Annotated in this window: 57 protein-coding genes and 1 pseudogene (1 of these 58 running past the window's edge); 44 read left to right on the top strand and 14 right to left on the bottom strand. The window is 64.8% G+C overall.

Features of this window, described 5'->3' with window-relative positions:
• The 3 genes from CH291_RS23660 to CH291_RS23650 form a co-directional block, all read left to right on the top strand.
• Positions 1-374 carry the 3' portion of a polyribonucleotide nucleotidyltransferase gene (locus CH291_RS23660; protein ID WP_094688771.1) on the top strand. 1888 nt of this gene lie to the left of the window's left edge, so only the last 374 of its 2262 coding nucleotides appear in the window; its start codon lies off the left edge, out of view; its stop codon occupies positions 372-374.
• A gap of 67 nt (positions 375-441) precedes the next feature.
• Positions 442-1728, top strand: coding sequence for a M16 family metallopeptidase (locus CH291_RS23655; RefSeq protein ID WP_094688770.1), 1287 nt, complete (start codon positions 442-444; stop codon positions 1726-1728).
• Positions 1729-1863: 135 nt separating this feature from the next.
• Positions 1864-2649: an SDR family oxidoreductase gene (locus CH291_RS23650; RefSeq protein ID WP_068050750.1), complete on the top strand. Its 786-nt coding sequence runs from the start codon at positions 1864-1866 to the stop codon at positions 2647-2649.
• An 8-nt stretch (positions 2650-2657) separates the two neighbouring features.
• Here CH291_RS23650 and CH291_RS23645 read toward each other — a convergent pair whose 3' ends face one another.
• Positions 2658-3401 carry a polyprenol monophosphomannose synthase gene (locus CH291_RS23645; protein ID WP_068050753.1) on the bottom strand — a complete coding sequence of 248 codons (744 nt, stop codon included), beginning with the start codon at positions 3399-3401 and terminating at the stop codon, positions 2658-2660.
• A 97-nt stretch (positions 3402-3498) separates the two neighbouring features.
• Positions 3499-4263: a 2-phosphosulfolactate phosphatase gene (locus tag CH291_RS23640; RefSeq protein WP_094688769.1), complete on the bottom strand. Its 765-nt coding sequence runs from the start codon at positions 4261-4263 to the stop codon at positions 3499-3501.
• Positions 4264-4329: 66 nt separating this feature from the next.
• On the opposite strand from CH291_RS23640, the gene CH291_RS23635 reads away from it, so the two are divergent.
• Positions 4330-4761, top strand: a complete 432-nt coding sequence (locus tag CH291_RS23635) for a hypothetical protein (RefSeq protein WP_068050748.1) — start codon at positions 4330-4332, stop codon at positions 4759-4761.
• Between the two features lie 9 nt (positions 4762-4770).
• Here CH291_RS23635 and CH291_RS23630 read toward each other — a convergent pair whose 3' ends face one another.
• Complete coding sequence (locus tag CH291_RS23630; protein ID WP_068050747.1) at positions 4771-5046, bottom strand: hypothetical protein; 276 nt, start codon at positions 5044-5046, stop codon at positions 4771-4773.
• A gap of 100 nt (positions 5047-5146) precedes the next feature.
• Here CH291_RS23630 and CH291_RS23625 point away from each other — a divergent pair, with 100 nt between their 5' ends.
• Both CH291_RS23625 and CH291_RS23620 read left to right on the top strand, forming a co-directional pair.
• Complete coding sequence (locus CH291_RS23625) at positions 5147-5791, top strand: AMIN-like domain-containing (lipo)protein (protein WP_094669996.1); 645 nt, start codon at positions 5147-5149, stop codon at positions 5789-5791.
• 79 nt (positions 5792-5870) lie between these two features.
• Positions 5871-6320: a hypothetical protein gene (locus CH291_RS23620; RefSeq protein ID WP_094642113.1), complete on the top strand. Its 450-nt coding sequence runs from the start codon at positions 5871-5873 to the stop codon at positions 6318-6320.
• Between the two features lies 1 nt (position 6321).
• Here the strand turns inward: CH291_RS23620 and CH291_RS23615 are convergent, their stop codons facing one another.
• Positions 6322-7035 (bottom strand): aquaporin, encoded by a 714-nt coding sequence (locus CH291_RS23615; RefSeq protein ID WP_094688768.1) that lies wholly within the window; start codon positions 7033-7035, stop codon positions 6322-6324.
• Between the two features lie 289 nt (positions 7036-7324).
• Between CH291_RS23615 and CH291_RS23610 the strand changes: the two genes are divergently transcribed.
• From CH291_RS23610 to nuoN, 14 genes are all read left to right on the top strand, one after another.
• Complete coding sequence (locus tag CH291_RS23610; protein WP_032397854.1) at positions 7325-7684, top strand: NADH-quinone oxidoreductase subunit A; 360 nt, start codon at positions 7325-7327, stop codon at positions 7682-7684.
• 72 nt (positions 7685-7756) lie between these two features.
• Complete coding sequence (locus tag CH291_RS23605) at positions 7757-8311, top strand: NuoB/complex I 20 kDa subunit family protein (protein WP_068050739.1); 555 nt, start codon at positions 7757-7759, stop codon at positions 8309-8311.
• The gene (locus tag CH291_RS23600; protein WP_094688767.1) at positions 8308-8970 is read left to right on the top strand and encodes an NADH-quinone oxidoreductase subunit C; all 663 of its coding nucleotides are present in this window, start codon (positions 8308-8310) and stop codon (positions 8968-8970) included. The genes CH291_RS23605 and CH291_RS23600 overlap by 4 nt, the downstream gene beginning before the upstream one ends.
• Positions 8970-10268 (top strand): NADH dehydrogenase (quinone) subunit D, encoded by a 1299-nt coding sequence (gene nuoD, locus CH291_RS23595; RefSeq protein WP_068050737.1) that lies wholly within the window; start codon positions 8970-8972, stop codon positions 10266-10268. Before CH291_RS23600 ends, nuoD begins: the two co-directional genes overlap by 1 nt.
• Positions 10265-11158: an NADH-quinone oxidoreductase subunit NuoE gene (gene nuoE, locus CH291_RS23590; RefSeq protein WP_094688766.1), complete on the top strand. Its 894-nt coding sequence runs from the start codon at positions 10265-10267 to the stop codon at positions 11156-11158. The genes nuoD and nuoE overlap by 4 nt, the downstream gene beginning before the upstream one ends.
• Before the next feature lies 1 nt (position 11159).
• Positions 11160-12461, top strand: a complete 1302-nt coding sequence (nuoF, locus tag CH291_RS23585) for an NADH-quinone oxidoreductase subunit NuoF (protein ID WP_094688765.1) — start codon at positions 11160-11162, stop codon at positions 12459-12461.
• Entirely contained in the window at positions 12458-14992 is a 2535-nt protein-coding gene (locus CH291_RS23580; protein WP_094688764.1) for an NADH-quinone oxidoreductase subunit G, read from the top strand. Before nuoF ends, CH291_RS23580 begins: the two co-directional genes overlap by 4 nt.
• Positions 14989-16299 (top strand): NADH-quinone oxidoreductase subunit NuoH, encoded by a 1311-nt coding sequence (gene nuoH, locus CH291_RS23575; RefSeq protein WP_094688763.1) that lies wholly within the window; start codon positions 14989-14991, stop codon positions 16297-16299. Before CH291_RS23580 ends, nuoH begins: the two co-directional genes overlap by 4 nt.
• Positions 16292-16837, top strand: a complete 546-nt coding sequence (nuoI, locus tag CH291_RS23570) for an NADH-quinone oxidoreductase subunit NuoI (RefSeq protein ID WP_094688762.1) — start codon at positions 16292-16294, stop codon at positions 16835-16837. Before nuoH ends, nuoI begins: the two co-directional genes overlap by 8 nt.
• Positions 16834-17586, top strand: coding sequence for an NADH-quinone oxidoreductase subunit J (locus CH291_RS23565; RefSeq protein ID WP_094688761.1), 753 nt, complete (start codon positions 16834-16836; stop codon positions 17584-17586). Before nuoI ends, CH291_RS23565 begins: the two co-directional genes overlap by 4 nt.
• On the top strand, positions 17583-17882 hold the full coding sequence (nuoK, locus tag CH291_RS23560; RefSeq protein WP_008717020.1) for an NADH-quinone oxidoreductase subunit NuoK: 300 nt from the start codon (positions 17583-17585) through the stop codon (positions 17880-17882). Before CH291_RS23565 ends, nuoK begins: the two co-directional genes overlap by 4 nt.
• A gap of 13 nt (positions 17883-17895) precedes the next feature.
• Positions 17896-19764, top strand: a complete 1869-nt coding sequence (gene nuoL / locus CH291_RS23555; protein ID WP_094688760.1) for an NADH-quinone oxidoreductase subunit L — start codon at positions 17896-17898, stop codon at positions 19762-19764.
• A 35-nt stretch (positions 19765-19799) separates the two neighbouring features.
• Entirely contained in the window at positions 19800-21299 is a 1500-nt protein-coding gene (locus tag CH291_RS23550) for an NADH-quinone oxidoreductase subunit M (RefSeq protein ID WP_373455164.1), read from the top strand.
• The gene (nuoN, locus tag CH291_RS23545; RefSeq protein ID WP_094688758.1) at positions 21296-22849 is read left to right on the top strand and encodes an NADH-quinone oxidoreductase subunit NuoN; all 1554 of its coding nucleotides are present in this window, start codon (positions 21296-21298) and stop codon (positions 22847-22849) included. Before CH291_RS23550 ends, nuoN begins: the two co-directional genes overlap by 4 nt.
• A gap of 11 nt (positions 22850-22860) precedes the next feature.
• Here the strand turns inward: nuoN and CH291_RS23540 are convergent, their stop codons facing one another.
• Positions 22861-23340: a DUF4188 domain-containing protein gene (locus CH291_RS23540; protein ID WP_068050727.1), complete on the bottom strand. Its 480-nt coding sequence runs from the start codon at positions 23338-23340 to the stop codon at positions 22861-22863.
• A 76-nt stretch (positions 23341-23416) separates the two neighbouring features.
• On the opposite strand from CH291_RS23540, the gene CH291_RS23535 reads away from it, so the two are divergent.
• Positions 23417-24010 (top strand): TetR/AcrR family transcriptional regulator, encoded by a 594-nt coding sequence (locus tag CH291_RS23535; RefSeq protein WP_068050726.1) that lies wholly within the window; start codon positions 23417-23419, stop codon positions 24008-24010.
• Here the strand turns inward: CH291_RS23535 and CH291_RS23530 are convergent.
• Positions 24004-24924 carry a YdcF family protein gene (locus CH291_RS23530; RefSeq protein ID WP_094642085.1) on the bottom strand — a complete coding sequence of 307 codons (921 nt, stop codon included), beginning with the start codon at positions 24922-24924 and terminating at the stop codon, positions 24004-24006. The genes CH291_RS23535 and CH291_RS23530 overlap by 7 nt on opposite strands.
• Positions 24925-25050: 126 nt before the next feature.
• A complete protein-coding gene (locus CH291_RS23525) occupies positions 25051-25305 on the bottom strand; it encodes a hypothetical protein (protein ID WP_068050740.1) in 255 nt (84 codons plus the stop codon).
• A gap of 279 nt (positions 25306-25584) precedes the next feature.
• Here CH291_RS23525 and CH291_RS23520 point away from each other — a divergent pair, with 279 nt between their 5' ends.
• The 6 genes from CH291_RS23520 to CH291_RS23495 all read left to right on the top strand — a co-directional run bounded on the left by CH291_RS23520 (position 25585) and on the right by CH291_RS23495 (position 35977).
• Entirely contained in the window at positions 25585-27075 is a 1491-nt protein-coding gene (locus CH291_RS23520; RefSeq protein WP_373454832.1) for an aldehyde dehydrogenase family protein, read from the top strand.
• Positions 27076-27100: 25 nt separating this feature from the next.
• Positions 27101-28612, top strand: a complete 1512-nt coding sequence (locus tag CH291_RS23515; RefSeq protein ID WP_068050724.1) for an APC family permease — start codon at positions 27101-27103, stop codon at positions 28610-28612.
• Positions 28613-28624: 12 nt separating this feature from the next.
• On the top strand, positions 28625-30172 hold the full coding sequence (locus tag CH291_RS23510) for a GMC family oxidoreductase (RefSeq protein WP_094642082.1): 1548 nt from the start codon (positions 28625-28627) through the stop codon (positions 30170-30172).
• The gene (locus CH291_RS23505; RefSeq protein ID WP_094688757.1) at positions 30162-32084 is read left to right on the top strand and encodes a putative nucleotidyltransferase substrate binding domain-containing protein; all 1923 of its coding nucleotides are present in this window, start codon (positions 30162-30164) and stop codon (positions 32082-32084) included. Before CH291_RS23510 ends, CH291_RS23505 begins: the two co-directional genes overlap by 11 nt.
• Before the next feature lie 24 nt (positions 32085-32108).
• Positions 32109-34787 (top strand): MGH1-like glycoside hydrolase domain-containing protein, encoded by a 2679-nt coding sequence (locus CH291_RS23500; RefSeq protein WP_256980959.1) that lies wholly within the window; start codon positions 32109-32111, stop codon positions 34785-34787.
• Positions 34788-34870: 83 nt separating this feature from the next.
• Positions 34871-35977 carry an alcohol dehydrogenase catalytic domain-containing protein gene (locus CH291_RS23495; RefSeq protein WP_094642078.1) on the top strand — a complete coding sequence of 369 codons (1107 nt, stop codon included), beginning with the start codon at positions 34871-34873 and terminating at the stop codon, positions 35975-35977.
• Positions 35978-35980: 3 nt separating this feature from the next.
• On the opposite strand, the gene CH291_RS23490 is transcribed toward CH291_RS23495, so the two are convergent.
• Positions 35981-36769: an ABC transporter ATP-binding protein gene (locus CH291_RS23490; RefSeq protein ID WP_068050717.1), complete on the bottom strand. Its 789-nt coding sequence runs from the start codon at positions 36767-36769 to the stop codon at positions 35981-35983.
• Between the two features lie 91 nt (positions 36770-36860).
• Between CH291_RS23490 and dapB the strand changes: the two genes are divergently transcribed.
• From dapB to CH291_RS23475, 3 genes are read left to right on the top strand one after another with little or no spacing between them, the layout of a single operon-like run.
• On the top strand, positions 36861-37619 hold the full coding sequence (gene dapB, locus CH291_RS23485) for a 4-hydroxy-tetrahydrodipicolinate reductase (protein WP_068050716.1): 759 nt from the start codon (positions 36861-36863) through the stop codon (positions 37617-37619).
• Between the two features lie 50 nt (positions 37620-37669).
• Entirely contained in the window at positions 37670-38089 is a 420-nt protein-coding gene (locus CH291_RS23480) for a hypothetical protein (protein WP_068050722.1), read from the top strand.
• Positions 38090-38095: 6 nt separating this feature from the next.
• On the top strand, positions 38096-38548 hold the full coding sequence (locus tag CH291_RS23475; protein ID WP_068050715.1) for a flavodoxin family protein: 453 nt from the start codon (positions 38096-38098) through the stop codon (positions 38546-38548).
• Between the two features lie 95 nt (positions 38549-38643).
• Here the strand turns inward: CH291_RS23475 and CH291_RS23470 are convergent, their stop codons facing one another.
• Positions 38644-39087, bottom strand: coding sequence for a hypothetical protein (locus CH291_RS23470; RefSeq protein WP_256980958.1), 444 nt, complete (start codon positions 39085-39087; stop codon positions 38644-38646).
• 136 nt (positions 39088-39223) lie between these two features.
• On the opposite strand from CH291_RS23470, the gene CH291_RS23465 reads away from it, so the two are divergent.
• The 4 genes and pseudogenes from CH291_RS23465 (at position 39224) to zwf (ending at position 43460) form a co-directional block, all read left to right on the top strand.
• Positions 39224-40585: an OFA family MFS transporter gene (locus CH291_RS23465; RefSeq protein ID WP_068050714.1), complete on the top strand. Its 1362-nt coding sequence runs from the start codon at positions 39224-39226 to the stop codon at positions 40583-40585.
• Positions 40582-40698, top strand: coding sequence for an MFS transporter small subunit (locus CH291_RS27490; RefSeq protein ID WP_441344172.1), 117 nt, complete (start codon positions 40582-40584; stop codon positions 40696-40698). Before CH291_RS23465 ends, CH291_RS27490 begins: the two co-directional genes overlap by 4 nt.
• Before the next feature lie 35 nt (positions 40699-40733).
• Positions 40734-41942 carry a winged helix-turn-helix domain-containing protein gene (locus CH291_RS23460; protein WP_094642070.1) on the top strand — a complete coding sequence of 403 codons (1209 nt, stop codon included), beginning with the start codon at positions 40734-40736 and terminating at the stop codon, positions 41940-41942.
• A gap of 43 nt (positions 41943-41985) precedes the next feature.
• A pseudogene (gene zwf, locus CH291_RS23455) lies at positions 41986-43460 on the top strand (glucose-6-phosphate dehydrogenase).
• 5 nt (positions 43461-43465) lie between these two features.
• Here zwf and CH291_RS23450 read toward each other — a convergent pair.
• Positions 43466-43945, bottom strand: a complete 480-nt coding sequence (locus tag CH291_RS23450) for a hypothetical protein (RefSeq protein WP_094688756.1) — start codon at positions 43943-43945, stop codon at positions 43466-43468.
• Positions 43946-44085: 140 nt separating this feature from the next.
• On the opposite strand from CH291_RS23450, the gene thyX reads away from it, so the two are divergent.
• The 3 genes from thyX (at position 44086) to CH291_RS23435 (ending at position 47709) form a co-directional block, all read left to right on the top strand.
• Entirely contained in the window at positions 44086-44838 is a 753-nt protein-coding gene (gene thyX, locus CH291_RS23445; RefSeq protein ID WP_094642066.1) for an FAD-dependent thymidylate synthase, read from the top strand.
• Positions 44839-44938: 100 nt separating this feature from the next.
• Positions 44939-45847, top strand: a complete 909-nt coding sequence (gene dapA, locus CH291_RS23440; RefSeq protein WP_032377140.1) for a 4-hydroxy-tetrahydrodipicolinate synthase — start codon at positions 44939-44941, stop codon at positions 45845-45847.
• Positions 45848-45954: 107 nt separating this feature from the next.
• Positions 45955-47709 carry a ribonuclease J gene (locus CH291_RS23435; protein WP_037189531.1) on the top strand — a complete coding sequence of 585 codons (1755 nt, stop codon included), beginning with the start codon at positions 45955-45957 and terminating at the stop codon, positions 47707-47709.
• Between the two features lie 31 nt (positions 47710-47740).
• On the opposite strand, the gene CH291_RS23430 is transcribed toward CH291_RS23435, so the two are convergent.
• Positions 47741-48520: a sulfite exporter TauE/SafE family protein gene (locus CH291_RS23430; RefSeq protein WP_037189530.1), complete on the bottom strand. Its 780-nt coding sequence runs from the start codon at positions 48518-48520 to the stop codon at positions 47741-47743.
• A 95-nt stretch (positions 48521-48615) separates the two neighbouring features.
• On the opposite strand from CH291_RS23430, the gene CH291_RS23425 reads away from it, so the two are divergent.
• Positions 48616-49239 (top strand): TIGR03085 family metal-binding protein, encoded by a 624-nt coding sequence (locus CH291_RS23425; protein ID WP_179276640.1) that lies wholly within the window; start codon positions 48616-48618, stop codon positions 49237-49239.
• Positions 49240-49308: 69 nt separating this feature from the next.
• Positions 49309-51996 carry a DNA translocase FtsK gene (locus tag CH291_RS23420; RefSeq protein WP_179276639.1) on the top strand — a complete coding sequence of 896 codons (2688 nt, stop codon included), beginning with the start codon at positions 49309-49311 and terminating at the stop codon, positions 51994-51996.
• Positions 51997-52083: 87 nt separating this feature from the next.
• Here CH291_RS23420 and CH291_RS23415 read toward each other — a convergent pair whose 3' ends face one another.
• Positions 52084-52368, bottom strand: coding sequence for a YciI family protein (locus CH291_RS23415; protein ID WP_094688754.1), 285 nt, complete (start codon positions 52366-52368; stop codon positions 52084-52086).
• Positions 52369-52409: 41 nt separating this feature from the next.
• Entirely contained in the window at positions 52410-52997 is a 588-nt protein-coding gene (locus CH291_RS23410; RefSeq protein ID WP_082899029.1) for an amino-acid N-acetyltransferase, read from the bottom strand.
• 140 nt (positions 52998-53137) lie between these two features.
• On the opposite strand from CH291_RS23410, the gene pgsA reads away from it, so the two are divergent.
• The 5 genes from pgsA to CH291_RS26925 all read left to right on the top strand — a co-directional run bounded on the left by pgsA (position 53138) and on the right by CH291_RS26925 (position 56521).
• The gene (pgsA, locus tag CH291_RS23405; protein ID WP_231893994.1) at positions 53138-53842 is read left to right on the top strand and encodes a CDP-diacylglycerol--glycerol-3-phosphate 3-phosphatidyltransferase; all 705 of its coding nucleotides are present in this window, start codon (positions 53138-53140) and stop codon (positions 53840-53842) included.
• 198 nt (positions 53843-54040) lie between these two features.
• Positions 54041-54382 (top strand): helix-turn-helix domain-containing protein, encoded by a 342-nt coding sequence (locus tag CH291_RS23400; protein ID WP_094688912.1) that lies wholly within the window; start codon positions 54041-54043, stop codon positions 54380-54382.
• A gap of 144 nt (positions 54383-54526) precedes the next feature.
• Complete coding sequence (locus CH291_RS23395) at positions 54527-55336, top strand: PspA/IM30 family protein (RefSeq protein WP_068050702.1); 810 nt, start codon at positions 54527-54529, stop codon at positions 55334-55336.
• A gap of 43 nt (positions 55337-55379) precedes the next feature.
• Positions 55380-56249, top strand: a complete 870-nt coding sequence (gene pspM, locus CH291_RS23390; protein WP_256980957.1) for a phage shock envelope stress response protein PspM — start codon at positions 55380-55382, stop codon at positions 56247-56249.
• A gap of 98 nt (positions 56250-56347) precedes the next feature.
• The gene (locus tag CH291_RS26925; protein ID WP_179276638.1) at positions 56348-56521 is read left to right on the top strand and encodes a hypothetical protein; all 174 of its coding nucleotides are present in this window, start codon (positions 56348-56350) and stop codon (positions 56519-56521) included.
• A gap of 13 nt (positions 56522-56534) precedes the next feature.
• On the opposite strand, the gene CH291_RS23380 is transcribed toward CH291_RS26925, so the two are convergent.
• Positions 56535-57431 (bottom strand): diacylglycerol kinase, encoded by an 897-nt coding sequence (locus CH291_RS23380; RefSeq protein WP_094642059.1) that lies wholly within the window; start codon positions 57429-57431, stop codon positions 56535-56537.
• Between the last annotated feature and the right edge of the window lie 21 nt (positions 57432-57452).

Here is a 57452-nt window from a genome sequence, read left to right as displayed (position 1 = left end):
ATGACGGCACTGTCTACGTCGGTGCAGCGGACGGCCCGTCCGCACAGGCCGCGATCGACATGATCAACGCCATCGCCAACCCGCAGCTGCCGAAGGTCGGCGAGCGATTCCTCGGAACCGTCGTCAAGACAACGGCTTTCGGTGCATTCGTCTCGCTGCTCCCGGGCCGCGACGGACTGGTGCACATCTCCAAGCTCGGTAACGGCAAGCGCATCAACAAGGTCGAGGACGTCGTGAGCGTCGGATCCAAGTTGCGCGTCGAGATCGCCGATATCGACAACCGCGGCAAGATCAGCCTCGTTCCCGTCGAAGACGACAACGCTGCTGCTCCCGCCGACGCTCCCGAGGCACCCGCCGAGGTCAGCGCTGAGTAAGAAGCAATCGAGCCGAACGGTACGTCCCCTCGGGACGTACCGTTCGGCCGTTCCAGAGAGCACCGGCATCGACACGGGCGTGCAACGCACCACTCTGCCCGGCGGTCTTCGGGTCGTCACCGAGTTCGTGCCAGGCGTTCGGTCGGCCTCGGTCGGTGTTTGGGTCGGAGTCGGCTCGCGCGACGAGCAACCCAGTGTTGCCGGTGCGGCACACTTCCTCGAACATCTGCTGTTCAAATCGACGCCCACGCGCAGTGCGCTCGAGATCGCCCAGGTGATGGACGGTGTCGGGGGAGAGCTGAACGCGTTCACCTCGAAGGAGAGCACGTGCTTCTACGCGCACGTGCTCGACGAGGACGTGGCGCTCGCCATCGATCTCGTCAGCGATGTGGTGCTTCGCGGCCGCTGCCGATCGGCAGATGTCGACGTCGAGCGCCAGGTGGTCCTCGAAGAGATCTCCATGCGCGACGACGATCCCGAGGATCTGCTGGGAGATGCCTTCCTGGAAGCCATGTTCGGTGATCATCCGATCGGGCGTCCGATCATCGGCTCCGTCGAATCCATCGAGTCGATGACCCGTGCGCAGTTGCACTCGTTCCACGTTCGCCGCTACACGCCGCAGCGCATGGTCGTTGCTGTCGCTGGCAACGTCGATCACAAGCAGATTGTGTCGTTGGTGCGTCGCGCTTTCGGGGGCCATCTGGAAAAGGGACTGCGACCGGCCGAAAGGCGAAGCGGCACAGCGCGATTGCGTAACGCCCCCACATTGAGCCTGACCACTCGTGACAGCGAACAGGCACACCTGTGCCTCGGCGTACGTGCGTTCGGTCGACACGAAGGGCATCGCTGGGCGTTGTCCGTGCTGAACTCGGCAGTGGGCGGCGGGCTCAGCTCTCGTCTGTTCCAGGAGATCAGGGAAGAGCGCGGACTGGCGTACTCGGTGTACTCCTCGGTGGACACGTTTGCCGACAGCGGTGCGTTCTCCGTCTACGCGGGTTGTCAGCCCGAGAACCTGGGCGAAGTGACCACGGTGATCAGGGAAGTGCTCGCCAAGGTCGCCTCCGAGGGCATCACCGACGCGGAGTGTGCGCGGGCCAAGGGTTCGCTGCGCGGCGGATTGGTTCTGGGACTCGAGGATTCGGGCTCTCGGATGAACCGGATCGGTCGTAGCGAACTGAACTACGGCAATCACCGCGACATCACCGATACGTTGGCGCGGATCGACAGTGTCGGCAACGACGAGGTACGCGAGGTCGCTGCCGTGTTGCTCGACCGTCCTTTCGGTGCCGCGGTGGTCGGCCCCTACAAAAACGTTCGCCAGCTGCCGGCGTCGGTCAAGTCTCTGGTTCGGTAGCGTCGGCGATCACGTCGCTGTTTCCGTGCACGGAGGTCCACAGTCGCAGGGCGGTGAACTGTGGATTCTCCGGTGCGACGGTGGCAACCGTGCTCTCGGCGTTGACGTGTATGCCGCTAAGGTCGACAATGCAGCATGAACAGCGATGGGCGTACCGTCCTCGTCACCGGTGTGAGTCGACGCCTCGGTATCGGCTACGCTATCACTCGTAGGTTGCTGCAGGATGAGCGCGGCCGCGTCTTCGTTCAATCCTGCGATTCCTACGACGTGAGCGAGCCGTGGGGAGCGGGGACGCCGGGAGCAGTACAGGTTCTGGCCGAGTTGTCCACCGCGCCAAGCAGGCTCGGGCATCTCGACATCGATCTCTCCGATCCCGAAGCACCTGCCGCCCTGTTCGATGCTGCCGAATCCAGGTTCGGAGCCGTCGACTCGTTGGTCATCAACCATGCGCGATCACAGCTGGGCGACGTGGGGTCTCTGACGGCAGAGAGCCTCGACCTGACGTGGGCGGTGAACGTGCGCGCGTCCTTACTTCTGGTGCAGGAATTTGCGGAACGGTACGTCGATCACCGCGACGGCGGACGCATCGTGCTGTTCACGTCCGGGCAGGGTGAGGGGCCGATGCCGACCGAGATTCCCTACGCGGTGACCAAGGGCGCGATCGCCGCGATCACACCGACCTTGGCCGATTCGCTGATCGAACGGGGTATCACCGTCAACACGATCAATCCTGGTCCGACCGATACCGGTTGGGCGAGTGCCGATCTGGACACGTTCGTCTTGCGCCACATGCCGCGGGGTCGTTGGAACTCTCCGGACGAGGCCGCGGCGGTCGTGGCGATGCTGCTCTCGCCCGATTCGGGCTCGATCACCGGTCAGGTCATCGGTGCCGAAGGCGGATTCCGACGCTTCACGCCGTGACGCCTCGGTCAGAGCTTCTTCTTGCGCAGCAACAGCTTCCAGGGCACCAATGCCGACTCGAGCTGAACCGACAGGCTCATCTTGGATTCGCCCTCGCTGCGCTCCTCGAAGGTGATCGGCACTTCGGCGAGAGTGAGGCCGTGCTTGACGGTTCGGTAGTTCATCTCGACCTGGAATGCGTACCCGTTGCTCTCGACCGAGGCAACATCGATGGTGCGCAGGGTGCGCGCGTGCCACGCCTTGAATCCCGCTGTCGCATCCTTGACGCCGAGGCGCAGGATCGTGTTGACGTAGAAGTTCGCCCATGCGGACAGGGCCTTGCGGTGCCAGGGCCAATCGGCGGCGACCGCTCCGCCCGGTACGTATCGCGATCCGAGCACCACGGCCGCGTCGGTGGTGTTCAGTTTGTCGATCATCGCCGGGATCACCTCGGTGGGGTGCGAGAGATCGGCGTCCATTTGAATGACGATGTCCGCACCCTCGTCGAGGGCCCTGGTCATGCCTGCGACGTACGCGCGTCCGAGCCCGTTCTTCTCCGTGCGGTGCAGAACGCTGACCTCGATGGGGCCGTCGATGGCCAACTTGTCGGCGACGTCGCCGGTGCCGTCGGGCGAATTGTCGTCGACGACCAACACACCGAGCCCCTCCACCTGCAACCCTGCCAGCAGCTCGACGAGCTTGGGGAGGTTCTCACGTTCGTTGTACGTCGGTACAACGACGGTGGTCTTCGGGGCGACTCGTTCCGTACTCACCACCGTATGATCCGTGATTCGGGGTTCCGATCCAAATATCGGACACGACCGGCCGTGTCGGGTCGGTATCGTGGGTCGTTTTCGAGCGCCGGTCGACTCATGCCCGAGTCGCGTCGACGAATACGCCGCCGCGCAGAATCGGAACGCTCGAACTCGAATCGACCTCGGCTGCGATGTCCACGTCTTCCAGGTGCCCCATCCCGGCCAATTCACGACTGGAGCCGCATTGCCGCAGCTCCGAGCCCACGTCTCGCTCCACGGCTCGCCACGCGGACGCAGCTGCGCGCGCCTCCGGGGAGACATCGGCAGCTCCGGCGTCGACGAGGGCAGCGATGACTGCACCGGCACCCCACAGGTCCTCGACGGCGGGCCGGAGGGATCCGTCCGGCCACTTTTCACCGCCCGCTATGACCGCTGTCACTGCGTTTGGGTTCCTGGCACGTATCCACTGCGCTACGGCCGATGCGTTTCTGAGCGACGCGCCCACGCACAGCGGGGCCGTGCTCGCGAGCTCGTGGGCGATGGTGGATCCGTTCGGTGACGGCAGCACCAGTCGTGTCGGAGCAGGCGCGGCCCGGACGGTCGCCGGGCACAAGCTGATCAGGCCCGGTGAGGCGGCCGACCGCCCCACGGCGAGGACCGCGTCGAACTGCTCGGCCAACTGCGTGGCCCGGTCGTCGCGCCACCGACTGGGGATGACGTCGATGCCCGCGTCCACAGCAACCGTGAGAGTGGTGGTGAAGGACAGGACGTCCACGACGACGGCGACGTCTGCGCCGTCGACGATGGCGTCGGCACCGGACAGACCCCAGTCGAAGCGGAGCCCGAATGCGTTCTGGGACAGTACGGGGTCGGCCGGCATTGCGGAACGGTATCAAGTCCGGTGCCGGTGATACCTTCGGCGCGGGATCGAGTGGGGGAGGTAGACATGCAGCTGGACCTGGACACCAAGGTGATCGTCCTCGTGGCCGGTCTCCTGCTGCTGTGGGCATTGGGATTGGGGGTGATCAAGTATCACCAGATGTCGACGTCACCGGATGGCACTGCGCATCGTTATGTCGACATCGCCCATCGGGCAGCGTTGATGTACTCGTTCGCCGCCCTGGTGCTCGCAGTGCTGGCGCAGTTCAGCGCGTGGTCGGTCACGGTGGACCTGATCGCCGCGTCGGTGGTGCTGGTGTTCTTCGTCGCAGCCGTCGCGAGTTACACCGTCCACGGATTTCGGCGAGACACCGAGAACCAGTTCGTCGATCCCGTCCCGGGGACGCACCTGTTCATGGTGTCGTTGATCGTTGCCGAAATCGGCGGTACAGCGGTGCTCGTGGCCGGGTTCGCGTGGGAGCAGTTCGGTCCGAGCTGAGACCTGGAGCTACCGAGGGTCCAGGTAGAGCTCGGCGGTCTCGGTGGCTACCGCGGACACTGCAGCAGCAAGACCGGGCTCGAGGTCCAGCGCAGTGGCGAGTCGTTCTCCGCGCAGCCCTTGCGTTCGGAGTAGGTCCCAGGCCTGTTCCACCAGCCGCACCGAGGTGGGGTGGTCCAACTCGGGACGGTTCGATCGCAGGGCGGTCGCAGCCCAATCCGCGTCGAAAGTTCCGTTGGGCGGACCGAACACACGCTCACCGGACGAATAGCTCTTCGGGTCCATACCCTCTGACGCTAGCAGGATCGGAGGTCGGTGCAATCATGACCGAATCGCGTCGACGCAGCACTACCGAACCGATCGGTTTCTTCAGTACGGTGAGGCGATGTACGACGGCCACCGCAGGGCTCCGGTCGCGCTCTCGGTCGTCGGATCACTGATACTCGGTTTTGTCGCGGGCTGTGCCGGCGCAGGGGGCAGTGGCCCGGTCGACGAGGTCTCGGCCGACACGAACTACACCACGGTCACGGGATCACTGGTCGTCGGTGATCCAATGTCCAATCCCAGGCCGACCGTCGAAGCGCTGCCGCCCGCGGTGACAGAGCTTCCTCTGAGCCTCGATGGCGCGCGATTCCCAGGTGCGTCGCCGGTCGGTGTCACCGACGTGGTGTTCGCGGAGTCGGCGGCCGTCGAATTCAGGTTGGCAGGCAACGGCCCCGTGTCCTATACGGTGCGGTACGTCGACGAGGCCATTCGCTACGGCACCAGTGAACCGCTGGCAGTGCCGGGGAGATCGGTGTTGCAGGTGGACCTGTCGGGTACGTCGACGGACTCCGACGACACCTTCTCTCCGTATGCTGGGCCGGAACGGGTGCGAGGTGACGCGGAGTCTACGATCGTCTCGGCCGATTTTCTGGCTGATCCCGGCGGAATCTCGCAGGCTTTCATCGGAGTTGCGGCCGATCGACCCGCGTTCACGGTGACAACCACCGAAGAACCGGCCGCGGTCGTCGTCACCGTCGAGAACTGACCGGCGCAGCAACGTCGAATACATGTCGGCCGTGGCTGTTTCGATCCGTATGCCGGGGACCGCGCGGTAGCATCGCGATGTGTCCGACGCCACAGCGGGAACGAGTCCATCCGGTCGTGTCCGCGTGCTCGTGTACAGCAGCAATGCCGCAACCCGCGCCCAGGTGCGGTCTGCCGTCGGAACTCGACCGGATCCTGCACTCGGTGACATCGAGTACGTCGACATCGCCACGGCAGCCGTTGTCATCGAGCACATGGATGCAGGCGATGTCGCGTTGGCGATTCTCGACGGCGAGTCCTCACCTGTCGGCGGTCTGGGTCTGGCGAAGCAGTTGAAAGACGAGATCCTCGACTGCCCACCGGTGTTGGTACTCATCGGACGTCCGGACGATGCGTGGTTGGCCGAGTGGTCGCGCGCCGAGGCTGCCGTTCCGCACCCGCTGGATCCGATCCGGCTGGGTCGAGCGGTGGTCGATCTGCTGAAGCAGCGCTCGGTACGCGTCGGTGCCCGGGTCTCTCGATCGCGCTAGATCAGACCGTTTTCTCCGATGCAGGCACAGTCAGCACGAACCGATGGATCACGCCGGCGACGACTGCTCCGAGTACGGGGAACACCACGAACACCCATAGCTGGGACAGGGCAGGTCCGCCGGCGAGGAGGGCCGGGCCGAGGGACCGAGCAGGGTTGACCGACGTCGAGTCGATTCCGATGCCCAGCAGGTGAACCACGGTCAGGGTCAGGCCGATCGGTATGCCGGCTGCAACGACGGGGTGAACGGTGGGAGCCGTGGTGGCCAGTACGACGAGGACGAGCAGGCCGGTCGCGATCGTCTCGAACACCGCGACCGACGCCAGCCCGTATCCTCCGGGCGAGGCGCTGCCGAATCCATTGGTGCCCAGACCGTCCGACGCCATGTCGTATCCGGGACGGCCGGACGCGACGAACAGTACGATCAGCGCGCCGATCAGTGCACCGACGGCCTGAGCGACGATGTAGAACACAGCCTTGATCGGGGTGATGGCGCGAGCGATCAGGGCTCCGATCGTCACAGCCGGGTTGATGTGGCATCCCGAGATCGGTCCGATCGCATAGACCAGCGCGAGCAGCGTGAGGCCGAATGCCAGGGCGATGCCCGGGGTTCCGACGGTGTCGCCCGCGATCACCGCGGTGCCGACGCCGAAGATCACGAGCAGGGCAGTTCCCAGTCCCTCGGCGGCGAGCGCCGAGACGGAAATCGATTTCATCATCTCTCCTGTTCCATGTCGGCAGCCTTGTTCGGCCGGCCGAGATCGTCGGGAGGTTTGTCGTTTTCGTCGGTGCGGATCGCATGGGGCCGACAGGTGATCTGAGTCACAGTTCCTTGGCGTACGAATTCGGGTGATCCATGCGCGTCAACGCTTTACGAAAACTGGACTCCTCGAAATCCCGCGAGATCGACACCGAACCCATACTGTGTGGTTCAGGTCACATTGGTACGGCCGTCGCATTTACTACGCGCCGGCGCGGTAGTCGATCGAGGGAGCAGATGCCGGGATGAACGCCTACGTTCCGATCCTCGTTCTCGGTGCCATTGCGGTCGTGTTCGCGGTGTTCTCGGTGATGGTCGGCACCATGGTGGGACCCGCGCGGTACAACCGAGCGAAGTTCGACGCGTACGAGTGCGGAATCGAGCCCACGATGCATGCGCCGACGGGCCAACGATTTCCGGTGAAGTTCTACCTGACCGCGATGCTGTTCATCATCTTCGACATCGAGATCGTCTTCCTCTATCCGTGGGCCGTCCATCTCGATGTTCTGGGCGCGTTCGGACTGGTTGCCATGGCACTGTTCGTCGTCAACGTGTCGGTGGCCTACGTCTACGAGTGGCGGCGAGGCGGACTCGGATGGGACTGACGTCCAACCACTGATCGGCGACGGCACGATGCACGGTTCTCACCTCGAGTGGATGCGGAAAGAGTGTGATCGATGGGACTCGAAGAGAAGCTACCCAGCGGATTTCTGCTGACCACCGTAGAGGGGTTGGCCGGATACGCTCGTAAGGGCTCGTTGTGGCCCGCGACCTTCGGTCTCGCGTGCTGCGCGATCGAGATGATGGCCACCACCTCCGGTCGGTTCGATCTCGCGCGATTCGGCATGGAAGCGTTCCGTGCGTCTCCGCGACAGGCGGACCTGATGATCGTGGCAGGCCGTGTCAGCCAGAAGATGGCACCCGTGCTGCGGCAGGTGTACGACCAGATGGCGGAACCGAAATGGGTCCTGGCCATGGGCGTTTGCGCGTCCTCGGGCGGAATGTTCAACAACTATGCGGTGGTGCAGGGCGTCGACCACATCGTTCCCGTCGACATCTATCTACCCGGTTGTCCGCCCCGACCCGAGATGCTGCTCAACGCAATCTTGGAGCTCCACAAAAAGATTCAGCAGATGCCGCTGGGTGTCAATCGCGAGCAGGTGCGCGCGGCCGCCGAGGCTGCGGCGTTGGCGTCCACCCCGACCATCGATCTGAAGGGGCTGCTGAGATGACGCCGCACGGACCCCGCGGAATGTTCGGCGTCCGGGGGAGCGGTGACACCTCCGGCTACGGCCGGTTGCAGCCGCCGTTGGCATCGGTGGACACGGCTGTCCGGCCCTACGGCAGCTACTTCGACGCCGTGGTCGATCGATTGGCCGCGGTCCTCGACACCGGTGACGCGGCCGTGCCGTTCGAGGACGCCGTCGAGCGTGCCGTGATCTTTCGCGACGAACTGACGCTGCATCTCTCGCGAGAACACGTGCCCGCCGTGGCCCGCGCTCTCCGTGACGACGAGGAACTGAGATTCGAATTGTGCACGGGAGCATCGGGTGTGCACTACCCGGATCAGGTCGGCCGGGAACTGCGCGCGGTCTACCATCTGGTGTCCATCACCCACGGACGCCGCCTGCGACTCGAAGTCGCTGTGCCCGATGCGGATCCGCACACACCGTCGCTCTGCGCGGTCTATCCCACCAACGACTGGCACGAACGTGAGGTCTACGACTTCTTCGGCATCGTGTTCGACGGTCATCCCGCACTGACGCGGATCGAGATGCCGGACGACTGGGTCGGACACCCGCAACGCAAGGACTATCCCCTGGGCGGAATTCCCATCGAGTACAAGGGCGCTCGGGTCGCGCCTCCCAACGAGCGCAGGTCGTACAACTGATGAGCGCAACCGACGAAACCATCTATGCAGTGTCGGGCCAGGACTGGGACGACGTGGTCGAACTTGCGCGCGGGTCGACCACGGAACGCATCGTGGTCAACATGGGTCCGCAGCACCCGTCCACCCATGGTGTGCTTCGGTTGATTCTCGAGATCGAAGGCGAGACCGTCACCGAGGCCCGGTGTGGAATCGGGTACCTGCACACCGGTATCGAGAAGAATCTCGAGTATCGCAACTGGACTCAGGGCGTCACGTTCGTCACTCGGATGGACTATCTCTCGCCCTTCTTCAACGAGACCGCGTACTGCCTCGGGGTGGAGAAGCTGCTCGACATCACCGACGACATTCCCGAGCGCGCGACGGTGATCCGGGTGATGCTGATGGAGCTCAATCGGATCTCGTCGCACCTCGTTGCATTGGCCACGGGTGGAATGGAATTGGGTGCCGTGACGGCGATGCTGTTCGGCTTCCGGGAGCGCGAGCTGATTCTCGACGTCTTCGAGGCCATCACCGGACTTCGAATGAACCACGCCTACATCCGTCCCGGCGGCTTGTCTCAGGACCTGCCCGCCGATGCGATCGACAAGGTCCGCGAGTTGCTGCGGGTTCTTCCCGGACGGCTACGCGATCTCGAACTCATGCTCAACGACAACCCGATCTGGAAGGCCAGAACCGAGAACGTCGGCTACCTGGACCTCACCGGATGCATGGCCCTCGGCGTCACCGGGCCGGTGCTCCGATCGACCGGACTGCCCTACGATCTGCGCCGGTCCGACCCCTACTGCGGGTACGAGAACTACGAGTTCGATGTCGTCACAGACACCGGATGTGACTGCTACGGGCGCTATCTGATTCGCGTCGAAGAGATGAAGGAATCGCTCAAGATCGTCGAGCAGACTCTCGATCGTCTTCGGCCCGGACCGGTGGTCATCGACGACAAGAAGATCGCCTGGCCGGCCGAACTCGTCTCCGGACCCGATGGTCTCGGCAATTCTCAGGACCACGTGCGCACCATCATGGACACCTCGATGGAGTCGTTGATCCACCACTTCAAATTGGTGACCGAGGGCATGCGTGTGCCGGCGGGCCAAGTGCTGTCCACGGTGGAATCGCCGCGAGGCGAACTGGGTGTGCACATCGTCAGTGACGGTGGAACTCGGCCGTACCGAGTGCATTTCAGAGACCCCTCGTTCACCAACCTGCAGGCGGTTGCCGCGATGTGCGAGGGCGGCATGATCTCCGACGTCATCGCTGCCGTCGCCAGTATCGATCCGGTGATGGGCGGGGTGGACCGATGACCACGCCACGCTCGGAGCCGGTGCTCGTCCAACTCGGAGCTCGCCCCGAGGAAGCAGTACAGCTGGTCGGCCCCGACGCACGTGCGTTCTATCCCGCCGACGTTCGTGCCCGCCTGCGCGCCGACGCCGAGGTCATCCTGAGTCGTTATCCTCAGGCCCGATCGGCGTTGCTACCGCTGCTGCACCTGGTGCAATCCGAGGACGGATATCTCACGCCGGCCGGAATCGAATTCTGTTCGGACGTACTCGATCTCACCGGAGCAGAGGTCACCGCGGTCGCGACCTTCTACTCGATGTACCGCCGCGAGCCCACCGGAAACTACCGCGTCGGAGTGTGCACCAACACCCTGTGCGCTGTCATGGGCGGCGACGCCATCATGGATGCCCTGCGTGATCACCTCGATATCGACCACGGCGAGACCACCGCCGACGGCACCATCACTCTCGAGCACATCGAGTGCAACGCCGCCTGCGACTTCGCACCGGTGATGATGGTCAACTGGGAGTTCTTCGACAACAGAACTCCGGCGTCGGCACGAGAACTGGTCGATGCGCTTCGATCCGGTGCGCAGGTGACCCCGACCCGCGGCGCTCCGCTGTGCACGTTCCGCGAGACCGAGCGGATTCTGGCCGGCTTCGCCGACGATCGGCCGGGTGCACTCGAATCCTCCGGCAGCGCAGGCGAAGCCAGTCTCGCGGGTCTGCGGTACGCCCGTGAGCACTCGATGACGGCTCCCCGGGCCGTCACCGGCTCCCCGGACGATCATCCCGATCTCGGTGCCGAAGCAGTGGCGGAAACGGTGCGCGAGAAACCGGCTCCGGCTCCTTCGGCGACCGTTCCACCGCAGCCGAACACCACCGAAACCGATCCACCGACGAAGGGGAAATGACATGGCCCTGACGCCGGTGCTGAGCGAGTTCTGGGGCGAGAAGGACTCGTGGACACTCGACACCTACCGCAGTCACGACGGCTATCGGGGGCTCGAGAAGGCCCTCGCCATGGACCCCGACGATCTCATCGCGTTCGTCAAGGACTCCGGCCTGCGCGGCCGTGGCGGTGCGGGATTCCCCACCGGAACGAAGTGGAGCTTCATTCCACAGGGTGACGGGAAAGCTCACTATCTGGTGGTCAACGCCGACGAGTCGGAGCCGGGCACCTGCAAGGACATGCCCTTGATGATGGCGAGCCCGCACACGTTGATCGAAGGAATCATCATCGCGGCATACGCAATACGTGCATCGCACGCATTCGTCTACGTTCGAGGCGAAGTGGTACCGGTGCTGCGCAGACTGCAGGCCGCAGTTGCCGAGGCCTACGACGCCGGCTACCTGGGCAAGAACCTCCTCGGATCGGGGTTCGACCTCGAGCTGGTGATCCATGCCGGGGCCGGGGCCTACATCTGCGGCGAGGAGACGGCGCTGCTCGACTCGCTCGAAGGGCGACGAGGTCAACCCCGACTGCGTCCACCGTTCCCCGCGGTGGCAGGCCTGTACGCGCGGCCGACGGTGGTCAACAACGTCGAATCCATCGCCAGCGTCCCGGTGATCCTGCGCAAGGGCATCGAATGGTTCCGATCGATGGGTAGCGAGAAATCACCCGGGTTCACCCTCTACTCGATCTCCGGCCACGTGTGTCGACCCGGCCAGTACGAGGCCCCGCTGGGCATCACCCTGCGGGATCTGCTGGACTACGCGGGCGGTATCCGGCCCGGTCACGAGCTCAAGTTCTGGACACCGGGAGGATCGTCGACACCGATGTTCACCGGCGAACACCTGGACGTGCCGCTCGACTACGAGGGCGTCGGTGCCGCCGGATCGATGCTGGGTACCAAGGCCCTGCAGATCTTCGACGACACGACCTGCGTCGTGCGAGCAGTGTTGCGATGGACGGAGTTCTACGCACACGAATCCTGCGGCAAATGCACGCCGTGCCGAGAAGGAACCTACTGGCTGGTGCAGATCCTGCGCCGCCTCGACGGCGGAACCGGTACCGAAGCCGACCTCACGACACTGCTCGACATCGCGGACGGCATCGCCGGAAAATCGTTCTGCGCGTTGGGAGACGGAGCCGCAAGCCCGATCGTGTCCTCGCTGAAGTACTTCCGCGACGAATACATCCGACACGTCGCCGAACAGGCATGCCCATTCGATCCACACCGATCGACCCTGATGGCAGAGGAGCTGACGTCATGACGGCACAGACGGAGCAATCGGTCACTCCGGTCGAAATGGTGACACTGACCATCGACGACCACGAGATCAGTGTTCCCAAGGGCACGTTGGTGATTCGCGCCGCCGAGCTGATGGGCGTGCAGATTCCGCGCTTCTGCGATCACCCGCTGCTCGATCCGGTGGGGGCGTGCCGGCAATGCCTGGTCGACGTCGAAGGGCAGCGCAAGCCGTTGGCGTCCTGCACCACGACAGTGGCCGAGGGCATGATCGTGCGCACCCAAGTGACATCGGAGTCGGCGGAGAAGGCGCAACGCGGCGTCATGGAGCTGCTGCTGATCAACCATCCGCTCGATTGCCCGGTGTGTGACAAGGGCGGTGAGTGTCCACTGCAGAACCAGGCGATGGCTGCGGGCAGGGCCGAGTCCAGGTTCGTCGAGACCAAACGCACGTACCCCAAGCCGATTCCGCTGTCGGCCGAGGTGTTGCTGGACCGCGAACGGTGCGTCCTGTGTGCGCGATGCACTCGTTTCGCAGCTCAAGTGGCCGGCGATCCGTCCATCGAGCTACTCGAACGTGGTGCGATTCAACAGGTGGGGATCTTCGGCGACGAGCCGTTCGACTCCTACTTCTCGGGTAACACCGTGCAGATCTGTCCGGTGGGTGCGCTGACCAACACCGAGTATCGGTTCCGGGCGCGCCCGTACGACCTCACCTCGTCGCCGAGCGTGTGCGAGCACTGCGCTGGGGGCTGTGCTCAACGCACGGACCATCGACGCGGCAAGGTCCTGCGACGGCTGGCCGGTGACGATCCCCAGGTCAACGAGGAATGGAACTGCGACAAGGGCCGGTGGGCATTCAAGTACGCCACCGAACCCGATCGCATCACCGCGCCGATGATCCGCGACGAATCCGGGGAGTTGATCGAAACGTCGTGGTCGGCTGCATTGGCGGCTGCGGCAACGGGATTGGCCGCATCGGTCGGACGTGCCGCAGTACTCGTGGGCGGACGATCGACTCTCGAAGACTCCTACGCCTATGCCAAGTTCGCCCGAACAGTGCTGCACACCAACGACATCGACTTCCGCAATCGGGATCACAGCGCCGAGGAAGCGAGTTTCCTGGCCGGTCGTATCGCGGCGGCCGGGTTGGGGGTCACCTACTCCGATCTCGAGAACGCCCCCGTGGTGCTGCTGGTCGGCTTCGAGCCCGAGGAAGAGTCACCCCTGGTTTTCCTGAGGCTGCGTAAGGCGCACCGCGCGAGCGCAGTAGTGGTGGCATCGATCGCGCCGTTCTCCTCCCGGGGCCTACGGAAGCTGGACGGCGTCCTGCTGCAATCGATTCCCGGCGACGAGCCGGGCTGGCTCGATGCGTTGCACGTCGGGGATCGCGGCACCGAATCGATTGCACATCTTCTCCGGGAGCCCGGTGCGATCGTTCTCGTGGGCGAGCGGCTCGGCTGCGTTCCCGGTGGTCTGGCGGCGGCATCGAAACTGGCGGACGACACCGGCGCGAGCCTGGCCTGGATTCCTCGACGCGCCGGCGAACGCGGTGCGCTCGACGCAGGGGCGCTGCCGAACGTCCTGCCCGGCGGGCGTCCTGTTGCCGATGCGGCTGCGCGCGCCGAGGTGGCCGCGGTGTGGGGAGTGCCCGAGTTGCCGGCGGAGGTGGGCCGTGACACGGCGGCGATCCTGGCCGACGCAGGAACGAATCGCGCTCTGGTCGCGGCGGGAATCGATCTCGACGATCTGCCGGACCCCCGGGAGGCACTCGCCGCACTGGACCGATCGGCGTTCGTGGTGAGCCTCGAACTGCGCCACAGCGCGGTCACCGAGCGGGCCGACGTGGTGTTCCCGGTAGCACCGGTGGTCGACAAGTCGGGAACTTTCGTCGACTGGGAAGGACGGCCCCGTACGTTCGACACTGCACTCGGTGCAGGCGCGGTGATGCCGGATCAACGCATCCTCGACACCATCGCCGCGCAGATGGGCGTCGAACTGGCCGTGCCCGACGCGGCAGCGGCACGCGCCGAGATGGCTCGCCTCGGTGTGTGGCACGGCCCGCGCACCGCGGTGGCCCGGGTGGCACCCCGCGCGGACGTTCCGACCCTCGGTCCGGGGCAGGCGATTCTGGCCACATGGCGGATGCTCATCGATGCGGGACGAATGCAGGACGGGGAGGACAATCTCGCCGCGACCGGTCGCACACCCACCGTTCGGTTGTCGGCCGCAACGGCCTCGGCCATCGGAGCGGCGACCGGCGACCTGGTGAGTGTTGCGACGGACCGCGGCTCGATCACGTTGCCGCTGACGATCACCGATCTGCCCGAAACCGTGGTGTGGATACCGATGAACTCGCCCGGTTCGACGGTGTATCGCTCGCTGGGGGTGCAGTCGGGCGCTGCGGTGAGTATTCGGCGTGGTTCTGCGGAACGACCCGGGGGTGCAGGAGTGGAGCCTGCGGAACGACCCGGGGGTGCAGGAGTGGAGCCCGCGGAACGACCCAGGGGTGCAGGAGTGGAGTCTGCGGAACGACCCAAAGGTGGGCAGTCATGAACGTGGCCGCGCCGACCGATCTGTCGATGTTCGGCAACGATCCGTGGTGGCTGGTTGTCGGCAAGGCCCTGGCGGTCTTCGTGTTCCTGGTGTTGACGCCGCTGGTCGCGATCTACGCCGAACGCAAGATCATGGCGTGGATGCAGATGCGGGTGGGGCCGAACCGGGTGGGCCCGTGGGGGCTGTTGCAGTCGCTGATGGACGGGATCAAGCTGGCGTTGAAGGAGGGGATCACTCCGACCGGCGTCGACAAGCCGATTTACGTTCTGGCTCCGATCATTTCGGTGGTTCCTGCGTTCATGGCCTTCGCCGTGATTCCGTTCGGTCCCGAGGTGTCGGTGTTCGGTACGACGACGCCGCTGCAGATGACCGACCTGCCGGTGGGTGTTCTGTACATTCTCGCGGTCACGTCGGTGGGTGTGTACGGGATCGTGTTGGCGGGGTGGGCGTCGGGTTCGACCTATCCGCTGCTCGGTGCGCTGCGTTCGACGGCACAGGTGATTTCCTACGAGGTCGCGATGGGCCTGTCGTTCGCGGCGGTCTTCCTGTACGCCGGGACCATGTCGACTTCCGGAATCGTTGCTGCGCAACAGAACACCTGGTACATCTTCCTGCTTCTGCCGTCGTTCCTGGTGTACGTGACGGCGATGGTCGGCGAGACCAACCGCGCTCCGTTCGATCTGCCCGAGGCGGAGGGTGAGTTGGTGGGCGGATTCCACACCGAGTACTCGTCTCTGCGTTTCGCCATGTTCATGCTCGCCGAGTACATCAACATGGTCACCGTCTCGGCGCTCGCGACCACGCTGTTCCTCGGCGGCTGGCAGGCTCCGATTCCGTTGAGTCTGTGGAGCGGTGCCAATTCGGGGTGGTGGCCGGTGCTGTGGTTCACCCTCAAGGTCTGGGTGTTCCTGTTCGTGTTCATCTGGCTGCGTTCGACGCTGCCGAGGCTGCGCTACGACCAGTTCATGAGCTTTGGCTGGAAGATTCTCATTCCTGTTGCCCTGATCTGGGTGATGGTGATCGCGACGGTACGGGTACTCGGGGCCGATCGTTACGACGTACCGCTGGTCACGTTCGTCGTGTCGATGATCTTCGCGGTGGCCGTACTGGGTTCTTTGCTGCTGATGGTGCGCAGGCGTGCACGGGAGCGGAACGTGCCGCCTGGTGTGCCCGTCGCCGAGTTCGACGCTGTGGCAGGCGGATTCCCTGTACCTCCCATTCCCACTAAAGGCTCGACTTTCCCGAGCCGGCACGCCGGTGTGCGCTCATCTGCCGCCAGTTCGTCGAAGGAGAACGCCGATGCCTGAATTTCTGGGTCCCATAGCCGGTTTCGGAGTCACCTTCGCGACGATGTTCAAGAAGGCCGAGACTGAGTTGTATCCGGAGGAGAAGAAGCCGACGGAGGTTCGCTACCACGGTCGTCATCAACTCAATCGGTACGCCGACGGTCTCGAGAAGTGCATCGGTTGCGAACTGTGCGCGTGGGCTTGCCCGGCCGACGCCATCTATGTCGAAGGAGCCGACAACACCGAGACCGAGAGGTTCTCTCCGGGTGAGCGCTACGGCGGGGTCTATCAGATCAATTACCTGCGGTGCATCGGGTGTGGATTGTGTGTGGAGGCCTGCCCGACCAGGGCTCTCACGATGACCAACGAGTACGAACTCGCCGGTGACAACCGAGCCGATCTGATCTACGAGAAGGACTCCCTGCTGGCTCCGCTCGAGCCGGACATGGTGGCCCCGCCGCACGCGATGGCTCCGGGCCGTTCGGCGGAGGACTACTACCGCGGCATCGTCACCGGCGACGATAAAACAAACGAAACCGAGGGCGGTCCGGTTCGATGACTGCCATCGCTCAGCTCGCCCTCGAGGCCACGTCCACCGGTGAGGCAGTGCAGTTCTGGACCCTCGGCGTCGTAGCCGTCATCGGTGCACTCGGCGTGGTGGTGAGTACCAAAGCCGTCTACTCGGCATTGTTCCTCGCTGCAACGATGGTGGTGCTGGCGACCTTCTACATGGCGCAGGGGGCGTTGTTCCTCGGTGTCGTGCAGATCGTCGTCTACACCGGTGCGGTCATGATGCTGTTCCTGTTCGTGCTGATGCTCGTCGGAGTCGACACCTCGGAGTCGCTGACCGAAACCCTGCGCGGGCACCGCATCGCGGCCGTCGTCATCGGAATCGGTTTCGGGCTGTTGATCATCGGGGTGCTGCTGCGCGATTCGGTCCGGAACGGTCGGCTCGACTTCGCCGGTCTCGACGCCGTCAACTCCACCGGAAACGTCGAGGGCCTGGCCGAGCTGATCTTCGTCGAGTACGTGTGGGCGTTCGAGTTGACCGGGGCACTGCTGATCACTGCCACCATCGGGGCGATGATTCTGGCGCACCGGGAAGCTCTGGGGCCGGTCAAGGGACAGCGAGAAATGGCCCGGGATCGATTCCGCGATGGTTCGAGAGTGACACCGCTGCCGAGTCCAGGGGTGTACGCCCGCCACAACGGGGTGGATCGCCGCGCTCTGTTGCCCGACGGAACCGAATCCGAGTCCTCCGTCAATGCCATGTTCGCGGATCCTCGGATCGAGCGTGACGAGCGATGAATCCGGAGAACTATCTCTACCTGTCCGTTCTGCTGTTCACGATCGGCGCGGCAGGCGTGATAGTCAGGCGCAACGCCATCATCGTGTTCATGTGCATCGAATTGATGCTCAACGCAGTCAATCTCGCGTTCGTGACGTTCTCCCGAATGCACGGCAATCTCGACGGGCAGTTGTTCGCGTTCTTCACCATGGTGGTCGCCGCTGCCGAGGTGGTGGTGGGCCTGGCCATCATCATGGCCATCTTCCGTTCTCGTCGTTCTATCTCCATGGACGAGAATTCACTGATGAAGAACTGACGGGGGAACAACGATGTCGATCCTGTGGCTTCTTCCGGCTCTGCCGGCGTTCGGTGCGGCGTTCCTGTTGCTCGGTGGCCGGCGCTGCAACTCCTGGGGGCATCTGGTCGCGACGGCGGCAGCGGTGTCGTCTTTCGTGGTGGCCGCGGTGGTGTTCGCCTCGATGCTCGGGCGTGACGAGTCGAACAGGACGCTCACCCAGACCCTGTTTCGGTGGGTTCCGGTCGACGAACTGCAGGTCGACTTCGGTTTGCGCGCAGATCAACTGTCGATCTGTTTCGTCCTGCTGATCACCGGAGTCGGGTCGCTCATACACGTTTACTCCATCGGCTACATGAGCCACGACGCCGAGCGGCGGCGCTTCTTCGCGTACCTCAACCTGTTTCTCGCCGCCATGCTGCTGCTGGTTCTGGCCGACAACTTCCTGGGCCTCTACCTGGGGTGGGAGGGAGTCGGTTTGGCGTCGTACCTGCTGATCGGCTTCTGGCAGCGCAAGCCGTCGGCTGCATCGGCTGCCCGAAAAGCGTTCGTGGTCAACCGAGTCGGTGACATCGGCCTGGCCGTTGCGCTGATGATCATGTTCGTGAACTTCGGCTCCGTCCAGTACGACGACGTGTTCGCCGGAATCGGCGAGGCGAGCGAATCGGTGGCCACCGCCATGGCGCTGATGTTGCTGTTGGCGGCGTGTGGAAAGTCGGCGCAGGTGCCGCTGCAATCGTGGCTCGGGGACGCCATGGAGGGCCCGACACCGGTGTCGGCACTGATTCACGCGGCCACGATGGTCACGGCCGGGGTGTATCTCATCGTTCGCTCCGGACCGGTGTTCGAGGCGTCGCCCACCGCCCGCGCGGCCACCGTCACCGTCGGTGCGGTCACCTTGCTGTTCGGTGCCGTCATCGGTTGTGCGAAGGACGACATCAAGAAGGCGCTCGCGGCATCGACGATGAGTCAGATCGGGTACATGGTGCTCGCAGCCGGGCTCGGCCCCTCCGGTTACGCCTACGCCATCGTGCTGTTGATCTCGCACGGCTTCTTCAAAGCGGGCTTGTTCCTGGGCGCGGGCTCGGTGATGCACGCGATGAACGACGAGACCGACATGCGACAGTTCGGTGGACTCCGCGCCGCGATGCCGATCACGTTCGTCACGTTCGGCCTCGGCTATCTCGCGATCATCGGACTGCCGCCGTTCTCCGGCTTCTTCGCCAAGGATCCGATCATCGAGGTTGCATTCGCCGCCGAGGGAGTGGCAGGTCCGATTCTCGGCTGCGTGACATTGCTCGGTGCAGGGCTGACGGCCTTCTACATGACTCGGGTGATGCTGTTGACGTTCTTCGGTCCGAAACGCTGGTCCGCGCAGGCACATCCGCACGAGGCGACGGCGACGATGACCGTCCCGATGATCGTGTTGGCCGTCGGCTCGGTGGCGTCGGGAGCCTTCCTCGCGGTGGGTGGGCGCCTCGAGGCATGGCTGGAACCGGTGGTGGGATCGGAACACGAGGAGCACGCGATTCCGGCCTGGGTGGTCACCGTCGCGGTCCTGGTGGTCGTGCTGGTGGGTGCGAGCATCGCGTACCGCAAGTACATCGCGAACGAGGTTCCGCCGACACCACCCGAGGATGTCTCGCCCCTGACCCGAGCTGCACGTGCCGATCTCTACGGAGATGCCGTCAACGAGGCGGCATTCATGCGGCCAGGGCAGACACTCACGCGCGCACTGGTGCACGCAGACAACGGTATCGACGCCGTCGTGGACGGGGTGGGGAGCTCGATCGGTGGCGCATCGACGCGGTCCGGGCGGCTGCAGACGGGCTATGTGCGGTCGTACGCGCTGGCGATGTTCGCGGGAGCCGTTCTCGTGGTACTGATGGTGGTGGCTCTGTGACGACTCCCTGGTTGACCGTCCTGTGGGTACTCCCGATGCTCGGTGCGATCGTCGTCGCCCTGGTGCCCGCCGCTCGCCCGACCGTCGCGCGCAGTGTCGCAGTGGGTTTCGCTGCCGGAACACTGGCCGTGTCGGTCGCCCTGGCAGTGTCGTTCGACTCCGGTGGTGATCGGTACCAATTCGTCGAAGACCATTCGTGGATAGCGGCTTTCGGTGCGCGGTACACCCTCGGACTCGATGGAATCGGCCTGGTCCTGGTGTTGCTCACCACCGTTCTCACGCCCTTGCTGCTCGTCACGGGCTGGTACGACGGCAGTCGCGTCGCGAATTACGGCTCCCGTCGGGTGTCGCACACGTACATGGCGTTGATCCTGGTGGTCGAGTCGATGGTGCTCGTGTCGTTCCTCGCGTTGGACGTGTTGTTGTTCTATATCTTCTTCGAGGCGATGCTGATTCCGATGTACTTCCTCATCGGTGGTTTCGGGGGAGTGCATCGAACGCGCGCCGCGGTGAAGTTCCTGTTGTACAACCTGTTCGGCGGTCTGGTCATGTTGGCGGCCGTCATCGGCCTGTACGTGGTGACCGCGCGACCCGACGGGCCTTTCGACGGCGGGACATTCGATCTGCGCGCGATCGCCGACGCGGCGGCATCGGGCGGACTCGGTGTGGATCCGACGGTTCTGAACGCACTGTTCCTCGGCTTCATGTTCGCGTTCGCTATCAAGGCACCGTTGTGGCCGTTCCACTCGTGGCTACCCGACGCCGCAGTGCAGTCCACACCCGCCACCGCGGTGCTGATGATGTCGGTGGTGGACAAGGTGGGCACGTTCGCGATGCTGCGGTTCTGTCTCGAACTGTTCCCCGGCTCGTCGCAGACGTTCGCGCCGTGGATCATCACACTCGCAGTCATCGGCATCGTCTACGGCGCGATACTGGCGATCGGCCAGACCGACATGATGAGACTGATTGCCTACACGTCGATTTCACACTTCGGATTCATCATTCTCGGGATCTTCGCCATGACCGGTCAGAGTCAGGCCGGTGCCACGCTGTACATGGTCAACCATGGAATCTCCACGGCCGCACTGTTCTTGATCGCAGGCTTCCTCGTGTCGCGTCGAGGATCACGAGCGATCGCCGACTACGGCGGTGTGCAGAAGGTGGCACCGGTGCTCGCCGGAACGTTCCTGATCTCGGGACTCGCCACGCTCTCGCTACCCGGCCTCGCCCCGTTCGTGAGCGAATTCCTCGTGCTGATCGGCACGTTCGGTCGATACGGAGTCGCCGCGATAGTGGCCGCCGGAGCCCTCGTGCTGTCGGCGATCTACATACTGTGGCTCTACCAACGCGTCATGACCGGGCCGGTCCGGGAGGGCAACGAGACGGTGCCCGATCTCGTTCGCCGCGAACTGGCCGTGGTGGTGCCGTTGATCGCGTTGCTGATCGTGCTCGGTGTGTATCCGAAACCTGCGCTCGATGTCATCACCCCGGCAGTGCAATCCACGATCGTCGACAGTTCAGGAGGTCAGCGATGACCACACCCGAGGTGCAGTACGGTCTGCTGGCACCGATGCTGATCGTGTTCTCGGTCGCAGTTCTCGGTGTTCTCGTCGAGGCGTTCGTGCCGCTGCGGGCCCGTCGGATCACGCATGTGGGTCTCGCTCTCGCGGGACTGGTGGCGGCGCTGGCGGCCATCCTGGGTCTGGCAGGCACCGAGGCGTCGGCGATGTCCGGCGCGGTCGCGATCGACGGTCCGACGCTGTTTCTGCAGGGAACCATTGTGCTGGTGTCGATTCCGGCGATCGCGCTGTTGGCGGAGCGCACCGTTGCAGTCACCGGGGCCGGTGCCGAGCGTCGCATCGATTCGTTCACCCCGCAGGCATCGACCACTCCGGGCAGCGTGGCGGAGAAGGAGGCCATCGACGCAGGCGTCGCCCAGACCGAGGTGTTTCCTCTGGCGATGTTCGCGATCGGCGGCATGTTGCTGTTTCCGGCGTCCACGGATCTGTTGACGATGTTCGTGGCGCTGGAGGTGTTGTCGTTGCCGCTGTATCTGCTCTGCGGACTGGCCCGACGACGTCGGTTGCTCTCGCAGGAAGCTGCCCTCAAATACTTTCTGCTGGGCGCGTTCTCGTCCGCATTCTTTCTGTTCGGGGTTGCCTTCCTGTACGGGTACGCCGGAACCGTTCGGTTGGACGGCATCGCCGACGCGATCGCGGTGGACGGTCAGGGCAGATCGCTCGCGCTGATCGGAACCGCCCTGCTCGCGGTGGGTCTGTTGTTCAAGGTCGGTGCTGTGCCGTTTCATTCGTGGATTCCCGACGTCTACCAGGGTGCCCCCACTCCGGTGACAGCTCTGATGGCCACGGTGACCAAGGTCGCGGCGTTCGGTGCGATTCTTCGCATCTTCGGGGTGGCGCTTCCCGGTCTCGAATCGAGTTGGCGGCCGATGCTGTGGGTCGTGGCCATCGCGACCATGGTGCTGGGTTCCGTTGTCGCGGTGACGCAGACCGATGTCAAACGGATGCTGGCGTACTCGTCCGTCGCGCACACCGGATTCATCCTCACCGGAGTGACGGCACTGGGTGATGTGGGTGATTCCGGTGTGTCGGCCACAATGTTCTATCTGCTGGCCTATGCCTTCAGCACTCTCGGAGGGTTCGCGATCATCGGGTTGGCGCGCGACGAACGCGGTGAAGTGAGCGATCTGGAACGGTGGGCCGGAATCGGCCGTCGCTCACCGCTGGTCGCGGCAGTGTTCGGGTTGTTCCTGCTCTCGTTCGCCGGCATTCCACTCACCAGTGGGTTCATCGGCAAGTTCGCGGTGTTCAGCGCTGCCTCGGGCGCTGGGGGAGCGGCACTGGTCGTGGTCGGAGTGGTGTGCAGCGCGATTGCAGCGTTCTTCTACGTGCGGGTGATCGTGCTGATGTTCTTCACCGATCCAGGAGAGCGGACCGCCACGATCGTGCGGCCGACGGCGTCGGTGTCGTGCGCGATCGGGGTCTCGGTGGTGGTCACCGTGGCCCTCGGAGTCTTCCCGCAGCCCGTTCTCGACCTGGCTGCGCGTGCCGGGAACTTCCTGTAACCGTCGAACTGTTACTGCGCAGACTTCATTCGCTGCTTCCACGTGTGCGAGCCGGTACCGACCGGGAGTCCACCGATGGCTCCCGCGAGTCCGAACGTAGGCATGTTGACGTAGATCGCCTCACTGTTCTGTGCTGTCGCGGTATAGGTTTCGTGCCACACTCCGACGTGGCGGGTTGCGGCTACCGATCGATTGAAGGCGCGCCAGGCGGGTGCATGTGGTGCGTCGGGGTCGGAGGCGAACCGGGTGAGGTCCTCGGCGTTGCGCCAATAACTGACCAGCATGGTGGTGCGTCCCAACCACGAGTGGTAGCCGAGCAGCCCGGATGCGGGATCCCGCTCGAGATGGCCGAGCATCCGCGGCATCGCCCGCACCGCAGGTAACCAGGAGCGAACGGCAAGGGGATTGTTGATGCGCATTCCGATGAGGAAGACCGTGACGGTGTCTCGTTCGGATTCGACCGTGGTGCGGCCGTCGATGATGGTTGGCATGACTTGTTCCCGTCCGTTCGAGGATCGAAGCGTTGTGTGACACTGTTATAAAACACCGTTGTGGTAGGTTTCGCAAGTGGCGAGACCAAGAATTCACGACGCCGAGTTGCGGACCCGGCTACTCGAGGCCGCGGCGGAAACCGTTGCGCAGCAGGGCGTCGACTCGTTGTCACTACGTAAACTCGCGGCTGCGCAGAGCACCTCGACCACCGCCATCTACTCACTGTTCGGTGGTCGCGCCGAGCTGCTCGTGGCACTGTTCGCCACGTCGTTCTCGAGCTTCGGGGACGCTCAGCGCGAGGTTCCGGTCACCGGCGATCCCGAGGTCGATCTGCGTGCACTGGCTATCGCGTACCGAGACTGGGCGCTACGCAATCCGCATCTGTACGCGGTGATGTTCGGCGGAGTGCTCGGTTCGATCGATGTATCCGACGAGGCGCAACTCGCATCCGCGGCGATGGACCCGCTTCGGGCGGCGGTGGCACGCGCCGTTGCGGACGGCATCATGGCCGGGGCGCCGGTCGAGTTGATCAGCCACTCGTTCTGGGCGATCGTGCACGGTCTGGTGTCGTTGGAACTGGCGATGCCGACGAACTCCGACGACGAGACCCGTCGTGCGATGTTCGAAGCCGGAACGGAGTCGGTGCTGCGAGGGTGGACGCGTCAGTAGGTGCGCGGGATCCCGAGGATCTTGGTGGCATCGACGGTCATGCCCAACCGTGCCGTCGGAGCGAGTGCAGGCAGATCCGGAAGATCGTCGGGAGTTGCTGTCGCAGCGCCGATCACGTCACCGCCCGCGATCTCGAAGTCGGAGATCGCTCGTCGAAGATGACTGGGGGTCGTCGCCAGCACGAGATCGTCGACGCCGATCTCGGCGGCCAGTGCGGTAGCGCGCTGTGCGTTCTGCACAGTCGAATTCGCGGTCGATTCGATGTGAATGCGGTCGGCCGCGATGCCTTCCTCGACGAGCCATCGCTGCATCGCCTCGGCCTCGGTGACGCCGCTATGCGGATTTCCGCCGGTGACGATGATGGGGGAATCGGGGGAGCGCTCCGCCGCGGCGACGGCCGAGCGGAGACGCTCCACCAACTCCGGGGTCGTGCTGCCGTCGCCGTTCAGGCCCACACCGAGTACCACGATCGCGGTGCGGGGTCCGTCGGTGATCGGGTCGAAGTCGATTGTCTCCGTAGCGGCTTCGTCGATGACGGCGATGGCCCGGTCGACTGCATCGGCGAGGGTGGGAGACAGCGTGTGCAGACGAGCCGAGTGTTGCGCACGCGCATCGGTGTCGGCGGTCGCGTTGGCATAGAACGTCTGCAGCGCTGCCACGTTGGCGTCGTCCGGGGCGGCGAGTGCGAGTGCGTCGAGGGCAGCGAAACCGTCGTCGTAGCGACCCTTCACCAAGGCGTCCTGCGCGCTGTTGTACTGATCTGCGTCGGCCGAGCGGACCGTCTCGGCGGCGGTTGCCGGGGCCGACGCCTCGGGATCGGCCACTGCCGTGAACGAGCCGAAACCGACGGCGAGGGCAGCGGCACAGGACACGACGGCAACGCGAACGGTCGGGTGTCCTCGGCCTTGTCGCACTGCTGACGTCCTTCCGAACGGTGACGGGTTTCCGCCACCCTAGCTCAGTTCGGTGCCTGTGTGACTGGAGTGAGCAGAGTTGTTCGAGTTACATGAATGTACTTCTGAGCAGGGATTGTCCTGCCCTCACATCGTGACAGGGGCGCGTCCGCGATCGGCGGGTTCGATGGTCACCTCGGCATCGGGAAGGAACACCCGTTCGGTCGTCGTGGTTCCGTCGACGCCGTCGGTCACCGTCACCGCCACGCTCTCGGCAACCTGGCCCGCGCTCTCGATGAACCCGGTCGCGACACCCTCCTCTATGAGCAGGTGATCACCCACCAGGAGAAGAAGCTCGTCCGCCGTCACCGTTCGTCTGCCGCCCACATCTTCGATAGTCATGAATCCCAGCGTAATGCGCTGCGCTGCACTGTGCTGTTGCATGTCCGACACAGTGCCGTCGGATGTTCGACAATCGCAGCAGGAAAAGGGCGGAGGCCAATGCCTCTCAGCGGGGAGGACGGTACGTTCGCGCATCGGTCCGCGGGAAGACGAGGTTCACGAACGGATCGACGGGACCGCCGGGCGCTGAGGGCATAGCGTAGACACACGACCCGACCCCCCCATACGGAAGAAGGTGTTTCGGTGACCGACTCCGATGCAGGATTCGACCCGACCGCGCTGCGGCCCTCGTTGTTCGTCGATGGGCAGTGGCAGGGATCCGGTGACGGCGGAACCCGAGACATCGTGAACCCCGCGGACGGCAGCACGGTCGCCGTCGTGGACGAGGCAACTCCGGACGACGCTCTGCGCGCGGTGGCCTCGGCGCGGGCGGCGTTCGACGACGGGCCGTGGCGGTCGGTGACGGTGGGTGAGCGCAGCAATCTGTTGAATCGCATCGCAGATCTGCTCCAGAGAGACAAGGCCGAGCTCGCGCGTATCGAGACTCTCGATACCGGAAAGACGTTCGGCGAGAGTGAAATCGACATAGACGACGTGACGTCGGTCTTCCGCTTCTACGCCGATCTCGCAGTGGTCGAGGCCGATCGTCTGATCGACGTGGACCGACCCGAAATCATCAGCCGAGTGGTGCACGAACCGATCGGCGTCTGCGTCATGATCGCGCCGTGGAACTATCCGCTGCTGCAGATCTCGTGGAAGATCGCCCCGGCGTTGGCGGCCGGCTGCACGATGGTGCTCAAGCCGAGCGAGGTGACTCCGCTCAGCACCATCGCGTTCACCAAGTTGGTGGAAGAAGCCGGAGTGCCGGCCGGTGTGGTCAACCTGCTGCAGGGTAGCGGCGCGGTTCTCGGGGACGCGCTCACCAGGAACCGCGACGTCGACTTCATTTCCTTCACCGGTGGGCTGGCGACAGGTAGGCACATCTTGGCCGCGGCGGCCGAGAACGTCACCAAGGTGGCCGTCGAGCTCGGTGGCAAGAATCCACATATCGTGTTCGCCGACGCGGTGGCCGACGATCAGGCATTCGCCGACTCGGTCGACAACGTCCTGACCGGAGTCTTTCTGCATTCGGGTCAGGTGTGTTCGGCAGGCACCCGACTCATCATCGAAGAATCGGTCGCCGACCGTTTCGTTGCTGCCGTTGCCGAACGTGCGAAGACCATCGTGATCGGCCCGGGTATGGACCCGGCCAGCGAGACCGGACCGCTGGTGTCGCAGGCTCAGCGAGAGAAGATCGCAGCCTTCGTCGCGGGCGGAATCGAAGAGGGTGCGACGTTGGTCATCGGTGGCACCGAACCGGACAATCCGGAACTCGATGCCGGTAGCTACTTTCTGCCCACGATTTTCGACCATTGCGATCGGTCGATGAATATCGTGCAGGAGGAGACATTCGGGCCCATACTCACTGTGGAACGCTTCGACACCGAGGCCGAAGCACTCCTGCTGGGTAACGATACGAATTACGGTCTCGCCGCGGGAGTTCGGACATCCGACGCCGCGCGAGGCGAAAGAATGGTGCGTGGGCTTCGCCATGGAACGGTGTGGCTCAACGACTTCGGTGTCTACACCGCGGCCGCAGAATGGGGCGGTTTCAAGCAATCCGGCAACGGCCGTGAACTCGGTCCGTCCGGAATGTCCGAATATCAAGAGGCGAAGCATATTTGGCACAACACCTCGCCCACGGCGGCGGGGTGGTTCGGCACCCGATAACGAAAAGATCGGAAAGGCCAGGCGCATGGCACTACTGAACGACAGTTCGAGCGGAATGGACGACTTCGGCTACAAGGAGTCACTCGATCGAAGCCTCGGCAAATTCGCCAGCTTCGCTGCGGGCGTCAGCTACATCTCCATTCTCACCGGTACGTTCCAGCTGTTCTATTTCGGATTCGGTGCGGCCGGACCGGCGTATCTGTGGTCGTGGCCTGCAGTGTTCGTCGGTCAGCTATGCGTGGCACTGTGCTTCATGGAACTGGCCGCGAAGTATCCGGTAGCGGGTTCGGTGTACAACTGGGCGAAGTTGTTGGGCCGCAGAATCGTCGGATGGTCTGCGGGCTGGTTGATGCTGACGGCCTCGATCGTGACGCTGTCCGCCGTGGCGCTGGCATTGCAGCTGAATCTGCCCCGTATCTGGAGCGGATTCCAGATCATCGGTGACGGTTCCGGCGCCAGTGATTTCGCGGCCAACGCGGTGCTGCTCGGTGCGATCCTCATCGCCATCACCACGACGATCAATGCGCTCGGGGTCCGGCTGATGGCGATGATCAACAGCGCAGGAGTGTTCATCGAGCTCATCGCGGCCGTGTTGATCGCGATTCTGCTCGCGGCCAACATCAACCGCGGCCCCGAGGTGTTCTTCTCCACCAACGGCTACGGTGCCGGTGAGAGCGGCGGGTACCTCGGAGCCTTCCTGGTGGCGTCGTTGGCGTCGGGCTACGTGATGTACGGCTTCGACACTGCGAGCTCGCTCGGAGAGGAGACCGTCGAACCCCGGCGTACCGCGCCGAAGGCGATCCTGCGCGCCATCCTCGCGTCGTTCGTCATCGGTGGAGCCATCCTGGTGTTCGCCGTCATGGCCGCGCCCGATCTGGACGATCCGTCGCTCGGCAGCCCGGACGGTAGCTTGCAGTCCATCGTCGAAGCCGTGATGTGGGGCCCACTGGGCACCGTCTTCCTCATCTGCATCGTCATCGCGGTCTTCGTCTGCTCGCTGGCGGTGCACACCGCGGCGATCCGGCTCACGTTCGCCATGGCGCGAGACAACGCGTTGCCCTTCGGCGAGAGTCTGGCCAAGGTGAACCCGAAGACCCAGACCCCGGTGGTGCCCGCAGTGACCATCGGCGTGCTGGCCATCGTCATTCTCGTCGTCAACATCGGTCAGCCGCAGATCTTCACCGTCCTCACGTCGATCGCGATCATCATGATCTACCTCGCGTATCTGATGGTCACCGGGCCGCTGTTGGTCAAGCGAATCAAGGGTGAGTGGCCGCCGGAGGACCTGAAGCCCGGCGGGTACTTCACGATGGGCAGGTGGGGCCTGCCGGTGAACATCGCGGCAGTGGTGTGGGGCGCCGGGATGGCGATCAACCTCGCCTGGCCGCGCGAGGCCGTGTACGGAACCCCCTGGTACAACACGTTCGGTGCGTTCGTCTACATCGGCGGCATTCTGGGCGTCGGCCTGCTGTGGTACGCAGTCAAGGGACGCAAGCACATCGGCACTCTGAAATCACATGCCTCCACGGGCGACTAGAAGGAGCGTGCAGTGACAGACACCCAGTTCGATTACGTCGTCGCAGGTGGCGGGACGGCGGGGTGTGTCCTCGCTGCTCGGCTGAGCGAGGACCCCTCCGTCAGTGTCTGCCTCGTCGAAGCAGGGCCGACCGACGTCGGCGACAAGGCGATTCTCGAACTGGCCGAGTGGATGCACTTACTCGACTCCGGCTACGACTGGGACTATCCCGTCGAACCGCAGGAGCGCGGCAACAGCTTCATGCGGCACGCGCGGGCGAGAGTGCTCGGTGGCTGCTCCTCGCACAACTCCTGCATCGCCTTTCACCCGCCGGCGGAAACCCTCGACGATTGGGCGGCTGCGGGCGCGACGGGATGGGGCGCGTCGGACGTCCTTCCGCTCGTCGCGCGAGTCGAGAGCAACGACACCGGTCGCGGCCAGGACGGGCCGGTGCGTATTCGCGACGTGCCACCGAACGATCCGTGCGGTGCGGCAGTGCTCGAATCGGCCGCCGGGATAGGTCTTCCGACGGTCGCATTCAACCGCGGAATGCCGGTACTCAACGGTGCCGGCTGGTTCCAGATCAATGCGGGCGAAGACGGCTTGCGTATGTCGACCTCACACGCCTACCTGCATCCGATCATCGGCACGCGCCCCAACCTGGAGGTGCGAACGGACTGCTGGATCAGCGAGATTCTGATCGACGAATCGCTGACCGCGACCGGAGTGCGGTACCAACGCCCCGATCTCACCGGCTACGACACCGTCTCGGCGCGTCGCGAGGTGATCGTCACCGCCGGTGCCATCGACACGCCGAAGTTGTTGATGCTCTCCGGAATCGGACCGGCGGCACAGTTGCAGGAGATGGGGATCACCGTTCGGGTCGATTCACCCGGAGTGGGCGAGAACCTCGACGACCACGTCGAGGGGCTGGTGTTCTGGGAGGCGAGCAAGCCGATGGTCACCACGTCCTCGCAGTGGTGGGAGATCGGCGTGTTCGCGCAGACCGACGACTCGCTGAACTACCCGGACATCATGATGCATTACGGCAGCGTGCCGTTCGACATGAACACCCTTCGCTGGGGCTACCCGACCACCGACAACGGTTTCTGTCTCACGCCCAACGTCACCCAGGGGCGCTCGCGGGGCACTGTTCGGTTGCGCAGCAGGGATTTTCGCGATCGGGCAAAGGTGGACCCGCGTTACTTCACCGACTCCGACGGCCACGACGACGCGGTGATGCTCGCCGGTCTGAAGCTGGCTCGTCGGATTGCCGCGGACGGTCCGCTCGCAGGCTGGATCGAACGAGAGCTTGCTCCCGGACCCGATGCTGTCACCGACGACGACCTGCTTGACTACGTGCACAAGACCCACAACACGGTCTATCACCCGGCAGGCACGGCGCGAATGGGATCGGTGGACGACACCATGGCCGTGCTGGATCCCGAGTTGCGCGTCAAGGGCATCGCGCACCTGCGCGTGGTCGACGCGTCGGCGATGCCGAAGCTGCCGTACGTCAATCCCAACATCACGGTGATGACCATGGCGGAGAAATGCGCCGACCTGATCCGTGGCGGATAGATCGGAGCTGGCCGATTTTCTCGGCGCGCATCCACCGTTTCAGGGCGCGTCACCGGCAGTCCTGGCCGAGCTGGCTGCCTCGGCCGTCGAACGCGAGTACGGCGGTGGGGCATGGGTTGTGGACCCTCCGCGGACCGACGTCTCGGCAGCTGCCGACACCGTATGGGTGGTGCGCACCGGGCGTGTGGTGATCACGCACCCGGATGCCACCTCTCCCACCGAGGTGCCGATCGACACCATCGGGCCCGGTGGTGTCTTCGGCTTCTCGGCTCTGCTCTCCGGCGGAACCGTCGAATTCCGTGCGCGAGCAACGGAACCGAGCATCGTGATTCGATTGCCAGGCGAGCTGATTCGGCCGTTGTTCGCGACGCCGACCGGCCTGGCGTTCCTGGCCGACGCCGTCACCTCGGCCACCGCGCACCGCGGCGGGCCGGTCGAGGGGAGTGCGGGCCGCACCGTCGGTGAATTACTCTCGGCCCCAGCGGTGTTCACGCCCGTCGGCACCACCGTTCGAGATGCCGTCCGGCACATGACCGAGCAGGGCAGCTCCTACGTTCTGGTTCCGCTGCGCGGTTCTCGCCACGGCATCTTCACCGACCGCGACCTCCGAATTCGGGTGGTGGCCGCCGGGATCGGCGTCGATACTCCGATCGAGAAGGTCATGACCTCGCCTGCCGAGACCGTGACGGCGGACCGGTTGGCCGGCACGGTACTGATGGACATGCTCGAGCGAGGCCTGCGGCACATGCCGGTGGTGTCGACCCGCGGTGAGGTACTCGGCGTCGTCGAGGATTCGGATCTGCATGCCGCGTCCACCCGGCGCAGTTTCGTGGTCCGCCGAGCTGTGGCTTCGGCCTCGACCGCCGCCGAGCTCGCCGACGCAGGCAGGCTCGTTCCTCGCCTGGTGGTGGATCTGTTCGAGGGCGGAACCGATGCGATGGCGGTCAGCGCGATCCTCTCCGTCGTGGTCGACAGCCTCGTCCGCCGGGCCGTCGAGATCGAATGGACCGCACGTCCGGACGTGCCGCGTGACCACTTCGCCTGGATCACTCTCGGCAGCGTGGCGCGTCGAGAAGCGATGCCCTCCTCGGACGTCGACAGTGCATTGACATGGGCGGATTCCACCGCAGATCCCGATGTGCGAGGGACATCGAACGCGGTGTCGTGGACCCGCGACGAGGCGTTGATGGACTTGGCCACCCGTGTGCACGTGAGCCTCGACGGTGCCGGATTGCCGTCGGACACCAATGGAGCGGTCGCGAGTTCGCCCCGATTCGCACGCTCGGCCGGTCAATGGGAAAGGGCCGCTGCTCACTGGCTCAGCAACCCGTTCGGCGAACGTGGCAATCCGGCGGAAGACTCCGGCCTCATCATGTCCTCGTTGATGATCGACGGCAGAGTGGTGTGGGGCCCGAAAGAACTGCACACGGTGCCCGAGGCCTACCGGCGACTCCTGGTCGATCACCCCGACGCCCTGCGGTTGCAACTGCGGGACGCCCTCGCCGGACGGGCTCGGCTGCGATCGCTGCGAGACGTGTTGGCTCGGCGCGGCGGCACGTTCGACCTCAAGGCCCATGCCCTGACGCCCATCGTCAACCTCGCTCGGTGGGGTGGGCTGTCGGTCGGCATGGCATCGGCCTCGACCCCCGCGCGGCTCGCGGCGGCGTCGGGCAACGGCATGCTCTCCGAACGTGATGTCGCTGCACTGTCCGAGGTGTTCGAGCTGCTGCAGCGGCTTCGACTGTCGCATCAGATCGACCAGATCACGGCCGGCCACCGACCCGGTGACGTGCTGATCATGGCAGATCTGTCACCTCTGGAGCGGAGTCTGCTCACCGACGGCATCCGCGAGATCGCCGCGGTGCAACGACGCGTCGGGTATCTGGCGGCCAACGTCGGCGTGCATCGATGACCTGCAACGACCAGACTGTGTGCCGTGACCACCAATCCCGTGAGCGTTCCCATCCCGTCCACCGTCGAACACCATCGGTTGGCGGAATCGCCCGGGGTCAGTGGACCTTGGCGTCAGTGGGGCCCGTACCTGGCGGGGCGCCAGTGGGGCACGGTGCGCGAGGACTACTCGGAGGACGGTAATGCCTGGGCGTCGTTTCCGTTCGATCAGGCGCACAAGCGCGCCTACCGCTGGGGCGAGGACGGAATCGGCGGAATCTGCGACCGCTTCGGGTTCCTGAACTTCTCGTTCGCACTGTGGAATCGAAAGGACCCGATCCTCAAGGAACGGTTGTTCGGCCTCGCCAACGAGGAGGGCAATCACGGCGAGGACGTCAAGGAATACTTCTGGGCCGTCGACGGAACACCGACGCACAGCTGGATGCAATGGCTCTACCGCTATCCGCACGCGGAGTATCCGTACGCTCACCTGCGGGAAGAGAATGCTCGACGCGGACGTGACGACCGCGAATACGAGCTGGCCGACACCGGCATCCTCGACGAGAACAGATTCTTCGACGTCCAGGTCACGTACGCCAAGGCCTCACCCGACGACATCTGCATCACCATCTCGATCACCAACCACGGCCCCGAGGCGGCGTCGGTCGATCTACTGCCGCACCTGTGGCTGCGCAACACCTGGTCGTGGGGACGCGACGAGCGTGGCGGCACGCTGGCGCAGCTGAGCCCGCCGGACCTGATGGCAGGTGGACTCGAAGCCATCGCCGTCGACCACGGATTCCTCGGTCGCTACTACCTCAGTGCCGAGGGAACACCGGCAGTTCTGTTCTGCGACAACGAAACCAATGCCGAGGCTCTGTGGGGACAGGAGAACATCTCGGCGTACCCCAAGGACGGCATCGGCCGCCGAGTCGTCGACGGGGAGCTCGACGCGGTCAACCCCGAGCAGACCGGTACGAAGGCTGCGTTCTGGTACCGCTTCGACGACATCGCCCCCGGTGCAACGGAATCGGTCCGACTGCGGTTGTCGCCCAACCGGCCGGACGAGCAGACGTTCGGGGCCGGATTCGATGCCGTCCACGCCGACCGGCAGGCCGAGGCCGACGAGTTCTACGGTGCCGTGATCGGAGCCGACCTCACCGATGTCGACCGGCATGTCGCGCGGCGCGCCTACGCCGGTTTGCTGTGGACCAAACAGCTCTACCGATACGACGTGGAGGAGTGGATCGAGGGCGACAAGGTCGGCGCTCCGGCTCCGGACTCGAGGCAGGACCCGGGTGGACGCAATGCGCACTGGCGTCACCTGGCTTTGGCCGATGTGATCTCGATGCCCGACGAGTGGGAGTACCCGTGGTTCGCGGCCTGGGACCTGGCTTTCCACGCGATTCCGTTGGCGCACGTGGACGCCGATTTCGCCAAGGAACAGTTGGTGCTCATGTGCCGGGAATGGGCCATGCACCCCAACGGCCAACTGCCCGCGTACGAGTGGGAGTTCGGTGACGTCAACCCACCCGTGCACGCGTGGGCGGCATGGCACGTCTATCGCATCGACGGCTACCGCGATCGCGAATTCCTGGTGCGGGTGTTCACCAAGCTGCTGCTCAACTTCGCCTGGTGGGTCAACCGAAAGGACTCCGAGGGCTCGAACATCTTCGAGGGTGGATTCCTCGGCATGGACAACATCGGACTGTTCAATCGATCTGCCCCACTGCCACCCGGATTTCGGCTCGAACAGTCGGACGCGACGAGTTGGATGGCGTTCTACTGCCAGCAGATGTTCAAGATCGCGCTGGAACTCGCGCGACACGACAGCGCCTGGGACGACGTCGCGACCAAGTTCTTCTCGCACTTCCTCTCGATCGCCAAGGCAGTGAACTCCTTCGGATCGCAGCATATTTCGCTGTGGCACGAGGAGGACGGGTTCTTCTACGACGTCCTGGTTCAGCCCGAGGGCGATGCGGTCCCGATGCGGGTGCGGTCGATGGTGGGACTGCTGCCCATTCTCGGTGCCACCGAGATTCCGCCGTGGGTCGAGGAGGAATGTCCCGATCTCACCGCTCGACTGCGCTGGATTCAACGCAGGCGACCGGAGATGGTCAGCCCGCTGCTGGCTCGGCGCGAGGGCGGCGAGGTGCGCATGCTGCTGACACTCGTCCAACCCGAACGACTCAAGCGCATCCTGGCTCGCATGTTCGACTCCGAAGAGTTTCTGTCGCACTTCGGGATTCGATCGCTCTCGGCCTCCTACCGCGAACCGGTCACGTTCGACGTGGACGGCCGGAGCCTGTCCATCGAATACGAGCCGGGGGAGTCGCGCACCGGAATGTTCGGTGGGAACTCCAACTGGCGCGGTCCGGTGTGGTTCCCGGTGAACGTATTGCTGGCCGACAAGCTGCGCGCCTACGGCCGGTACTACGGCGACTCGTTCACCATCGAGATCCCCACCGGCTCGGGCAACCATCGCACCCTCACCGATGCCGCCGATCTGATCGACAACGGTCTCGCCGGGCTGTTCCGACCGGTGGACGGCAAGAGGCCCGCCGACGGGAATCGCATCGAATCGAGCCTCGACCCGCTGTGGAGCGTGCACCCCAGCTTCAACGAGTACTTCGACGGAGACACCGGCGAGGGACTCGGGGCCACACACCAAACCGGATGGACGGCATTGGTTGCGCACCTGCTCAGGCCCCGTCTGCCGCTCTGAGGGCCTGCGGCCCATGTGCGTGGAAACTCGTAGCCCACTACGAAGTTCCACGCACATGCGGCGGAGCCGCATAGTCTGGCGGGATGAAGATTCGCGGCGCAGTACTCGAAGAAATCGGCCGATCTCGTCCCTTCGCGGACTCGCATCCCATCACCGTCTCCGACCTCGAGCTCGGTTCGCCGGGCGAGGGGGAGCTGCTGATCAGAATCGAAGCCGCGGGCCTGTGTCATTCGGATTTGTCGGTGGTCGACGGCAATCGAGTTCGTCCGGTGCCGATGTTGCTCGGCCACGAGGCCGCAGGCCGCGTCGAGGAGGTCGGCGCGGGCGTCGACGACATCGCGGTCGGCACCCGCGTCGTCATGACATTCCTGCCACGCTGCGGCGAATGCGCCGGGTGCGCCACCGACGGCCAGATGCCGTGCGTCACCGGCAGCGCGTCGAACAATGCCGGGACACTGCTCGGCGGAGGCATCAAGTTGCACCGTGACGGGGAAGAGGTCAAGCATCACCTCGGAGTTTCCGGATTCGCCACACACGCTGTGGTGAGCCGAAAGTCGGTGGTTCCGGTCGAGGACGACATCCCCGCCGATATCGCAGCAGTCCTCGGTTGTGCGGTACTGACCGGTGGCGGCGCGGTGCTCAACGCCGGCACTCCGAAGCCCGGACAGTCGGTGATGGTGGTTGGCCTCGGCGGAGTCGGTATGGCAGCGGTTCTGACGGCCGTATCGGTGGGTGCCGGTGAGGTGATCGGAGTCGACGGGGTGCCAGACAAGCTGTCCACCGCAACCGATCTGGGCGCAACGCAGGTGTATTCGCCGGCCGAGCTCGCCGAGAAGGGGATCAAGGCCGACATCGTCATCGAGGCGGCAGGCAACGCGCGAGCATTCGAAACTGCAGTCGCTGCAACGGCTCCCGGCGGCAAGACCATCACCGTCGGTCTCCCCGCACCCGACGCCCGCTCGTCCATCTCACCGCTGGGCCTGGTGGCCGAAGCCCGCACGATCATCGGCAGCTACCTGGGCTCCGCTGTACCGGCTCGCGACATCCCGACCTACGCACAGATGTGGCGTGAGGGACGGCTTCCCGTCGAGAAGCTGATCTCGTCGAGAATCACGTTGGACGAGATCAACCGCGGCATGGACGAATTGGCCGACGGCAACGCGATCCGTCAGGTCATCGTCTTCGACTGAGCATCAGCGGTGGGCCGCCGTGGCGACCCACCGCCCGCGTTGCTTCGAGATCTCGATGGGATGGTCGAAGCACTCACTGATGTTGTCGGTGGTCAGTACTACGTCGACGGCTCCTTGTGTCTGTACTCTTCCGTCGCGGATGAGGAGGGCATGGGTGGTCGAGGTCGGGATTTCCTCGAGGTGATGAGTCACCAGAATGCTGGCCAGGGTCGGGTGTTCGGCCCGCAACGAGTCGAGTGCACTCAGAAGTTGTTCGCGGGCAGCGAGATCGAGCCCGGTGGCAGGCTCGTCGAGCAACAGCAGCGCCGGGTCGGGAAGTAGGGCGCGCGCGATGAGCGCTCGGCCTCGCTCGCCCTGCGAGAGCGTGTGCCACGACGCGTCGGTGCGATGGGCGACGCCGAGGGATTCGATCAGACGGTGAGCGCGGGCGATCTGGTGGTTGTCGGCCGACCATCTCGGGACCAGATCCGGAGTATTGGTCAGCCCGGTCAGCACCACCTGGAACAGCGTCAGCGGAGCCTCGATCTTCAACCGCGGGTCGACGTGGCCGATGTGCGTCCGCAATTCGCGCATGTCCACTCGCCCGAGGCGATGGCCCAGAACGTGCACTGCACCGTGCGTGGGATGGACGAGCGCGCCGAGCAAGCTGAGCAGGGTGGATTTGCCCGCGCCGTTGGCACCGAGCAACACCCAGTGCTGACCCTCCTCGACCCGCAGCGAGGCATCGCTGAGCAGGTATCGCCCGCCACGGACGAGATCGACTCGGTCGGCGAACAGGACGCTGGATGGCACCGGACGACCGTAGCTGCTGGGACGGATCGTGGAGAAGTAGGCTCTGAGGTCGGTAGAACCGACAAGACGACGAAACGAGTGTGGGTACGACGTGAGTGCAACGGCACCTGTTCGAGTAGGGGTACTGGGGTCACGCGGCAAGGTTGGGCAGGCCATCTGTGCCGCCGTCGAGGCAGCCGAGGATCTCGAGCTCGTGGCGACCGTCGACCAGGGCGATCCGCTGGCGAACTTCGTCGATGCGAACGCCCAGGTGGTCGTCGATTTCACGCACCCCGACGTTGTGATGGACAACCTGCAGTTCCTGATCGAGCAGGGTATCCATGCAGTGGTCGGCACCACCGGATTCGACGAACGGCGGCTCGAGCAGGTTCGCGAATGGCTGGCGGGATCGCCGCAGACGGGTGTACTGATCGCACCGAACTTCGCCATCGGCGCGGTGTTGTCGATGCGATTCGCGCAGCAGGCCGCCCGGTTCTTCGACTCGGTCGAGGTGATCGAACTGCACCACCCCAACAAGGCCGATGCGCCGTCGGGCACGGCGTACCGAACCGCCGCGCTGATTGCCGAGGCACGAGCGGCCGCAGGCACTCCGGCGAGCCCCGATGCGACGACGACCGAACTCGACGGCGCACGTGGTGCCGATGTGGACGGAGTGCGTGTGCACTCGATCCGGCTCGCGGGACTGGTTGCGCATCAAGAGGTTCTGCTCGGCACGCAGGGTGAGACACTGAGCATTCGGCACGATTCGCTCGATCGAACGTCGTTCGCGCCCGGTGTGCTGCTCGGAGTCCGCGAGATCGCGGGACGACCGGGGTTGACCGTCGGCCTCGATCCGCTGTTGGATCTGTGAGCTGATCGACGGTGAACAAAACGACGAAGGTGCTCGCCATCCTCGCGGTGATGGTGCTGATTCTCGGCTTCTACTTCTTTCTGCTCGGCCAGCGCGGTGTGACTCTGATCCAGAACGGTGGCGTGGCGAGCATCTCCTTGGGGATCGGGGTCCTGCTGCTGCCGATACTCGGGTTGTGGATCGTCTGGGCCACCCTCAAAGCCGGCTTCGACCACCAGCGGCTGGCCTCGCGCATTCACGAGGAGGGCCTCGAACTCGACGTCGCGGATCTTCCGCGCAGGCCGTCGGGTCGAATCGAACGTGATGCGGCGGATGAGTTGTTCCAACAGGTCAAGACCGAGTGGGAGAAGGATCCGGACAACTGGCGCAACTCCTACCGGCTGGCTCGCGCCTACGATTATGCCGGTGACCGTGGACGGGCCCGCGAGACGATGAAGCGGGCTGTGGCACTCGAACGGGACGAGAACTGACCTTCGATGCCGCGCACCCTGCTGGTCGTTCATCACACCCCGAGCCCGCTCACGCACGAGCTGCTCGAGGCAGTTCTCGACGGCGCTCACGACCCCGAGATCACCGGCGTGGACGTGCGCAGTGTGCCTGCTCTCGGCGCGACCGTTCCCGACGTACTCGGTGCCGACGGCTTTCTGTTCGGAACACCGGCGAATTTCGGATACATGAGCGGGGCTCTGAAACACTTCTTCGACACCGTGTACTACCCGTGTCTCGGTGCCGTTGCCGGAAAGCCCTACGCTGCTTGGGTTCACGGCAACGACGACACCGTGGGTGCCGGCCGGGCGATCGAGAAGATCGCGTCGGGCTGGGGTCTGGAGAAGGTGTTCGGCACCCTGCACGTCGCCGAGAGCGGCAAACCTGCACGTGAACGCTGCTACGAACTCGGCGGAACCGTTGCGGCGGGGTTGTCGATCTGAGGACTTCCTCGCGCGCTCCTTCGGTTGCTCGCACACCCGACCCGAGAACTACGAAGTAGCCGACGCCCTCAGGTCCGTAGTAGGGCGCTACTGATTCAGTCGGAGTCGGCGGGGGAGTCCGGGCGCAGAATGTCGTCGGCCGGGATCGGCAGCGGAATCTCGAGCAGGCGCTCCGGCCAACTCGGATACGCGGGCCTGATCCACACTCGGTTGTCGTCGAGTTGCGTCATCAGCACCCGCCGCCACGGCCAGTCCTCCTGCGGTGCACTCAGATCGGTCTCGGATTCGAGTGGCAGGGGTGCCTTGGTCCAGTGCGGAGCCGACAGCGATGCCAGACCGCGATCCTCGAGCTGGGCGATCGCAGTCTCGATCGGCACGCCGTGCGCAACGGTGATGCCGGCGGGATTGACGGCATCGACGGTGTAATCGTCGTCGTATTCGTCCTGTGCACTCCTGTCGTGGGCGACGGTCCACCCGATCACCTCACCGTCGGAGGCTCGTCTCACCGGCAATCTGCTGCGCCACCGCTCGATATCCACTGCCGCGAGGATACGCGGTAAGAAAAGTGAGTTCGGTGAAGAAACTATTGACAGTTGTGAGCGAGCAGGGCGGTACACGTGTTTGACTGCAGGAGATACTGCACGCTTGTACCGCTTTCTATCTCAAGGGATTTCGATGACCCTCCGCATTCTCGATCGCTCCGCCATCGTCGCGACACCCGAGTGGAGCCGCTGGTTGATACCTCCGGCCGCGCTGTCCATTCACCTCGCGATCGGATCCGCCTACGCCTGGAGCGTGTTCAAGAACGCCATCTCGCAGCCCGACGCACTCGGGCTCAGCGGCACCGTCACTGCCATTCCGTTCCAGCTCGCCATCGTGATGCTCGGCCTGTCCGCGGCGATCTTCGGAACCCGCGTCGAGAAGAACGGTCCGCGGTGGGCTATGGCCGTCTCCCTGGTCTTCTTCGTCTCGGGACTGTTGCTGTCCGCGCTCGGCATGGCCCTCGGACAGTTCTGGCTGGTGATCTTCGGCTACGGGTTCGTCGGCGGTATCGGCCTCGGAATCGGCTACATCTCACCGGTCTCGACGTTGATGAAGTGGTTCCCGGACCGGCCGGGCATGGCCACCGGTATCGCCATCATGGGCTTCGGCGGCGGCGCACTCATCGCGTCGCCCCTCACCAGCCAGCTGATGGTGAACTTCGGCGGTTTCACCGACGGGTCCATCGCCAAGACGTTCCTCACGCTCGGCGTCGGATACGCGGTGTTCATGGCACTGGGAGTCGTGCTGATCAGAGTGCCGGCCGAGGGATGGACCCCGGCCGGATGGACCCCGCCCGCGTCCTCGGCAATGATCTCGACGCACAACGTCTCGGCCGCGAACGCAGTGAAGACTCCCCAGTTCTGGCTGCTGTGGGTCGTCCTGTGCTTCAACGTCACTGCCGGAATCGGCATTCTCGAGCGCGGATCGGGCATCTATCAGGACTTCTTTCCCGACGCGACCTCGCCCGAATCTCTCGCCGCTGCGGCTGCCGGTTTCGTCGCGTTCCTCTCCCTGACCAACATGATCGGACGGTTCGTCTGGTCTTCGGTGTCCGACGTGGTGGGGCGAAAGAACATCTACCGGATGTACCTCGGTGTCGGCGCACTGCTGTACCTGTACATCGCGTTGTTCACCAACACCAACAAGATCCTGTTCATGGTCTCGGCCTTGCTCATTCTCTCGTTCTACGGCGCGGGATTCGCCACGGTTCCGGCCTATCTCAAGGACCTCTTCGGTACGTATCAGGTGGGCGCGATCCACGGACGACTCCTCACCGCGTGGTCGGTGGCCGGTGTCCTGGGGCCGCTGATCGTCAACGCCATCGCCGACGCCGGAGAACCCGGAACCACCGGCCGATACCTACCGGCGTTCTACGTGATGATCGGTCTGCTCGTGGTCGGCTTCCTTGCCAACGAGGCGATCAAGCCGGTCGCATCGAAGTATCACGAAGCCGATCCGGCGAAGGCCGCGACGACCACAGGAGCGAAGGCATGAGCGGCGGACGCAAGCAGGTCACGATGGCGGTCGCATGGGCGTGGGTTGCCGTGCCGTTCGCCTACGGACTGTACGAACTGATCCTCAAGGCGGCGAACCTGTTCAGCACGTGAGTCGACGTGTCGGTGGGCCGTGACAGGCTGGTCCGATGCAGGAGATGAGTGCCGCCGCCGCGCGTCGTACCGCCCTGGCCGCCCAGGGGCTGGCGTCGAGGCGGTCGCGTACTCGGCCGGCGAGCAAGGCCGCGGTTCACGCAGCCATCGACACCACCGGACTGTTGCAGATCGACTCCGTGTCGGTGGTGGTGCGGGCGCACTACGCACCGGTGTTCAGCCGCGTCGGTGCCTACGATCGCACTGTCGTCGACGACGCCGCATGGACCGACACTGCGCGTCGACCTCGTCGACTGGTGGAGTACTGGGCCCACGAGGCCGCATTGCTGCCCGTGGAGGACTGGCCGCTGATGCGATGGCGAATGGAGCTGTATCGACACGGGCGGTGGGGCGGAGCTGCGCACATCCTCGATCGTGAACCGACTCTCGTCGACGACGTCCTCGCGGTGATCGGCGACATCGGTGCGGCCAGCGCGGGTGAGATCGAGAAGCACCTCGAGCTGGACACCCCCGGCCGCAAAGGTCCCTGGTGGGATCGCAGTGATGTCAAGGTCGTCTGCGAACAGCTGTTCGCGGCCGGCGTGGTGACCGTGCCGACACGGACGGGATTCGTGCGCCGGTACGAGCTCAGCGAACGGGTGATCCCGGAGAACGTTCTGCACAGGCACGTCGACGAACCGGACGCGGTACGGCAACTGATCGAAAAGTCCTCTCGGGCACTGGGAATCGGTACCGAGCCGGATCTGAGGGACTACTACCGGCTCTCGCAGAAGCAGGCCAAGGCGGCGATCGGCGATCTCGTCGAGGACGGCGTACTCGAACCGGTGACCGTCCGAGGCTGGAACGCACCGGCATACCTGCACCGCGACGCCAGGACACCGCGAACGGCCACCGCCGCCGCACTGCTGTGCCCGTTCGATCCGATGATCTTCTTTCGGCCCCGGGTGCAGCGAATGTTCGACTTCCACTACCGAATCGAGATATACACCCCGCAGCACAAGCGAGTCCACGGCTACTACGTGTTTCCCTTTCTGCTCGACGGGCATCTGGTGGCTCGCGTCGATCTCAAGGCAGTGCGAGCGCAGTCCGAACTGCACGTGATCGCGGCCTACGTCGAAGGCGACCGCAACGCCGGTGACATTGCGCCTCGACTACGAGACGTACTGCGGGAGATGGCGGATTGGCTCGAACTCGAACGCGTGGTGGTGGGGGACCGGGGAGACCTCGTCGCCGCACTGCGATGACGTCGGTCGGGGGTTCGATTCTGCCGAAGTGCAGGTCGGAAGAATCGGTGTCACTATTTCCAGTGTGACTTCGCGCCGGACAGACACCGCCCCCGAACTCCCACCCCAGGTCGTCGTCCTGTTCGGGGCGACAGGAGACCTGGCCAAGCGAAACTGCTGTCCGGGATGATGCATCTGGCGCTGTCCGATCTCGCGCCGAACATCCGGGTCGTCGGCACATCTCTCGAAGAGATGTCGACCGACGAATTCCGCGCTCTCGCTCGCGAATCGATCAACACCCACTCGAGTCGCAAAGTCGGCGACGAGCAATGGAATCGTTTCGCCTCGCGACTGACCTACGTGTCGCAGCAGGCAGGACCGGCGGCGTTGGGGGAGGCCGTGGCCGAGGCCGAGATCGACCTCGGAGGAAGCGCCGAACGGCTGCACTACCTGTCTGTTCCGCCGAGAGCTGCTCTGGCAGTAGTGGATACGCTCGCATCGGCAGATCTGGTGAAGCGCTCCCGAATCATCATGGAGAAGCCGTTCGGCACCGACCTCGAGAGCGCGATCGCGCTGAACGCTCGGGTTCACCGAACGTTCGACGAGGATCAGGTCTTCCGGATCGATCACTTCCTCGGCAAGGAACCCGCTCAGAACATCCTGGCCTTCCGGTTCGCCAACGGGTTGTTCGAGCCGATCTGGAACCGCAACTTCATCGATCACGTCCAGATCGACATCCCGGAGAAGCTCGCACTGGACGGCCGAGCCGGATTCTACGAATCCACCGGCGCGTACAAGGACATGGTGGTCACGCACCTGTTCCAGGTGCTGGCATTCATGGCCATGGAACCGCCGACGGCGCTCGAACCCCGCGCCATCAGCGAGGAGAAGAACAAGGTCTTCCGATCCATGCTGCCCCTGGACCCGAAAAACGTTGTGCGAGGGCAATACTCGGGGTACCGATCAGAAGAGGGCGTAGCCCCCGACTCCGATACCGACACCTTCGTGGCTCTCAAGTGTGAAATCGACAATTGGCGCTGGGCCGGTGTGCCCTTCTATCTGCGCAGCGGTAAGCGACTCGCCGAAGGGCAGCGCATCATCTCGATCGCCTTCAGGGAACCACCGAAGAGCATGTTCCCGGCCGGCTCGGGCGTGGGAGCGCAAGGTCCCGACCATCTGACCTTCGACCTCGCGGACGCCTCGAAGGTCTCGCTGTCGTTCTACGGCAAGCGGCCCGGTCCCGGTATGCACCTCGACAAACTCAGCATGCAGTTCGCGATTCACGAAACCGAACGAGTCGGAGACGTACTCGAAGCCTACGAACGGCTGATCCTCGACGCCATGTACGGCGACCACACCCTGTTCACCACGGCCGAGGGCATCGAGCGGCTGTGGCAGGTTTCCGAACCGCTGCTCGCCGATCCACCCCCGGTCCGGTCGTACGCACCGGGGTCGTGGGGTCCCAACGCAATTCATCAACTCATCGCCCCACACGCGTGGCGGTTGCCCTTCGAGCGGGAGTGGCGCGAGAAGAAGTAGGCCGATCAGTTGTTCCAGCCACGGTCCTTGCGCATCTGATCACGCAGTGCGCCCTGAACTGCCTGCGACAACCACGAATTGAGCGACACTCCGCTGTTGTTCGCGGCGTCCTCGGCCCGTTCCTTGATCTGCTCGACCAGTCGCAGCGTCACCCGTCGGACCTCACCGGACACGTCGTCCATGGTCGGGTAGTCCTCGGTGACGGGCTCTGCCGGATCGACGTCGTGCAGACCGGGCAGCGGGCCGTCGCGTCGAACATCGGCGTGCGCCTGCGTACCGTCGAGGCGAACGGTGACCGTATGACCATCCAGGTCGTTCGATACCTCTGCCGCGAAGTCCGACAGTGCCGTGAGCAGCATCAATCTGGCCGACGCCTCCGCCGTCTTGCCGAGAGCTTCGGCCGTCTGGCGGGTGTGCTCGTCGCCCAGAGCGGCTGCCGCGAGTAGATCCGTGCGTAGCGACGCGGTGTACTTGTCCAGTTCCATGACGCCAGTGTGGCGTCATAGGTGACGTCGGTCAAGCGTGCCTGATGACGTCATGTGGCGGCACCGTGACGCCATCGTTCGCCGGGCACCGGTGCCGCGTTTAGGGTTGTGCGGTGTCAGCAGAAAACGAAGGTAGAGCTGTGCCGCGGACGGTTGCACTGAAAGTGCAACTGGTCGCCCGAACCGAGTTCGTTCCGCCCGTCGACATTCCCTGGGAAACCGACGCGGACGGCGGGCAGGCATTGGTCGAGTTCGCCGGTCGTGCCTGCTACCAGAGCTGGTCCAAGCCCAATCCTCGGACCGCGACCAATGCGTCGTACCTGCGTCATCTGCTCGACGTCGGACACCTGTCGGTTCTCGAGCACGCGAGCGTGAGTTTCTACATCACCGGAATCTCGCGATCGTGCACACACGAACTGATCCGGCACCGGCACTTCTCCTACTCGCAACTCTCGCAGCGATTCGTTCCCGAACACGACGCCAACGTGGTTCTTCCACCGGCTGTCGAAGGCGATCCCGAGCTCGAGGCGCTGTTCGCGTCTGCGACCGAGGCGAGTCGGGCGGCCTACACCGAACTGCTCGGTGCGCTGGAGGGGAAACTGGAATCGGTCACCAACGCTGCTCTACGGGGCAAACAGGCGCGGCAGGCGGCTCGGTCGGTGTTGCCGAACGCGACCGAGACACGCGTGGTGGTGAGCGGAAACTACCGTGCGTGGCGGCATTTCGTGTCGATGCGTGCCTCCGAGCACGCGGACGTGGAGATTCGACGCGTTGCCGTCGAATGTCTGCGTAAGCTCGTGGCAGTGGCTCCCGACGTGTTCGGCGACTTCGAGATCTCGACGCTGCCGGACGGCACGGAAGTCGCCCGCAGCCCGTTCGTGACCGAGGTCTGAGTACGAGGTTCGGTTGCGCCGTAGACCGGGTATGGCTGGACGGTGTCGGCGGGGAGTCCCGCTGCGCGAGAGTGGGCAAAGCACCGGGTAATCTGCTGCCATGACCTACGGTGACGCCGCTCCTTCCGTTGCGCCTGTGTTCGGTACGGTGCTCACCGCGATGGTGACCCCGTTCACGGCGGACGGCAAGTTGGATATCGATGCGGGCGTTCGGCTGGCACATCATCTCGTCGAGCAGGGCAACGACGGACTGGTTCTGGCCGGCACGACGGGCGAGTCGCCGACCACCACCGAGAACGAGAAGCTCGAACTGCTTCGCGCAGTGATCGCCGCGGTCGGTCATCGGGCGCGCATCATCGCCGGAGCCGGCAGCAACGACACCGCACACAGCGTCGAGCTGGCCCGTGACGCCGCCCGTGCAGGCGCACACGGTCTTCTGGTCGTCACCCCGTATTACTCCCGCCCGCCGCAGGCCGGTCTGTACGCGCACTTCACCGCGGTCGCGAACGCCACCGACCTGCCCGTGATGCTCTACGACATTCCGCCGCGGTCGGTCGTTCCCATCGAGACCGAGACGTTGCGTCGACTCGCCGAGCATCCACGGATCCTCGCGGTCAAGGACGCCAAGGGTGATCTGAACGCCGGTGCCGAACTGATCGCGTCGACCGGGTTGCAGTTCTACTCGGGCGACGACCCGCTGAACCTGCCCTGGCTCTCGGTCGGAGCAACAGGCTTCGTCAGCGTCATCGGCCACCTCGTTCCGGCTCGCCTCCGCGAGCTGCACACCGCCTTCATGATGGGCGACATCGCGCGTGCTCAGGCGATCAACGTCAGCCTCATCCCGGTCATTCGTTCGGTCGCGCGCCTCGGCGGCGTCAGCGCATCGAAGGCCGGCCTTCGCCTCATCGGAATCGATGTCGGCGAACCACGACTTCCCCAGGTGCCACCGAGCATCGACCACATCGAATTGCTCGCAGCAGAGCTGCGGGCGGCAGGAGTTCTTGTATGACACGACCGAACAGATCGCGCGGACGCGCAACCCGAAACGCTGGACCCCCCTCGGAGCGTCCGGCCCCGAAGCAGGGCCAACCGGCAGGGGCTCGGCAGGGGAAGCCGATGGTGCAGAACTCGGCGCGCACTCAGCGTCCCGACAAGCGTCGTGAATTCGACCCGACGGAGCGTCTCGGCACACCGCCGAAGGCCCCGTTCAAGGGCCTGCGAGTGGTCGCGCTCGGTGGCATCGGCGAAATCGGTCGCAACATGACGGTGTTCGAGCACCAGGGCAAAATGCTGATCATCGACTGCGGCGTGCTCTTTCCCGAGGATCAGCAGCCGGGTGTCGACCTGATCCTGCCCGACTTCCGGCACATCGAGAATCGCATGGCCGACGTCGAGGCCGTGGTCCTGACGCACGGTCACGAGGACCACATCGGTGCTGTCCCGTTCCTGCTGCGCCTGCGTCCCGACCTACCCGTCGTCGGATCCAAGTTCACCCTCGCGCTCGTCGCGGCCAAGTGCCGTGAGCACCGATTGCGGCCGAACCTCGTCGAGGTCATCGAGGGCCAGCACACGCAGCACGGCCCGTTCGATTGCGAATACTTCGCGGTGAACCACTCCATTCCCGATGCGCTCGCCATCGCCATCAGGACCGATGCCGGGCTGGTGCTGCACACCGGTGACATCAAGCTCGATCAGCTACCGCTCGACGGTCGCCTGACCGACCTGGCCGGCTTCTCCCGGCTCGGCGACGAGGGTGTCGACCTCTTTCTGGTCGACTCCACCAATGCCGAGGTGCCCGGATTCGTCACGCCGGAACGCGAGATCGGCGGAGTACTCGACACCGTCATCGGCAAGGCGAAGCAGCGCGTCATCGTCGCGTCGTTCGCCAGTCACGTGCACCGCATTCAGCAGGTCATCGACGTCGCCGAGCGGTACAACCGCCGCGTGGCGTTCGTCGGCCGGTCGATGGTCCGCAACATGCAGATCGCTCAGGATCTCGGCTACCTGCGTGTGCCCGACGGTCTCGAGGTCAATGTCGACACTGCCGCAACGCTTCCCGACGACCGGTTGGTGCTGATCTCCACCGGTTCGCAGGGCGAGCCGTTGTCGGCGCTGTCCCGGATGGCTCGCGGCGAGCATCGACAGATCAACGTCAAGGCGAACGATCTCGTGGTGCTGGCGTCCTCACTCATTCCCGGCAACGAGAACTCGGTGTTCGCGGTGGTCAACGGCCTCGCCAAGCGGGGTGCGACCGTCGTGACGCAGCAGAATGCGAAGGTTCACGTCTCCGGCCATGCGTCGGCGGGTGAGCTGCTCTACCTCTACAACGCCGTTCGGCCCACCAATGCCATGCCGGTGCACGGCGAGTGGCGTCACCTGCGCGCCAACGCGGCGCTGGCCAAGGCGACGGGCGTACCCGAGGAGCGAGTGGTGCTGGCCGAGGACGGCGTGGTGGTCGACATGGTCGACGGTCTCGCCGAGATCGTCGGACAGGTGCCCGTGGGGCACGTCTACGTCGACGGCCTCTCTGTCGGTGACGTCGGCGATTCGACGCTGTCCGACCGACTGGTGCTGGGCGAGGGTGGTTTCATCGCGATCAGCGTCGCCGTCGATTCGGCCACCGGTCGTGCGGTGACCGCACCCGAGGTGTCCGGTCGCGGATTCTCCGACGATCCGGCTGCACTCAAGGAAGCCGGTCAACTCGTCGAGTCGGAGTTGCAGCGTCTGGCGTCCGACGGCGTGTCAGATACGCACCGCATCGCGCAGGCAGTTCGTCGTGTCGTCGGTCGGTGGGTGGCGGACAAGTATCGCCGCAAGCCGATGATCGTTCCGACGATCATCGCAGTCAAGCCGCAACCGCAGTCGAACTAGGCGCTCCCACAGCCGAACTGGACGCGATCGTCTAGACGAGCAGTCGCCAGAGTCCGATCAGACCGAGGACGACGATGGCACCGCGCAGGGCCGCCGGCGAGAGCCGGCGGCCGTAGCGCGCTCCGACGGCTCCACCGATCAGCGAGCCGACCGCGATCAGTCCCGCTGCCTGCCAGCTGATGTCGTCGAAGCGAAAGATCGTGTACGTCACCGCTGCAACGACGTTGACGACCAATGACAGAAGATTCTTGGCTGCGTTCATCCGCTGCATGGTCTCGGGGAGCAGCGCTCCCATCACCCCGATGAGCAGAATGCCCTGTGCGGCAGTGAAATAGCCGCCGTAGATGCCGACCAGCAGAGTGCCGCCGGTGACCAAGGCCATCCGGGTACGGCTGATGTGGTTCGCGGCCTTGCCTGCGGCTTCCGATCGCCGTTTGGCCCAGGCCTGGATTCTCGGTTGTGCGACAACGAGAATCAACGCGCCGATGAGCAATACCGGAACCACTGCGGCGAACACGGTTTCGGGTAGATGGAGCAGCAGCCAGGCACCGCCGAGCGCGCCGAAGAACGAGGCAGGCAACTGCCACCGCAGTCGATGCCACTGCCCGCGCAGTTCGCGCCGATAACCCCACGTACCCGAGACGCTTCCCGCCACCAGGCCCACCGCATTGGACATGGTGGCGACCACCGGGGGATAGCCGAATGCGACCAACGTCGGAAACGTGATCAGCGTCCCGGAACCGACGACGGCGTTGATGGCTCCGGCTCCGAGTCCGGCGAGCAGGATGACGAGAATTTCCGATACCGGCACTGTTGGGAGGCTACCGACGCCGCAGGTGCATCGAACATCGGGGAGTGTGGGGCGGCGGGATGCCGTCGGATCGCTCGGGACGTACCGTGGACCGCGTGAGCCTCGCCCAGGATGAACGTTCCCAACTGGTCCAGACCCTTCTCGACGTGGGTCCCGATGCGCCGACGCTGTGCGGTGAGTGGACCGCAGCCGATCTGGCGGCGCATCTCGTCGTCCGGGAACGACGCCTGGACGCCTCGCCCGGCATATTTCTCTCTCCGCTCGCGGGGTACACGGAGCGCGTCCAGCGATCCGTTGCGGACAAGCCGTTCACGACGGTGGTCGAGGACATACGGACGGGGCCGCCCATGTGGTCGCCGTTCGCGCTGCTGGACCCCCTGATCAATCTCGGTGAGATGTTCGTTCATCACGAGGATCTGCGCCGGGCAGGCGAGAGCTGGTCTCGGCGAGTGTTGCCGGCCGCGGTGGAGACGCGCCTGTGGCCGCAGGTTCGTTTGATAGGCCGGGCCGGACACCGTTCTGCGCCGATTCCGGTGCACGTCCGCACCCCGGACGGCCGCACGGCCACGTTCAAGGGTGGATCGGGCCCGGGCGTGACCGTGGTGGGGGAGCCGTCGGAACTGCTGCTCTACGCGTTCGGGCGCGATCAGATCGAGGTGCTGTACGAGGGTTCGGCGGACGACGTGGCTGCCGTGAAGGCACTCGATCTGAGCTTCTGACACATTCACCCCCGCTGTTACTGGTGTTGCGGATGGTTTCGACGGGGCTGTTGCGACTAGCCTGGGGGCATGGCAGGAAAGACCAGCACCTCCACCGCCAGAGCCGGATCCAGCGGATCCGGCTCCTCGCGCGCGTCCGGCACCGCCCGTAAATCCGGTGGCGGGCGTACTGCGCGCACCGTGACGACGCCGAAGAAGCCCACCGCTCCGCGCAACCCCGCGACGTCGCGTGCAAACGCATCCTCCCGTGGCAAGGCCCCAGCCAGGGGCGCGTCGACGGCTCGGCGGCCTGCGGCGAAGAAGAAGTCACGCGGTGCCCTCGACGCGATCGGGCGAGGCATCGCGTCCACCTGGTCGATGGCGGCACGCGGAGTCGGTGCCACGACGCGGACGGTGAGCAAAGCCGCCGACATCGAGCACGGCCACCGCCGGGACGGGATCGCCCTCGGACTGATCGCCGTCAGTGTCGTCGTCGCCGCGAGTGTGTGGCTGAGCGCCGGGGGACCGGTCGGCGAATGGATCGAGGTGGGTATCCGCGCCGTCATCGGTGAAGCCGGCTACGTCGTGCCCGTGCTCGGTGTCGCAATCGCCGTCGTTCTGATGCGCTCCGAACCGCATCCCGACGTACGGCCGCGACTGGTTCTGGGATCGATCCTGCTCGGCCTGCCGATCCTCGGCCTGTGGCACATGGCCGCAGGCTCACCGACCGACGCCGCCGGCCGATCCGAGGGCGCAGGCTTCATAGGATACGTGGCAGGTGGACCCATAGCCGACGGCCTCACCGTGTGGCTGGCCGTACCGTTGTTGCTGCTCGCAGGCCTGTTCGGAGTACTGCTTCTCACCGGCACCACCGTGCGCGACGTACCCGATCGGATGCGTGCACTGTTCGGCACCGACAGCCGCGGCGACGAATACGACGAGTACGACCCGGCCGACTTCGGCTCCGAATTCGGTGACGAGGGCTACGGCGACTACGACAGCAACTTCGACGCCGACGGCTACCCGGTCCACGGCGGCGCAGACCCCTATGACAACTACCCGACCGAGGAATACATCCCGGTCGTCAAGCCGCCACGCGCGCGCAAGACCCCGCCGCCCGAGGCTGCCACCGAGGTCATCGCACCCGCCGCCGCTGTTCCCGCACCTGCTCCCGAGCCGGTCGCGCCCCCGCGGCCGAAGCCCAAGCCGATCGTGAAGGCGGCCGAACCGAAACAGCCGGCCGAGGACGACAAGATCGTCGTCGATCGCGTCGTCGACGGGGATTACACGCTGCCGTCGCTGTCGCTGTTGATCGACGGAGATCCGCCCAAGACCCGCAGTCAGGCCAACGACGCCATGATCGAGGCGATCTCCGAGGTACTCGAACAGTTCAAGATCGATGCCGCGGTCACCGGTTTCACCCGCGGCCCCACGGTCACCCGCTACGAGGTGGAGCTTGGCCCCGGCGTCAAGGTCGAGAAGATCACGGCACTCGCACGTAACATCGCCTACGCCGTCGCCACCGACAACGTTCGCCTGCTCGCGCCTATCCCGGGCAAGTCCGCGGTCGGTATCGAGGTGCCCAACTCGGACCGTGAGATGGTCCGTCTGGCGGACGTGCTGACCGCGCCGTCGACGCGCAAGGACCACCATCCGTTGGTGATCGGACTCGGTAAGGACATCGAGGGCGACTTCGTCAGCGCCAACCTCGCGAAGATGCCGCACTTGCTGGTGGCCGGATCCACCGGTTCCGGTAAGTCCAGCTTCGTGAACTCGATGCTCGTCTCGCTGCTCGCACGGGCGACGCCGGACGAGGTTCGGATGATCCTGATCGACCCGAAGATGGTGGAGCTGACGCCCTACGAGGGAATTCCGCACCTCATCACCCCGATCATCACGCAGCCCAAGAAGGCTGCCGCGGCGCTGGCCTGGCTCGTCGAGGAGATGGAGCAGCGTTACCAGGACATGCAGATCAACAAGGTTCGTCACATCGACGACTTCAACAAGAAGGTGCGGTCCGGCGAGATCACCGCACCACTGGGCAGCGAACGCGTCTACCGGCCGTATCCCTACATCCTGGCCATCGTGGACGAGCTGGCCGACCTGATGATGACTGCCCCGCGTGACGTCGAAGAGGCGATCGTGCGGATCACCCAGAAGGCGCGCGCCGCCGGCATTCACCTGGTGCTCGCCACCCAGCGTCCTTCGGTCGACGTCGTGACGGGCTTGATCAAGACGAACGTGCCGTCGCGACTGGCCTTCGCCACGTCGTCTCTGACCGACTCACGCGTCATTTTGGACCAGCCGGGTGCGGAGAAGCTCATCGGTATGGGAGACGCGCTCTTCCTACCGATGGGTGCGGGCAAGCCGACGCGTCTGCAGGGTGCGTTCATCACCGACGAGGAAATCGCCGCCGTCGTCGACTTCGCCAAGAACCAGGCCGAGCCGGAGTACAACGAGACCGTCACCGCTGCGAAGGTCTCGGACAAGAAGGACGTCGACCCGGACATCGGCGACGACCTCGACGTGCTGTTGCAGGCGGTCGAACTGGTCGTGACGAGTCAGTTCGGTTCGACGTCGATGCTGCAACGCAAGCTTCGAGTCGGCTTCGCCAAGGCCGGGCGATTGATGGACCTGATGGAGAACCGCGGAGTCGTCGGCCCGAGCGAAGGCTCGAAGGCCCGCGAGGTACTCGTCAAGCCCGACGAACTCGACGGTCTGCTGTGGTCGATCAAGGGCGGCGACCCGGACGAGCAGCCCGCGTCGGAGGAGTTCTGACCGCTTCCCGGCGTGGGTGAATGGACCACTGCAGCCGTCTCGGCGGTGCAGTGGTCCATTCATTCGAACGGGGGGGAGCGGGGAAGATCAGGACGTGAAGGTGCCCATGACGGGCGTCCATTCGTGGAACGTCGCCGACTCGATCAGGTTCTCCACCGCGAACGGGTCTTGCGCGAACAGCGTCTCGACGGTGGCAGCATCCGAGCCCTCCACCAGCAGCAGAGCACCGCTGCCATCGGCGTACGGTCCACTCGACACCAGGGTTTTCCGGTCGAGTAGGTCGGCCAACCAGGCGCGATGTGCTGCGCGGTGGGTGTCGCGCCCGTCTGTGGTGGCGGGTGAGTAGGTGTAGCTGACGGCGATCAGGGGCATGGAGCTCTCTTCCGGATTCGAGGGGTGATCCCGGAATTCTGTCAGAGCGACAGCAACATCCGCGTGTTGCCCAGAGTGTTCGGTTTGACGTAACTCAGGTCCAGGAACTCCGCCACGCCGGTGTCGTAGGAACGGCACATTTCCGCATAGACCTCGGCCGTCACGGGGGTTCCGTCGATCTCGGCGAACCCGTGTCGAGAGAAGAAGTCCACCTCGAAGGTCAGCACGAACACTTTCTGCAACGCCAGATCACGAGCGACCTCGATCAGTTTGGCGACGATCAGGTGGCCTGCGCCGTGCCCCTTGGCGGCGGGATCGACGGCGACCGTGCGAACCTCGCCAAGATCGGCCCACAGCACGTGCAATGCACCGCAGCCGATGATCTCGCCGTCACGCTCGGCGATCCAGAACTCCTGCACCGCCTCGTACAGGGTGACGAGGTTCTTCTCGAGCAGAATGCGTCCGGCGTAGATGTCGATCAAACGCTTGATCTCGGGGATGTCGGAGGTTCTGGCTCGACGCACGACGAGAGTGCCGTCGTCAGCGGAGCCGAGGTCCGCAATGTCGGATTGCACGTCGGATTCGGGGTCTGCGATGTCGCGACTCGCCCGATTCGGCCCAGAAGTCATGGGGTGAACAGTAGTCAGTACCGCAACCGATAAACTTTTCGTGTGTCGTTCAGTGAGCTGTGTCCCCGTCTCGGCGGATCGGTGCTGCGCCGAAGCCGACACACCGACCGGTACGTCGTCGACGGCGCGCGGTTCTGCCGATGAGCGGGCCGGTGACGCCCGATCACGGCGTTCCATCCAGCGGCGAGATTCCGGGCAACCGTCCCTCCGGTGCTTCGGCCCCGCGTGATTCGGGACTGCGTGATTCGGGACTGCCTCACGGCAACGCCGTCACCGGTGGTCCGGACGAAGTGCCGTTGCTCAACATCGCGAACGTCCTGACGGTGCTCCGAATCGCACTGGTTCCGGTCTTTCTCGCAGCACTGTTCGTCGGTGACGGCCACGACACATCCTGGCGGCTGGCGGCAACCGCGATCTTCGCTGCTGCTGCCATCACCGACCGGATCGACGGTCAGTTGGCCCGCAAGTACGGTCTCGTCACCGACTTCGGGAAGATGGCCGACCCCATCGCGGACAAGGCTCTGATCGGGGCCGCGCTCGTCGGACTGTCGATGTTGGGCGACCTGTCGTGGTGGGTGACGGTGATAATCGGTGTGCGGGAGATCGGCATCACCGCGGTGCGGTTCGCCGTCATCCGCCACGGAGTGATCCCCGCAGGGCGCGGCGGCAAGGTGAAGACTCTGGTGCAGACGTTCGCGATCGGGGTGTACCTGTGCCCTCTGCCGAGCGTGTTCGACCCGGTCGCGGTCGCCTTGATGGCGCTGGCGGTTCTGCTCACCGTCTACACCGGTGTGGACTACGTGGTGCAGGCCGTTCGTCTGCGCCGAGGCGTGTCCTCCGCGTGAACTCGTCGGCGGGCTACAGTCGTGGTGGCCGTGTCGCAGCTGTTTCGGCGCGTGTCGCAGTGAACGGGCATATAGGGTCGGGAACCAATCGGACCGACTGGGACGTTGAACATCGTGACGGCTCCGGACGAACGAGATGTGAACGTTGTCGTCTCGACGGCACAGCCGTCGGCACGAACACCAACGAGGAGGAGCGAGATGGCGCTGCTATTGCGTGAAGCACTCGGCGACAGTTTGCGGCGTACTCGCGTCGCACAGAGCCGAACCCTGCGTGAAGTCTCGAACACCGCACGCGTCAGCCTCGGATACCTTTCCGAGGTCGAACGCGGTCGCAAGGAAGCGTCGAGCGAGCTCCTCGCTGCGATCTGCGACGCCCTCGCCGTCCCGCTCTCGGACGTCATGAGCGATGTCAGTGTGACACTGTCCGACGCCTCGACCGCCGCCGCGCGGCTCGACGAGGCGGTGGTCGCCACCCGCATCGACGGCGATACTCGCGTCGTGATTCCGGCACCTGCTGCCAGAGCACTCGCCGCCGCCTAAGATCGGAAAAGTACCCAGTTTCCACTCCTGACCCAGACCACGCACCCGACTTTCACAGCACGGACAGGTTCATTTCGGTCACTGCGAGAGCAGCCGACCCGTACGCGGCCACCGCGGCGCAACAGATGGAGGCAGGACCACCCCATGGCTAATCCTTTCGTCAAGGCCTGGAAATACATGATGGCGCTCTTCAATTCCAAGATCGACGAGAAGGCCGACCCCAAAGTTCAGATTCAGCAGGCGATCGAGGACGCACAGCGACAGCATCAGGCTCTGTCCCAGCAGGCCGCGTCGGTCATCGGTAATCAGCGCCAGCTCGAGATGAAGCTCAGCCGTCAGCTGGACGAGGTCGAGAAGCTCAACGCGAACGCGCGGCAGGCGGTGACGCTGGCCGATCAGGCCGCCACTGCAGGCGACATCGAGAAGGCCACGCAGTACACGAATGCAGCCGAGGCGTTCGCAGCACAGCTGGTGACCGCCGAGCAGAGTGTCGAGGACCTCAAGGTCCTGCACGACCAGTCTTTGCAGGCGGCCACCCAGGCGAAGAAGGCCGTCGAGCAGAACGCCATGGCTCTGCAGTCGAAGGTCGCAGAACGCACCAAGCTACTGAGCCAGCTCGAGCAGGCGAAGATGCAGGAGAAGGTCAGCGAATCCCTGCGGTCGATGGACAGCACGCTGTCCGCGCCCGGCAACACCCCGAGCCTCGACGCGGTGCGCGACAAGATCGAACGTCGCTACGCTGATGCCCTCGGATCGGCAGAGCTGGCCCAGAACACCGTGTCGGGTCGCATGATGGAGGTTCAGCAGGCGTCGGTGCAGATGGCGGGTCACAGCCGCCTCGAACAGATTCGTGCATCGATGGCAGGTGACTCGTTGCCGTCGGGCAATGCCGCGGCGAAGCCCTCGATCTCGAAGTCCCCGGACGCGACGCCCGAGCCACCGGCTCAGGCATAGATCGAGCCGGCGAACAGCTCGGACGTCCGACAGCAACGTCGACATGAACAGTAGAGAACACGAATCCGGCCGGTCGCGTAAGCGGCCGGCCGTTTCGCTCGATCGCGAGGCCGTGACCGCAGCCGTCACCGAGTCCGGTGCCGTGGTCAAATCTCTGGCGGAGTCCGCTCGGAGTGTCGGGACCTCGATTCTCGACGCCGCAGGGCGCCGACGAGATCCCCGCGTCAAGCACCTGAAGAAGATTCGCCGCGCCAGACGACGCGGAATCAGGTTCGGTGCCGCGTCCACGACGACGGCCGTGGGAACTGCGGGGATGGCCGTGCTGTCGGCACCGGAGTGGACTCTGTTCGTGGGCGGCGGTAGTGCGGCGCTGATGGCCGTCCCGGCGGCATTCGCGGCGACGCGGTTGCGGCGACTTCGAGCCCAACCGGTGCCGGTGGGACTACCGACCAAGCGCGTGTTGCCGCAGCGCGGATCTGCCGCGTACGAGTCGATGACCCGACTGGCCGGTGCCGAGCAGAGTCTGTTCGAGCTACTGGGAATCCTGGCGAGATCCGAGACGATCGGTGCCGAGGACGTCGAGGAGATGATCGGGGTGACCTCCGACGCAGCCCGCGGGCTCGAAGGAGTCGCCGTCGACATCGCCGCTCTGGAACGTGCGGGGGCGGCAAGCGCTGTGACCCGCGAGCACCTGCGGGGCGGAATAGCCTCGGCTGCAGCCGAACTCGCCACCGGTGTCGATCAGTACGAGCAGCTCGTGGCCGCGGCCGCGCGGATGACCGGACCGGCAGGATCGGCGTCGACGACGGTTGTGGAATCGCATCGACGCGAGCTGCTGTCGGCTACGGATCGACTGCAGGGGTGGGCCGAGGCGCTCACCGAACTCGACCGGATTCGGTCGCGGCACCGCTGAGACAATTCAGGGTTCACCCCGATGTGTTCGTCGCGCGCGAGTGCCAGTATCGAAGTACGCGAAACGACACGGTGCGCGGCGACACGGTAGGAGCACTCATGTTCTGGAAAGTACTGGGATTCATCGTTCTGATCTGGATTGCGCTCGCGCTTCTGGGCACCATCATCAAGGGTGTCTTCTGGCTCGTGGTGGCCGGCGCGATCGTGTTGGGCCTGGTATGGCTGTACAAGGCGATCTCCTCCGACAACGATCGCTCGTCGCTGAAGTTCTGACGCGGCGGCTCGGTCACCCGCGAGCCACGGAATCCTGATTCACGAACACCCGAAGTGCCCGCGGCACGCAACGCGCGGTGACAGGTAGTTCGGCGACTCGCTCACCGTCCGCATAGGCGACGATTCCGTCGCATCGCAGCGTGACCTGCGTCGAGGTGTAGGTGTCCACCTCGGGCCGGTCGATGTGTGTTCCCCGGTAGAGCGTGGGGGACAGTCCGAGCAGTCGAGTCCGGCTCACCCCTCGGATGACGGTGACGTCGAGAAGGCCGTCGTCCACGAGCGCGGCGGGGCACACGACCATCCCGCCACCGTAACTTCTGCCGTTTCCGACAGCGACCAAGGTGGCGTCGAGACGAAGCTCGGCATCGTCCAGTTCGATGACGTACGGCAGCTTTCGGAGTGACGCCAGCTGAAGCATCATCGCTGCGTTGTACCGCAGCGGTCCGCGTGGCCAGCGCAGTCGCTTGGCCCTCTCGGTGACCAGCGAGTCGAACCCACTGGACAGGACGGTGGCGAACCAGCGCTCGCCGATCCGTCCGAGATCGATTGCGCGGGTGACGTTGTCGGCGACGATGTCGGCGGCGTGAACAGCATCGCCACGAGGCAGTCCCAGAGACCGTGCCAGATCGTTGCCGGTACCGGCCGGGATCAGGCCCATCGGGACGTCGGTGCCGGCCAGTACTTGGACGACGAGATTGACGAGCCCGTCGCCGCCGACGGCGACCACCGCGTCCGTACCGCTGCCGACTGCCTTCTCGAGCAAAGTCAACGCATCCCCGGGTGTGCGGCCTTCGATGGCCGTGACGTGAAGTTCACGCTCCCGCAGTCGAGCCACGGCGCACCGTCCGGCGTGCCCCGCGTGCCCACCGCCGGCCATCGGGTTGGTCAACACCGTCACCGATCGGGTCATGCTCGCAACGATTTTTCGATC

It is taken from the genome of Rhodococcus sp. 14-1411-2a (assembly GCF_002259485.1).
Lineage (GTDB): Bacteria > Actinomycetota > Actinomycetes > Mycobacteriales > Mycobacteriaceae > Rhodococcoides.
Note: the sequence above shows the minus strand (reverse complement) of the source record. Positions and strands in the feature narration are given on the sequence as shown.

Coding starts and splice junctions, on each gene's coding strand:
- CH291_RS23650 (WP_068050750.1), top strand. CDS start 1,864: ATGAACAGCGATGGGCGTACCGTCCTCGTCACCGGTGTGAGTCGACGC.
- CH291_RS23640 (WP_094688769.1), bottom strand. CDS start 4,263: ATGCCGGCCGACCCCGTACTGTCCCAGAACGCATTCGGGCTCCGCTTC.
- CH291_RS23635 (WP_068050748.1), top strand. CDS start 4,330: ATGCAGCTGGACCTGGACACCAAGGTGATCGTCCTCGTGGCCGGTCTC.
- CH291_RS23630 (WP_068050747.1), bottom strand. CDS start 5,046: ATGGACCCGAAGAGCTATTCGTCCGGTGAGCGTGTGTTCGGTCCGCCC.
- CH291_RS23625 (WP_094669996.1), top strand. CDS start 5,147: ATGTACGACGGCCACCGCAGGGCTCCGGTCGCGCTCTCGGTCGTCGGA.
- CH291_RS23615 (WP_094688768.1), bottom strand. CDS start 7,035: ATGAAATCGATTTCCGTCTCGGCGCTCGCCGCCGAGGGACTGGGAACT.
- CH291_RS23610 (WP_032397854.1), top strand. CDS start 7,325: ATGAACGCCTACGTTCCGATCCTCGTTCTCGGTGCCATTGCGGTCGTG.
- CH291_RS23605 (WP_068050739.1), top strand. CDS start 7,757: ATGGGACTCGAAGAGAAGCTACCCAGCGGATTTCTGCTGACCACCGTA.
- CH291_RS23600 (WP_094688767.1), top strand. CDS start 8,308: ATGACGCCGCACGGACCCCGCGGAATGTTCGGCGTCCGGGGGAGCGGT.
- nuoD (WP_068050737.1), top strand. CDS start 8,970: ATGAGCGCAACCGACGAAACCATCTATGCAGTGTCGGGCCAGGACTGG.
- nuoE (WP_094688766.1), top strand. CDS start 10,265: ATGACCACGCCACGCTCGGAGCCGGTGCTCGTCCAACTCGGAGCTCGC.
- nuoF (WP_094688765.1), top strand. CDS start 11,160: ATGGCCCTGACGCCGGTGCTGAGCGAGTTCTGGGGCGAGAAGGACTCG.
- CH291_RS23580 (WP_094688764.1), top strand. CDS start 12,458: ATGACGGCACAGACGGAGCAATCGGTCACTCCGGTCGAAATGGTGACA.
- nuoH (WP_094688763.1), top strand. CDS start 14,989: ATGAACGTGGCCGCGCCGACCGATCTGTCGATGTTCGGCAACGATCCG.
- nuoI (WP_094688762.1), top strand. CDS start 16,292: ATGCCTGAATTTCTGGGTCCCATAGCCGGTTTCGGAGTCACCTTCGCG.
- CH291_RS23565 (WP_094688761.1), top strand. CDS start 16,834: ATGACTGCCATCGCTCAGCTCGCCCTCGAGGCCACGTCCACCGGTGAG.
- nuoK (WP_008717020.1), top strand. CDS start 17,583: ATGAATCCGGAGAACTATCTCTACCTGTCCGTTCTGCTGTTCACGATC.
- nuoL (WP_094688760.1), top strand. CDS start 17,896: ATGTCGATCCTGTGGCTTCTTCCGGCTCTGCCGGCGTTCGGTGCGGCG.
- CH291_RS23550 (WP_373455164.1), top strand. CDS start 19,800: ATGCTCGGTGCGATCGTCGTCGCCCTGGTGCCCGCCGCTCGCCCGACC.
- nuoN (WP_094688758.1), top strand. CDS start 21,296: ATGACCACACCCGAGGTGCAGTACGGTCTGCTGGCACCGATGCTGATC.
- CH291_RS23540 (WP_068050727.1), bottom strand. CDS start 23,340: ATGCCAACCATCATCGACGGCCGCACCACGGTCGAATCCGAACGAGAC.
- CH291_RS23525 (WP_068050740.1), bottom strand. CDS start 25,305: ATGACTATCGAAGATGTGGGCGGCAGACGAACGGTGACGGCGGACGAG.
- CH291_RS23515 (WP_068050724.1), top strand. CDS start 27,101: ATGGCACTACTGAACGACAGTTCGAGCGGAATGGACGACTTCGGCTAC.
- CH291_RS23495 (WP_094642078.1), top strand. CDS start 34,871: ATGAAGATTCGCGGCGCAGTACTCGAAGAAATCGGCCGATCTCGTCCC.
- CH291_RS23480 (WP_068050722.1), top strand. CDS start 37,670: ATGGTGCTGATTCTCGGCTTCTACTTCTTTCTGCTCGGCCAGCGCGGT.
- CH291_RS23475 (WP_068050715.1), top strand. CDS start 38,096: ATGCCGCGCACCCTGCTGGTCGTTCATCACACCCCGAGCCCGCTCACG.
- CH291_RS23465 (WP_068050714.1), top strand. CDS start 39,224: ATGACCCTCCGCATTCTCGATCGCTCCGCCATCGTCGCGACACCCGAG.
- CH291_RS27490 (WP_441344172.1), top strand. CDS start 40,582: ATGAGCGGCGGACGCAAGCAGGTCACGATGGCGGTCGCATGGGCGTGG.
- CH291_RS23460 (WP_094642070.1), top strand. CDS start 40,734: ATGCAGGAGATGAGTGCCGCCGCCGCGCGTCGTACCGCCCTGGCCGCC.
- CH291_RS23450 (WP_094688756.1), bottom strand. CDS start 43,945: ATGGAACTGGACAAGTACACCGCGTCGCTACGCACGGATCTACTCGCG.
- dapA (WP_032377140.1), top strand. CDS start 44,939: ATGACCTACGGTGACGCCGCTCCTTCCGTTGCGCCTGTGTTCGGTACG.
- CH291_RS23435 (WP_037189531.1), top strand. CDS start 45,955: ATGGTGCAGAACTCGGCGCGCACTCAGCGTCCCGACAAGCGTCGTGAA.
- CH291_RS23420 (WP_179276639.1), top strand. CDS start 49,309: ATGGCAGGAAAGACCAGCACCTCCACCGCCAGAGCCGGATCCAGCGGA.
- CH291_RS23415 (WP_094688754.1), bottom strand. CDS start 52,368: ATGCCCCTGATCGCCGTCAGCTACACCTACTCACCCGCCACCACAGAC.
- CH291_RS23410 (WP_082899029.1), bottom strand. CDS start 52,997: ATGACTTCTGGGCCGAATCGGGCGAGTCGCGACATCGCAGACCCCGAA.
- pgsA (WP_231893994.1), top strand. CDS start 53,138: ATGAGCGGGCCGGTGACGCCCGATCACGGCGTTCCATCCAGCGGCGAG.
- CH291_RS23400 (WP_094688912.1), top strand. CDS start 54,041: ATGGCGCTGCTATTGCGTGAAGCACTCGGCGACAGTTTGCGGCGTACT.
- CH291_RS23395 (WP_068050702.1), top strand. CDS start 54,527: ATGGCTAATCCTTTCGTCAAGGCCTGGAAATACATGATGGCGCTCTTC.
- pspM (WP_256980957.1), top strand. CDS start 55,380: ATGAACAGTAGAGAACACGAATCCGGCCGGTCGCGTAAGCGGCCGGCC.
- CH291_RS26925 (WP_179276638.1), top strand. CDS start 56,348: ATGTTCTGGAAAGTACTGGGATTCATCGTTCTGATCTGGATTGCGCTC.
- CH291_RS23380 (WP_094642059.1), bottom strand. CDS start 57,431: ATGACCCGATCGGTGACGGTGTTGACCAACCCGATGGCCGGCGGTGGG.